The organism is Bradyrhizobium guangzhouense (assembly GCF_004114955.1).
Classification (GTDB): domain Bacteria; phylum Pseudomonadota; class Alphaproteobacteria; order Rhizobiales; family Xanthobacteraceae; genus Bradyrhizobium; species Bradyrhizobium guangzhouense.
Window position 1 is genome coordinate 5043070 of record NZ_CP030053.1, and the last position, 57361, is coordinate 5100430.

Consider the following 57361-nt stretch of genomic DNA (forward strand, 5'->3'; position numbering starts at 1 on the left):
ATGAAAGCGTCGGGAGGAATGCGCCCCTTCTGCGGATGATTCCAGCGGATGAGCGCCTCGAAGCCGACTATGTCGCCTGTACTGGTATCGTTCTGCACCTGATAGTGCAGCTCGAGCTCGTTGCCGGCGAGCGCGCGCTTGAGGTCGATCGCAAGCTCCGCGCGGACGCGGTTCGCCTCGTCCATCGAAGGCTCATAGGTACAGATCTTGCCGCGGCCGAGGCTCTTGGCGCGATACATCGCAAGATCGGCGCGCTGGGTAAGACAATCCGCCGCCTGACCGTGCTCGGGGTATAGCGCTACGCCGATGCTGCACCCCACCGCAAGGCTCTGGTGCTGCCATTCGACCGGATCGAGCACGACTTTGCGCAGCCGCTCGGCGAATTTGAGCGCCTCGCCGCGCGCAAATATCTCGCTCTTGACGGCCACGAACTCGTCGCCGCCGATCCGTGCGAGAAATTCTCCGGGCTGCAATTCCGCGGAGATGCGCTGCGCCACCTGCCGCAGCAGATGGTCGCCGGCGACATGGCCATGGACATCGTTGATATCCTTGAAGCGATCGAGATCGATCGCCAACACGACCACGCGTGCGGTATCGTCGCCGCGTCCTGCAAGCAGATCCTGCAGTAGCTGAGCCAAGCCGTTGCGGTTCGGCAGCCCCGTCAAGGGATCATGCATCGCCTGATGCTTGTAGCTTTCCGTTGCCTCGTTCGCCGCCTGCAGATCGATCGCATAGGCCGAAGCCGCCATCGCCATCATCAGGCTGATGCCTACGATGACGCTGGTGATCATGAACGTATCTGACAATGCCTGCGGCGGCACCACCACGTCGGACACCGGATACAAGGTCACGGCAGCCATGCCCGTGAAATGCAAGGATACGATCGCCAGGATCATGGCGAGCGCGCCGCCATATTTGCAGAAGCGCGTGATCGGCCGCGCAATGCGGTTGGCGGCCACCGCGCCGAAGCCAGCGGCGAACGTGACCGAAAGCGCAACGAGCGGATAATTCCAGCTGACTTCGCCGGCGACTTCGAACGCAGCCATGCCGGCGTAATGCATTGCCGCGATACCGAGGCCGAAGACCGCGCCGCCCCCCTCGATCGCCGGACCTAGCCGGGTGCGGGTGGTGATGTAGAAGCCGCCCCAGGCGAAGACGACGGCGATCATCAGCGAGGCGAAGGTCAGCCCGGGCTCGAAGGCACGCGCAACCGGCGCATTGTAGCCGAGCATCGCAGCAAAATGCGTCGTCCACACCGTGCCGCCGGCAACGAGGCCGGACAGGAAAAGCAGGTTGAAGCGCCTGGCGCCGCCGTTGCGCCGGACCCGTGCGAGCAGCCGCATCGACAGGAGCGACCCCAATACGCAGACGAGCGCCGCGACCACGACAAAGCGCAGGTCGTGCTGGCCGGACAGACAGGTCAGGGCTTGCCACATGCGAATTTTTTCTCCCGGAAGCAGATACGGAGCGGGGTCGCAATCGGATCAGGGCGGGTTCGGGAAGGGTTAGCGGCGTCTAAACAGGCCGCCCCTGATCGAGACGGCACGGCAAAGCAGCCATGCCGAGGCTTAAGCGCCGGTATAGGAAGATGAAATCGGAACGACCCACCGGTCTGCACGATGAACAAACGGTTCGTGAGTGCCGCAGCTTTGCCGTGAGCGGGAACCTTGGCCGATAGCCGGCTTGCCGCGCCTGAGCTGGACCCGTAAAACAACCGGGTTCCTGGAGTGATCCGGATGGCCGCGCCCGCCGTTATGATGGGACATGTCATCAGAGGCTCCATGACGACCGCTCTTCGCCCTGTGAGCAGGCCCTTGTGGCGTAGCACCGCTGCGGCGGCTCCCCGGTGGGATCGGCCGCGAGGATTTTCAGGCGAAAGGCCCAATGAAAGGCCCAAGGCGACCGTGGAATGGGCTGAATTGATCGGACGCGTCGCGGCCCATGGCGATCGGGACGCGTTCAAGCTTTTGTTTGAGCATTTTGCTCCGCGCGTGAAGGGATTCCTGGTCAAGACCGGGATGAACGCCGACGCCGCGGAGGAGATCGCGCAGATGACCCTGCTGACGGTTTGGCGGAAGGCGGCCCGGTTCGACCCGTCGTCCGCAGGTGCAGCTGCGTGGATCTTCACGATCGCGCGCAATCTGCGCATCGATTCCGCCAGGGCTGCGGCACGGCTGGCCAAGGCTGCGGCGAATGCAGAACGCGATGAAACGCCTGAGGTCGTGGACTCGCCCGAGACCGTGATGACCCGGCGCGACGACGTATCGCGCGTATCGGCAGCGCTCCGGCAATTATCAGACGAGCAATCCACGGTGATCCGGCTGTCGTTTATCGAGGAGCAGCCGCATAGCGAGATCGCGGAAAAGCTCGGTATCCCGCTCGGGACGGTTAAGTCTCGCATCAGGCTCGCCATGGCACGGCTCAGAGACCTCTTGGACGATTGATCTTGGACGATTGACATGACCATCAACCATCATCCCCCTGAAGATCTGCTGGCGGATTTTGCCGCAGGCCGGCTCGACGAAGCCGACCGTCTCGTCATCGGCGTCCATGCTGCGCAATGCCAACGCTGCCGGCGTTTCATCGCGGCGATCGAGCAGCTCGCGGGGGCCGCGATCGAGCAGGCTGCTCCGGTCGCCATGGCGGACGACGCGTTCGCGACGATCATGGCTGCGATCGACGAGCCGGAGACGACATCAGCGCAGGCACCGGCCTCTTCGCGGCCGGTGCCGCTGCTTGACGACGATTTGCCCGAGCTGCTGCGCAACTGCCGGTTCGCCAAGAGCCGCCGCGTGGCGCCGGGCGTCAAGCTGCAACCGATCGTCCTGCCGGGCGCGGACACCTCGCGCGCGTTCCTGCTGTGGTCGGCTCCGGGAACGCGCATGCTGGAGCATTCGCATACCGGAACCGAGCTGACCCTGGTGCTCAAAGGCAGCTTCAGCCACCAAGGCGGCGACTACCGGCCGGGCGATTTCGACTTCGGCGACGGCGAGGTCGATCACCAGCCGATCGTCGGCAGCGACATGCCGTGCCTGTGCCTCGTGGCCATGCGCGGGGATTTGCAGATGCACGGCTGGCTGGGCCGGTTGATCTCGCCCTTCGTGCGGCTTTGAGCGCCCTGATGTGATCCAGGCGCGCCGCGCCGTCGTTCTCCTGGCAGGCAACGCTGGAGGACGAGGGAATGAGCTGCAGCAGACTGACGGCACGGGACCCGATGATCGAGCGTTTGAGCGATCTTCTCGCCCGCGTCGGACGCGGCGATCAGCGGGCCTTCACCGAGCTCTTCGCCGCGACGCGCAACAAGCTGCGCAAGACCGCGCGCCCGATCGCCCCGTCCGATGCGGACCTCGACGATCTGCTCCAGGATGCGTATCTGAAGATCTGGAAGCATGCAGCTCACTTCGATCCGCTCCGTTCGTCGCCGATCACCTGGATGTGCGCGATCATGCGCAACACCGCGATCGACGCTGTCAGGCTCAAGCAGGTGCCGACGGCGGAACTCGATGAAGCGCTGGCAGTGCCCGACACCGCCGTGACCGAAGACGCATTCGATTACGACCTGGTCCAGCCGATCGCGGCCCGCGCCATCCAGCGGCTTCCTGATCAACGCCGGCAGTTGCTGTCGCAGGCCTATCTCGAAGGTGAAAGCCGCTTGATGCTGGCGCAGCGCTTCGGCGTGCCGGTCGGCACGATCAAGACCTGGCTGCGGCGGACAGTCGTCTCGCTGCGCGAGGAATGCCTGGCTTGCGCGCCGGGCGTGGTGGCAACGCAACCGCATCCGTGAGCCGGCGTATGGCCCGATCCGGCGAGCCGGAGCAAGAGGGCGGGAATCTGGTGCTGGTGTTCGGCGACCAGCTCGACCTCGACAGCGCCGCGTTCGACGACTTCGAGCCCAGCCGGGACGTCGTGCTGCAAATGGAGGTCATGGAAGAGACCTCCTATATCCCGCAGCACAAGAAACGCATCGCTTACTTCCTCGCATCGATGCGGCATTTCAGGAATGAACTCGCCGCACGCGGACGGCGCGTACACTATGTCGAGATCGACGCCCCTGAAAACACCGGCCGCTTCGAAACCGAGATTGCACGTGCTCAGCGGATGTTCAGGCCGTCGCGCACGATCGCCGTCGAACCGGGCGACTGGCGGGTTGTCGAAAAACTGCGCCGGTTGGTCCGGCCGCCGGAGCTCCGCAGCGACCGCCATTTCCTGTGTTCGCGCGACGAATTCGCGACCTTTTCCGAACGGCATCCCCGGCCGGTCCTGGAAACGTTCTATCGCACCATGCGACGGAAGACCGGCCTGCTGATGGATGGCGAGGGGCGGCCGATCGGCGGCGCCTGGAATTTCGACGTCGAGAATCGCAAATCATTCGGCAAGTCCAGCCCGTCCCTCCCATCTCGGCCATCCAATGCGCCGGACACAATTACGGCGGAGGTGCTGCGGCTCGTCGCCCTTCGTTTCGCCGACAGCCCCGGCAAGCTCGGCGATTTCGACTTCCCGGTCACGCGTACCCAGGCGCTGACCCAATTGGACGACTTCGTCGCAAATCGGTTACCGCTGTTCGGAACCTATCAGGACGCGATGCGAGCCGACGAGCCTTTCCTCTATCACTCGCTTCTGTCAGGGCCGCTGAACCTGCACCAGCTACGCCCCTTGGAGGTCGTCCAATCGGCTCTGCAAAGCACTTCGGCGCCATTGAACGCGCTGGAAGGATTCTTGCGCCAGATCATCGGCTGGCGCGAATTCGTCCGGGGCATCTATTGGCAGCGCATGCCGCAATATGCCGAAGCGAACGCGCTTGGCGCCGAGCTGCCAATGCCTAGGTTCTACTGGACCGGCGAGACCGAGATGCGCTGCCTCGCCGAGGCGATCGGCCATACCATCGACCATGCCTATGCCCACCACATCGAGCGATTGATGGTGCTGGGCCTGTTCGCCATGCTGCTCGGCGTCAGGCCTTACGACGTCCATCGTTGGCACATGTCGATGTTCTGGGACGCGATCGACTGGGTGTCGTTGCCGAACACACTCGGTATGAGCCAGCATGGCGACGGCGGCATCGTCGGTACGAAGCCCTACGCGGCGTCGGGCAACTACATCAACCGCATGAGCGATCACTGCCGGCATTGCCGCTTCGATCCCAAGCAGGCCATCGGCGAGAACGCCTGCCCCTTCACGACGCTGTACTGGAATTTTCTGGACAAGCACCGCAAACGCTTCACCAGCAACGGACGAATGAAGAACCAATACGCCAATCTCGATCGCAAGGACGCTTCGGAATTGCGCGCGATAAGGCGGCAGGCTGCAAAGATGATGGACGCCGCAACCTGACAGCCTGCTCAATTGAGCATGAAGATGCCGGCATTGAGGAGGGTGGCAAATGCGACCCAGGCCAAATATGGAACGAACAGCAATGCCGCCGTCCGGTCCATCAGCCGGCACTCGACGATGAAGCCGACAATCGCCAGCAGCATCGCGACAATGATGCCGAGTGCGAGGCCGGTGCGATGCCAGGTGAAGAATATCGGCGACCAGGCGAAGTTGAGCACCATCTGCACGATCCAGAGCAGCATGGCTGCCCCATACGGCGCCCGCTGCCACGTCCTCGCGCCGGCGAACGCGATCAGGACGTAAATCACGGACCATACAGGCGCGAAGATCCAGTTCGGCGGGTTGAATGACGGCTTCGCCAGACCGGCGTACCAGGAGCCCGGCAGGTTCGTGCTTCCGATCGCGAAGCCGATACCGAGCACGATGAGAAGGAAAATGAGAGGGATCGTGAAAGTCGTCCGCATACCTGCATGACCGCGTAAAAGGGGCCTCTGTCCGGTATCAACGCGGGATCAGCAGGTTTGGATCACGTCTTACTTCTGCGGTCCGGACAGCGAGATCTCGCGTTCGGCGCGGAAGACGTTGCTGTAGAGGTTGGCGATCCACTGGCGGCCGATCTCGGTCTTGTTGAGATAGCCGATCTCGGTCTGGATGTGCGGTGCGACGCTGTTCCAGTAGAATTGCGGATAGCGGTTCACGATGTCGGCGGGCGAGTCGTAACCGAGCTGGCGGTTCATGCCGACTTCCTCGAACTCGTAATAGAGTGCGTTGGCCTTGCGCAGATAGTTGGGGTCGCCGAGCTGCCCGATGAAATCCGCGGCGCGCAGGATCGAGGCCTCATCGTCGTATTCCTGGCCCTGGCGGGCCGGAAAGCGCGTCCCCTCGATGGCGCGGGCAACTCGCTCAGAGTCGACGCCACGGATCGGTGGCAGCCGCCGCCGCACGAAAAGCTTCGACCGGTCAACGTGATACATCATCAGACTGGCATCGGACGCACCGCGCGGCAATGACACTTTGGTGCCGGCCTCGTCGATGATGAAACCGTCTTCATCATCTTCCGGAAACAGCCCGCGGACATAGCCGATATCGTGCGCGAGGCAGGCGATCAGAATATGAATGTAATCGTCGGCATCGATGTGGGCATGGAGATTGCGGCCGAGCATGATCGCCTGGGCCGCCAGCGTCACGAGCATCGTATGCTCGATGTTGTGATAGAGCGCATCGCTGTTGCCAATGCATTCCATCGCGGTGCGCGTCGAAGCCTCCACGATCCTGGCATAGGTCTCGTCGTACCTGCGACGCATGAACGAGCCCAGCAACTTCTCCAGGGATTCAGCCGCCAGTCGCGGTAACGTCATCATGGATGCAGCCCCGTCTGTCGGTGGTGTCCCACGGCAACTCCCGACGCCTCATTCTCGTCCTCGACGCAGCCTCCAGCATAGCCCAATCTGGGGCGACTGACCAAATCCCGGAACAAAAATACGTAAATATGTTACTCTCCCGCCGCGCTGCATCACGGTTGCAGCCACAGTCCGATGCACTCCCACGGCCGACCCGTGCGAGCGCGTCGCCAAACCGTCCAATGGCCGACCGTTCATCTTGCCAGAATGGACGTATGAGTGCCGGGGGCGCCGCTGCGGCACGCGCCAGGGCTCCTGCACTGCAATGCGGACAGTCGCGTCAAATCCCTCGTGCAATACGCGCAAGCATGCCGTCGAACGCGACCTTGATCCTGCGGATATACGGGTCCTTGTAGGGAAATTCCGGATTCTGGTCGTGCACCAGCATCGAGGCATTGACCTCGAACACGACGAGACGGCCGTCTGGGTCTAAACCGCAATCGATGCCGAAATAGTCGAGACCGATGCGATCGCGAATGACTCGCAACGCCGCAGTGTGGCGTGGGCTGAAGACCTGCTCGGGGGCGCGCAGAAAGTGCTCCTCCTCGGCCTGCATCCAGGCGTGAGCGCCCATCTCCGTCGCATCGCGATGGAGCTTCCAGTCATCGCCAATGGCCAGATGATAGGGCAGGATTTCCTCGCCCACAAACAAGAACCGGTACTTGCGGAAGAAGCCGTCTGCGGAGCGATAGTCGATATAGTCGATCATGTAGCGGTCATGGTCCGCATGTGCCGCGAGGAACGAGACCAGCGCAGCGGCGTCCTCGAGCTTCTCGAAGACGTCGCCACCATGCATGCCGGCCTGGCGCGCCAGCAGCGGAAAAGCGAGTTCAAACCCGTCGGGAAGCCCCTCGCCGGCTGCGATGCGGACCGTGCGCGGCACGCGGCAGCCCTCGACGTCGGCCAGCGCCAGAGCCGTGGCGTCACGCGTCGTACTCCGGATTTTTTCGGGATCGTTGACGACGGGCTTGCCGAGGCCGCGTGCAATGGCCAAGGCGAGCGGAAGCACTTCCGTGCCCTGATCGGCATCGGAGACGAGGTTGACGACGATGTCGGCCTCGCGCGCCAGCAGCGCGATATCCGGCCGGCAGCCCGATAGCAGCGACAGGATGCTGGTCTGGTAGGCGCAGTCCCTGAACAGGTATTCGACCGGCGTATTGCCGACGAAAGGAGCAAACAGCGCTAGCGCCCGGAACGCCGGCGGCGATTGGGTCGCCTGCCGGCGCAGGATCGGATGCACTTGCGCGGCGTGGGCGTATGCCGCCTCCGCCTCCTCCTGTTCGCCGCGGGCCTGACGGATCGCCCCGACCCAGTAGAAATTCTCGGCCTGTCCGGGCGCGAGCGCCACGGCCTGCTCGAACTGCGCCACGGCCTCACCGGTCTCGCCGAGCTCGAAGCAGACCTTGCCGAGCTGGCTGCGGAGATCGGCGTCGTCGGGCGTCTCCTCGATCAATTCGAGCAGCAGAGTCCTGGCGATCGCGAACTGCCGCGTTGCCGTCAGCGCCTGAACCAAATTCGTGCGCGACGGCCGATGGCCCGGATTGCGCCTGAGCGCCTCCAGGTACAGCGAAATCGCATCCTGGATCATGCCGGTGCGCTGATGGACGATGCCGAGATTGCACCAGCAGGCGACGAGATGCGGCGCGATGCGCAGGGCCGCCTTGTAGTTCTCGGCCGCGGATCCGATATCGTCGCAGAGCATGAAGGCATTGGCGAGCGCCGCGTGCAGATCGGCAACGCCGTCGACGACGACGCCGATCGACGTGGTCGCCGCAAGCGCGAGCCCGGCCTGAAATACCGCGATCGCGGGCTTGATCTCGCCACGCCGGTAGTACTCGCGCCCGGTGCGCAGCATGTCCGCGATACTTGGCGTGCCGGCGGCAGGCAGTGCGAGGGCCGTCAATGGTGACGTCATGTGGTCTCCGGCGGTGACGCCCTGAAGGTGACACCATGCAGATTGATCGCAGGCGCGATGCCGTAATGATTGCCGCCAAAGGCGCGCATGCGGCGCCACAGCTCATCCCTGGAGATGTCGAGCGGGATGTCGCAAGCCTGCCTGTAGCTGCGGCGCGTATTGGTGCGGCCGCTCCAGGACAGCGCGCAACGCGGCATCAGCAACGTCTCGCACGCCAGGGCTTCGGCCCACACTTCGAACAATTGCAGCAGGTGAGCATAGGCGAGCTCGCCGAGGCGCATGATGGTGCAGCCTTGCGGGATCGGAAACGACACCACGTCGAGGATCGCACCGGAATCGACCCGTTCCGCCATGGCGTGGAAGGTCACACCGAACGTCTCCACGCGGTCATAAAGCGCGAAATGGGCTGGAGCCCAGCCCGGATAGTTCGGCGGCCCCGGATGAAAATTGTAGGCACCGCGGCCAAAGCGTGCGAGCAGATCGGCCGGCACGATGATGCCGGACGCGAAGGCGACCAGGCGGGCGTTGCGGAGGACCGAGGCATCGATGCTGCGGAGCTCTTCGATATCAGACACGGGCCAGATTGCCAGATCGGGCCTGAAACTCCGCAGCATTCGCGACAGCGCCACCTGCTCGGCGGCCTCCGTCAGCAATGCAAGTCCCTCGACCATGGTTCGACTTCAGCAGCGTTGAAACTGAGCCAATATGTCGCGGGGTAGCGTTAACAGCGTGTTAATGCGCCGCGGTTCGGCGGATCGAGGAAATACGATGAAACAAATTTCCCGCGCCTGGACGCATTCGGTCACACAGCGGAATCGGTGAAACTACGGTCATTCCACCAGCAGCACGTCCACGGCGACGCCGAGCTTCTGCTTCGGCGAGCCGACGATGATGCCGTCGACCGGGGACACATCGGAGAAGTCGCGGCCGACCGCAAGCACGATGTGGTCGTTGGCGACCAGGAGATCGTTGGTCGGATCGAAATCGATCCATCCGAGCTCCGCCCCGCACCATAGCGACACCCAGGCATGGGTTGCGTCCGCGCCCTGCAAGCGCGCCTGGCCCGGCGGCGGAATGGTGCGCAAGTAACCGCTGACATAGGCCGCAGGCAGGCCGAGCCCGCGCAGCCCCGCGATCATGACATGAGCAAAATCCTGGCAGACGCCATGGCGCTTGTCGAAGACCTCATCGAGCGGCGTCGAGATCGCGGTGGCCTTGGGGTCGTAGCGAAACTCGGCGCGGATGCGGTGCATGAGATCAACCGCGCCGGCGAGGATGCCGGTATCGGGCTTGAAGCTGTTCGCGGCATAGGCACTGACGGGGCGCAAGACCGGCACCAGCGGGCTCGCAAAGACATAGCCGACGGGCGAGGACGGACCGAGGCTCGTGGCCTCGAAGGCAACGTCGCGGATGCTCTCCCAGGCCGGGCTCGCGGCATCGCGCGCCGGCGGCTTGCGATCGACGGAAACGCGCGAGCGCGAGTCGATGCGCAAATTGCGATGCGCGGCTTCAATCACGATGCTCTCGGTCAGCGTGCCGAAGAAGTCGCGGCGGACGTTGCGCTCGGACGGACGCGGGCGGATCTCGACCTTGTGCGAGATCAGCTCCTGACCGTGACCGCTGTTCGGCTCGAGCCGCAGCGTGCAGCGGGCGAAGCTGACCGGGCTCTCATATTCGTAGGTAGTGACGTGCCGGATGTCGTAGATCACGCCAGCCCCGTCAATTTTTCCGGCCGGCTCGCATTCGGACCGTGCGGGAAATAGTGCAGCCCGATCGCCTCGGCGAGGCTGAGCAGATCCTGCTCCAGCGCAAACAGCGCCTTGACTTCGAGCTTCTCGGCCTCCGCGGTTGCCAGCATTGCCTGCACCGCCACCGCGAGCCGCTGCGGCTTCTCGATCAGGCCGTGCTCCTTCAGGCTCGGCAGCGCCGCGATATGCTCGTTCAAGGTCGCGACCTGGAAGGCGACCGAGCGCGGATTGTAGCTGTCGAGCACCGCGAGATCGCGCACCGGCGCCAGGATCGGCGCCAGCAGATAGCGCGAGCGATAGGTGATCTGGGAATCCACCAGCGTCAGAAGGATATCGAGGTCCTCGTCGCCGGCCTCGTCATAGGCGAACTGCCGCGCGAAGCGCGTGGTGTTGATGGCGCGCTCGGTACGGCGCCCGATATCGAGGAAGCGCCAGCCGGCGGCGCGGTTCATGTTCTCCTGCGCAAGCCCTGCGAAGCTCGCAAGCTCCTGCAGGGTCAGTTCGGCGGCGCTCAGCACGCTGTCGTCGTCCTCGACCTCGTAGGAGAGGCGCTCGGCCATCTCGGTGATGACCTGCCAGGCGTCCGGCGACAGCCGCTCGCGCAATGAGGTGGCCGTGCGCAGCGCCGAGCGCACCAGCGACAGCGCCGAGCCGAAACGCGCCTCGCTCTGCAAAGCTTCGGCGACGATGCGCCCCGGCGCCGCGCGCGAGGTTTGCGAGATCGCTCCCCAGGTCACCAGCAGGCGCTGGATCCGTTCGGCCGATTGCAGCGAGGCTGCGGTGCCCTTGTTGGGCCCGCTCGGTGAGCCCAGTGCGCGCACCAGCCGCAGCGTCGCTTCGGCGCGCTCGAGATAGCGGCCGAGCCAGAACAAATTGTCGGCGGCGCGGCTCGGCAGCACGCCGGCGATGCGGCGGATGCGGACCTTGTCGGTTGCCGGCAGCAGCGATGCTGTCGAGACCTTCTTCTCGGAGACAACCCAGACGTCGGCGGCACGCGCACCATCGCCCATCGACACCGCGCGCGCGTCCGCCTGCTCGGCGATCCGACAGAAGCCGCCGGGCATGATGGCCCAGCCATCTGGCGTTGCGGCCGCAAACACGCGCAGCACGAAGGGACGCGGCGTCAGCTGGCCCTGCTCCCACACCGGCATCGTGGAGAGGCGCACCACCTCCTGGCCGACATAATCCATGCCGCGCGTGCCGATGGCATCGATCAGGCGCTGACGTCCGGTGACATCGAGCTCGCTCGCGAGCACCGGACCGTTCGAGTCGAAGCCCGGTACGCCGCGCCGATAGGCACCTTCGATAGCGACCTCGTCGAGCCGCGACAACACCTCGTCGCGCGCCGATTTCTGACCGCACCACCAGGTCGCGATATGCGGCATCTTCAGCTCTTCGCCGAGCAGGCGGCGGCTCAGCGCCGGCAGGAAGCCGAGCAGCGCCCGCGCTTCCAGCACGCCCGAGCCCGGCATGTTGGCGACCACGACGCCATCCTTGCGCAGCACGTCGATCAGGCCGGGCACGCCGAGATGCGAGGAGGCATCGAGCTCGAGCGGATCGAGCGAATTGGAATCGACACGGCGCAAGAGCACGTCGAGCCGCTTCAGCCCCGCCACGGTGCGGATGTGGATGCGGTTGTCGCTGACGGCGAGATCGTCGCCCTCGACCAGCAGGAAGCCGAGATAGCGCGCCAGCGTCGCGTGCTCGAAATAGGTCTCGCTGAAACTGCCGGGCGTGAGCACGCCGATGCGCGGCTCGTCGCGATCGGCACGGGCGCGAAGACTGTCGCGAAACGCCTCGAAGAACGGCGCGACGCGCGGCACGTTCATCGACTTGTAGAGATCGGAGAAGGCACGCGAGAGCACCAGGCGGTTCTCGAGCGCATAGCCCGCGCCCGACGGCGCCTGCGTGCGGTCGCCGAGCACCCACCAGCGGCCATCCGGCCCGCGGCCGACATCGGCGGCATAGAGCGAGAGATAGCGCCCGCCCGGCGGCGGCACGCCGCAGACCGGGCGGAGATATTCGGGGCTGCCGGCGATCGCACCGGCCGGCAGCGCGCCCTCCGCGATCAGCCGGCCCTCGCCATAGATGTCGCGCAGCACACGCTCCAGAAGCTCGGCGCGCTGGGTGATGCCGGCGCAGAGCTGCTTCCAGTCGGTTTCGTCAATCAGCAGCGGCAGATGGCTGAGCATCCAGGGCCGGTCGGCGCTGTCGCCGGGGGCGCGGTAGGTGACGCCGGCCTCGCGCAGGTGACGGTCGGCCATGCCAAAGCGCCGCTCGACCTCGTCAGGCGCCAGTGCACCGAAAGCGTCGAAGAACCGGCTCCAGACCGGGCGCGGGGCACCGTCGGGCCCCAGGAACTCGTCAGGGATGCCGGGCAGGCGACGATAGTCGCGAACCCATTGCGCGAGGCGGCGCTGGCCCTCACGCTGGCTTTGCGCCCTACCTGTCCCTCTGTCGCCTTCGGCTGCGCCCTCGCCCATGCGCCTCTCCCTGCCCCACCATCATACTCATTGCAGGAGCGAGGTCCGCAAGTCGAGGGTCAGCGGGAATTCATTTGTGCGTTCCTCGGGCGGCGGCTGCATCGGCCCCGGCGTATGGCCGTGGTCCTGGAAGCGCGCCAGCCGCCGCGCCTCGGCCTCGTAGGTGTTGACGGGCTTGGTCTCGTAGTTGCGGCCGCCGGGATGGGCGACGTGATAGACGCAGCCGCCGAGCGAGCGGCCATTCCAGGTGTCGATCAGGTCGAAGGTCAGCGGCGCATGAACCGGGATGCTCGGGTGCAGGCCGGAGGCCGGCTGCCAGGCCTTGAAGCGGACACCGGCCACGGCCTCGGCCGAGCGCCCGGTCGAGGTCATCGGCAGGCGGCGGCCGTTGCAGGTGATGATGTGGCGGCCTTCGACGAACCCTTCCGCCTTGACCTGAAGCCGCTCGACGGACGAATCGACATAGCGCACGGTGCCGCCGGCCGAGCCTTCTTCGCCGAGGACGTGCCAGGGCTCCAGCGCCTGCCGCAGCTCCATCGTCACGCCGCCGTGATGGACGCGGCCGAAGGCGGGGAAGCGGAATTCGAGCTGGGCCAGATACCATTCCGGCTCGAACGCGTAGCCCGAGCTTTTCAACTCGGAGAGCACGTCCTGGAAATCTTCCCAGATGAAATGCGGCAGCATGAAGCGATCATGCAGCGCCGTGCCCCAGCGCACGAACTTGCCTTGTTGCGGCTCGCGCCAGAACTTTGCGATCAGCGCGCGGATCAGGAGCTGCTGCGCCAGTGACATGCGCGGATCCGGCGGCATTTCGAGCGCGCGGAATTCGACGAGACCGAGACGTCCGGTCGGGCCATCAGGCGAATAGAGCTTGTCGATGCAGATCTCGGAGCGATGGGTGTTGCCGGTGATGTCGACGAGCAGATGCCGGAACAGCCGGTCCACCAGCCACAGCGGCACCTGGTAGCCGGGCGGCGGCACGTGCGAGAGCGCGATCTCGAGCTCATAGATGCTGTCGTGACGGGCTTCGTCGATGCGCGGCGCCTGGCTGGTCGGGCCGATGAAGAGCCCCGAGAAGAAATAGGACAGCGACGGATGACGCTGCCAATAGAGCACGAGGCTCTTCAAGAGATCAGGCCGGCGCAGGAACGGCGAATCCTGCGGGCTCGAGCCGCCGATCACGACGTGATTGCCGCCGCCGGTGCCGGTGTGGCGGCCATCGAGCAGAAACCTGTTAGCACCGAGACGGACCTTGCCGGCATCCTCATAGAGACCCGAGGTGATCTCGACCGCGTCGCGCCAGCTCTGCGCCGGCTGAATGTTGACCTCGATGACGCCGGGATCGGGCGTCACCTTGATGACCTCGATGCGCGGATCGAACGGCGGCGCATAGCCCTCGACATGGACCTGGAGCTGCATCTCCTCGGCGGTGGCCTCGATCGCCGCGATCAGCTCGAGATAATCCTCGATGCGCTCGACCGGCGGCATGAAGGCGCAGATCACGCCGTCGCGCACTTCCATCGACAGCGCCGTGCGGACGGGGACGGAGGTGTTGAGCTTCTCGGGCGCGACCCGCTGCGGCGATTTCGGCCGCGCCGGCGGCGTGAACACCGGCAGCTTGCCGCGTGTCTCCATCGGGTCCTGCTCGACGATGTAGGGATATTGATTGGGCGGGACATAGCCGAGCGAGCCGAGCGGCAAGCGCAGGCCGAGCGGTGAATCGCCAGGCGACAGGAACAGATGCCCGCGCCGGAGCTGCCAGCGCTCGCTGCGCCAGCGCGGCGGCGCGTTCCAGCGCTGCACCGGCAGCACGAAGCCGCGCGGCGCACGCAGGCCCTGGTTGAACACCCGCGCCATGCGCGCGCGCGCCTCGGGATCGGACAATTGCGAATTGGAGGGATCGACGTTGACCGGAAGCTCGGCCTCTTTCTGCAGCCAGTAGACGGTGTCCTCATAGGCTGGAATGATGTAGCCGGGATCGAGCCCGAGCCGCACCGCCGTGCCCTCCATGAAATCCTCGGCGTCCTCGGTCTGGGCGCGCCTCGGATTTTCGATTTTTGCAATGAGGTCGGCGTTCTTCCAGATCGGCACGCCGTCCTTGCGCCAGTAAAGGCCGAACGCCCAGCGCGGCAGGCTCTCGCCCGGATACCATTTGCCCTGGCCGTAATGCAAAAGCCCGCCCGGCGCGAAGCGATTGCGCAGGCGGCGGATCAGATCGTCGCCGAGCGCGCGCTTGGTCGGACCGACGGCTTCCGTATTCCACTCCGCCGCTTCGAGATCGTCGACCGACACGAAGGTCGGCTCACCGCCCATGGTGAGGCGCACGTCCTGCGTGGCGAGATCGCCGTCGACCTGCTCGCCGAGATCGTTGAGCCGCGCCCAGGAATCGTCCGAGAACGGCTTTGTGATGCGCGGCGCCTCGCGAATGCGCTTCACGCTCATGTCGAAGGCGAACTCGACTTCGGCAAAGCCGGCGCCGCCCGAGATCGGCGCGGCCGAGCGATAATGCGGCGTGGCGGCGACGGGGATGTGCCCCTCACCTGCCAGCATGCCCGACGTCGCATCGAAGCCGATCCAGCCCGCGCCCGGCAGATAGACCTCGGCCCAGGCGTGCAGATCGGTGAAGTCGTTCTCGACCTCAGGCGGCCCCTCGATCGGATCGATGTCGGGGCGGATCTGGATCAGATAGCCGGAGACGAAGCGCGCGGCGAGGCCGAGATGACGGAAGGTCTGGATCAGGAGCCAGGCGGAGTCGCGGCACGAGCCGGCGCAGGAGGTGAGCGTCTCCTCCGGCGTCTGCACGCCGGGCTCCATGCGGATGATGTAGCTGATCTTCTTCTGCAGCTCGCGATTGAGATCGACCAGGAAGTTGACCGTGTTCGGCGCCTCGCGCGGGATCGAGGCCAGATATTTCGCGAATTCGGGATCGGGCTTGATGGTCTCGAGATAAGGCGCGAGCTCGGTCTTGAGGTCCCTCGGGTATTCGAACGGAAAACTGTCGGCATAGGGCTCGACGAAGAAGTCGAACGGGTTGACCGTCGTCATCTGCGCCGTGAAGTCGACCTCGAATTTCAGCTCGGTGGTCTTCTCCGGAAAAACGTAGCGCGCGAGCCAGTTGCCCTGCGGGTCCTGCTGCCAGTTTACGAAATGGTTTGATGGCGTGACCTTGAGCGAATAGCTCAGGATCGGCGTCCGCGTATGCGGCGCCGGCCGCAGCCGGATGGTCTGCGGTCCCAGATCGATCGGGCGGTCGTATTTGTAGTGGGTGACGTGGTGTAATGCGACGTAGATCGACACGGGGTGCGGTGCTCCAGCAGCTTTTTTGAGCAGAACACCTGATGTGAATGCGATCAAGCACTAACAACGGGCAGAGCGTGCCTATGCAAGGTGCGGGCCCGGGCGATGATAGAGAGAGTGGCTCCGCGGTGCCCCCCAGGCAAGTCGTCCCGGATCGGCGCGCGCTTAAGGCGCGCTTGTCCGGGACGACAGAAACTGTGTGAGGCGGCGTTACGCCGCCGAGGTCAGCCGCTGCAAGAACTGCGTCACCTCGCGTCGGAGCGTCCCGACCTCGCTGTGGACGCGATCGGAGGCGCTGTTGACGCGGGCAGCGACACGGCCGGTGTCGGCGGCGGCTTCGCTGATGCCTGTCACGTTGGAGGACATCTGTGCGGTGCCGGCCGAGGCTTCCTGGACGTTGCGGGCGATCTCGCGGGTGGCAAGGCCCTGCTGCTCGATCGAGGTCGCGATCGAGGCGGTGATGCCGTCGATCTCGGCAATGGTCTGCGCGATCGCCTCGACGGCCGCGACCGAGTTGGTGGTCGATTGCTGCATCTCGCCGACCTTGGCGCTGATCTCCTCGGTCGCCTTGGCGGTCTGGTTGGCGAGGCTCTTGACTTCGGACGCGACGACCGCAAAGCCGCGGCCGGCCTCACCGGCGCGCGCCGCCTCGATGGTGGCGTTGAGTGCGAGCAGATTGGTCTGCGAAGCAATCTCGCTGATCAATTTGACGACGTCGCCGATCCGCAGCGCCGCGTCCGCTAGCGTGCGTATCTCGCTGCCGGCGCGATTGGCTTCGGTCACGGCGCGGCCCGTGCTCGCGGTCGAGCCGGTGACCTGGCGGCCGATCTCGGCAATCGAGGATGCCAGTTGCTCGGCGGCGCTGGCGACGGTCGCGACGTTGCGCGAGGCCTGGTCGGAGGCGCTGAGCACGCCCGAGGTCTGCCGGCTGGTCTTCTCGGCCGCGGTCGCCATCTGGTCCGCGTCGGATTCGAGATCCGTCGCCGCACCCATCAGCGTACCGGCGACGCCGTCGAGATGAGTCCCGAACTGCCTTGCGAGATCGCCGATCTCGACCACGCGGCGGCCGAGGCCGTCGGTGCCGGAATTGATCACGCTGGCCGAGCGGCGAAAGGAGCCGGGCAGACCGCGTGCCAGGATTTTGCGGAAATACTTGCCGCGGCTGGCATAGTCCATCGACGCCGAAGCCTCGCGGACGAAGGCGTCGGTGATGTCGAGCATGTCGTTGACCGATTTCTGGATCGACCCGATCCGGCCGGCCTGACGATCACTGAGGATACGCGCTTCGAGATCACCGCGCGAAGCCTTGCGGCAGACATCGGTGACCTCATCGAGGACCACCGCCGTGCGACGCTGGCACCAGAGGGCGTAGCCGAGCGACGCAATGATCGCGCCGAACAATGCAGCAGTGGGGAGTCCGCTCACGTCGAGCAGCGCGAGGGCGAACGCAACGACGGCAAGAATGCATGCGAGCGCGGTCGCTCCCTGCGCCTTAGAGAGAGAGCACAAATTCATCGTAACCGACACCCTGTTGCTTTAGGAGTCCGACCATCGCATCGAAGCTCGCATGCATGCCGTCCTTGGCATTGGCGTGACGCGCCTCTTCGGCGCACAACGTCTTGTAGATCGGCTTGACGCGCTCGATCTGGACCGGATCGGGCTTGCGGCGGTTGGAGTGATAGCCGACGATATTGCCGCGCTCGTCGAAAGTCGGCGTGACGTGGGCGAACACCCAGTAATGGCTGCCGTCCTTCGCCAGGTTGACGACGTAGGCGAAGATCTCCTGCTTGGATTGCAGCGTGTCCCACAGCAGCTTGAAGACGGCGCGCGGCATGTCGGGATGGCGGATCAGGCTATGTGGCGCGCCCATCAGCTCCGCGTAGGTATATTTGGCCATGCGGATGAAGACGTCGTTGGCGTAGGTGATGCGGCCCTTGAGATCGGTCTTCGACACGATCAGCTCCTCCTCGCCGAGGAAACTCTCCACGCCGGTCGGCCGTATCGTGCGCGTCATCTGTCGCCAATCCTCAAAGGCGAACGCCTCGTTGGAGTGGAGTCCGCATTGTTGTAGGATTAGGGCAGAAAATATTAAGCAGACGTGTGCGCGAGAACCGGTGCGATCAAATGACACCTCCGTATCACTACTTAGGGAGGCGTCACCACCGTTGCCTGATACCGCAACAGCGCGATCACATCGTCGCGCCCAGCACCCAGGGCGCGAACTCGGCGCCGCCGAAATCGAAGCTCTCGCTCTTGGTCGGCTGGCCCGACGCGGTCTTGAGGATGAGATCGAAGATGCGCTGGCCGCATTCCTGGACGCTCTCGTCACCTTCGAGGATGGTGCCGCAATTGACGTCCATGTCCTCTTCCATGCGCTTGTACATGGGCGTGTTGGTGGCGAGCTTGATCGAGGGCGCGGGCTTGCAGCCGAACACGCTGCCGCGCCCCGTGGTGAAGCAGACGAGGTTGGCACCGCCGGCGACCTGTCCCGTCGCCGCGACGGGGTCGTAGCCAGGCGTGTCCATGAAGACAAAGCCCTTCTTGGTGACGGGCTCGGCATAGCGCAGCACCTCGACGAGATTGGTGGTGCCGGCCTTGGCCATCGCGCCGAGCGACTTTTCCAGAATTGTGGTGAGGCCGCCGGCCTTGTTGCCGGGGCTCGGATTGGCGTTCATCTCGGCGCCTTCGCGCGTCGTGTATTCGTCCCACCAGCGCATGAGATCGACCAGCTTCTCGCCGACCTCCCGGCTGACGGCGCGGCGCGTGAGCAAATGCTCGGCGCCGTAGGTCTCCGGCGTCTCCGACAGGATCACGGTGCCGCCATGGCGGACGATCAGATCGCTGGCCGCGCCCAAGGCCGGATTGGCCGATACACCCGAATAGCCATCCGAGCCGCCGCATTGCAGGGCCACGGTGAGCTCGCTCGCCGGCACCGCCTCGCGCTTGACCTTGTTGGCGTCGGCCAGCGCCTCGCGCACGAACGCAATGCCGGCTTCCACGGTCTTGCGGGTGCCGCCGACCTCCTGGATGTCCATCGCGCGCAGGCGTCCCGCAAGCTTCTGCTCTTCCATCAGGCCGCCGATCTGATTCACCTCGCAGCCGAGCCCGAGCACGATGACATGGGAGAAATTGACGTGCCGCGCATAGCCGCCGAGGGTGCGGCGGAGCAGCGCGAGCGGCTCGTTCTGCGTCATGCCGCAGCCGGTCTTGTGGGTCAGCGCGACGACGCCGTCGACATTGGGGAATTCGGCCAGCGGATTGTCGCCCGTGAACGGGTTCTTCTTGAAGACGTCGGCGACGAGGCTCGCGACATGCGCGCTGCAATTCACCGAGGTGAGGATGCCGATATAATTGCGCGTGGCGACGCGGCCGTCCGGACGGCGGATGCCTTCGAAGGTCGCCGGCAGATCGAAATTCGGCGTCGGCTTGACGTCGGCGCAATAGGCGTAGTCCTTGGCGAAATCGCCCATACCGATGTTCTGCACATGCACGTGCTGGCCCGGCGCGATCGGCGCCGTCGCAAAACCGATGATCTGGCCGTAGCGGATCACAGGCTCGCCCACCGCAAACGGCTTGATCGCGACCTTGTGGCCGGAGGGAATGCGCTCGACCGTGGTGACGCCGTCGGCCACGACCGTCCCCGGCGGCAGGCTGGCGCGCGCGATCAGCACACCATCATCGGGATGCAGGCGGATGACGGGGCTGATGGTCATGGGAGTCTCCTTGGGTCTTCAAGTATCGTGCTCCGGACGCAGCGCAGCTTGAAACGGTGCGCTGCTGAACCGGGGCCCATCTATCATCTCGTTCGCCAGCTTCTGGATCCCGGCTCTGCGGAGCGGCGCCATAGCGCGTCCAAGACGCGCGCAAACGCGCTTTTGGTGCCGCACCGTGTCCGGGACACGCAAAACGATCAGGCCTTGCCGCCCGATTCCTTGCGGGTGGCGTTGACCTGCATCTTGGCGTAGGTCGTCATCAGGCCGACCTCGTTGGAGAGCGTCACCAGCTTGAAGCCCATGTTGATGGCGCGCGCAGCGCCTTCGGCGCCGCTGCAATGGATGCCGGGGTTGAGGCCGCGCTTGCCGCACTCCTTGATGATCTTCTCGTAGATCGCGAGGATCTCGGGCTCGGAGCGATCGAGCTTCGGCTCGAGGCCGTAGGAGAAGCCGAGGTCGGACGGGCCGATATAGACGCCGTCGATGCCCTCGACGTCGAGGATCGCCTCCATGTTCTCGACCGCGGTCTTGGTCTCCATCATCGGCAGCAGGATGGTGTCGGCATTCGCGGTCTTCTGGTAGGAGCCCGCGGTGCCGTACATGCCGGCGCGGATCGGGCCGTTCGAGCGGACGCCCTGCGGCGGATATTTGGAGTAGGAAACGAGGTTCCTGGCTTCCTGCGCCGTGTTGACCATCGGGCAGATCACGCCATAGGCGCCGCCGTCGAGCACCTTGCCGATGATGCCGGGCTCGTTCCAGGGCACGCGGACCATCGGGACGACCGGGTGCTTGTCCATGGCCTGGAAGCACTGCACCATCGACTGATAGTCCTGCACGCCGTGCTGGATGTCGACGGTGACGCTGTCGAAGCCGCATTGCGCGATCATCTCAGCAGAGAAGCCGGAGGGAATAGCGAGCCACGCATTGACCACGGCCTTGCCCGACTTCCAGATTTCCTTGACCTTGTTCGCCACGTTGCCTTCCTTCTTTGTTGTTGGGACGCTTCGACCCTGCGGGCGATGTTCATTATCGCCGCCCGGATATCATCCGGCAAGGCTGGCGTCATCCGCCACGGCCCCGATTTGGGGTGATCGGCTCGCGCGGCACTTTGAGCCAAAAAAAGCGGCGATGTCCACGGCCGACGCCGCGCTCTCGCGCATATCTGCTGTTCACTCCTCGGCACTTGCCCCGTCGGCGGCGCCAAGTTCGGCGAGACTCTGTTCCAACTCTCCGAGCATCTCCTGCAACTCGGCCAGCTTGCGCGCGCCGAAGCGCTGCGTGATCTCGGCATAGATCGCCTCCGACGACGGCGCGACGGAGGCCATCAGCTTCACTCCCTCTTTCGAGATCGAGACCATGCTGCGGCGCTGGTCCGACTTCGCGGTCCTGCGCTCGATCAGATTGCGCGCCTCCAGATCGCGCAGAATCCGCGACAGGCTTGGCCCCAGGAGAAACGCAGTTCGCGCGAGTTCCGTGACCTCGGCAGCCTCGATGGCGGCGAGCGCGCGCAAAATGCGCCATTGCTGCTCGGTCAGACCGTGCTCGCGCAGCTTGGGGCGAAATTGCCGCATCACCGCCTCGCGCGCCCGGAGCAGTGACATCGGCAGCGAACGCGAGAAGTCGCGCATCGGCACTTGGCGCGCGGCGGGTGCGCCTGCGTTGGTGGGGTCAGCCGGTCTCTTTGCCATGTCCCTCTTTCAATGCCGCGCCTTCAGACCGCAACGTTTGCAGTGCAGCAAGCCAGAATCTGTTTGACGCATTAACTTAACATGTTAAGTATCTCGGCACCACGATTTCGTAGATCATCCATGGCGCTATCCAACGACGATATCCAAGCTTGCGCGGGCCGTCTGCACCAGGCGGAGAAGACCCGCGTGCAGATCCGGCAGCTGTCGCAGGATTTCCCCGAGATCACCATCGCCGATGCCTACGCGATTCAAAGGGCGTGGGTCGATATCAAGGTCGCCGAGGGACGCCTCGTCAAAGGCCACAAGATCGGCCTGACCTCGAAGGCGATGCAGAGCGCGCTCAACATCGACGAGCCTGATTCCGGCGTGCTGCTCGACGACATGTTCTTCGCCGATGGCGGGCTCATTCCGACCGAGCGCTTCATCGCGACGCGCGTCGAGGCCGAGCTCGCCTTCGTCATGAGCAAGCGCCTGTCGGGGCCCGACTGCACGATGTTCGACGTCCTCAACGCCACCGACTTCGTGGTGCCCGCGCTGGAGATTTTGGACACACGGATCGAGCGCGTCGATCCCAAGACCAGGGCCTCGCGGAAAATCTACGACACCATTGCCGACAACGCCGCGAATGCCGGTATCGTGCTCGGCGGACGGCCGATCCGTCCGCTGGATGCGGATTTGCGCTGGATCGGTGCGCTCTGCTTCAGGAACGGCCAGATCGAGGAAACCGGCCTTGCCGCCGGCGTGCTCAATCATCCCGCAACATCAGTCGCCTGGCTTGCCAACAAGATCGCGCCGCTCGGCCTTGCGCTCGAGCCTGGCCAGGTCGTACTGGCCGGCTCCTTCATCCGTCCGATCGAGACCCGCAAGGGCGACACAATTCAGGCCGATTATGGCGCCTACGGCTCGGTGAGCTGCTACTTCGCTTAGAAAGCAATGAGACGACACAGGGAGTGAAACCGCCATGCCGCATTTCACGATCGAATATTCGGCCAATCTCGATAGTCGTCTCGACATCGCAGCGGTGTGCGAAGTGGTACGCAAGGCCGCGGTCGAGACCGGCATCTTCCCGCTCGGCGGCATCCGCGTCCGCGCGGTCAGATGCGAGCATTATGCGATTGCCGATGACCGGCAGGACTACGGCTTTCTCGACATGGTCTTGCGCATCGGCGAGGGCCGCGATCTTCCGACCCGGCAGAAAGCCGGCGAGCACGTGTTCCAGGCGCTGTCAAAGCATCTCGATCCCGTCTTTGCTGGTAGCAAGTTCGCGTTGTCGTTCGACATGCAGATCAACGACAAGGACACCAGCTGGAAGCGCAACAACATCCACGACGCCTTGAAGGTGGAGGCCACCCATGGATAAGCCCACGCCGAAAGCCGATCTGTTCCAGGCCAACCGCGACCGCGTCGCTCCGCTGCTGAAAAAGCTGCGCGCGGACGGCATCGGCCACATGATCGAAGGCAAGATCGTGCCCTCGGTCTCGGGCCGGACTTTCGAGACGAACTCGCCAGTCGATGGCGCCGTGCTCGCCAGCGTCGCGCGTGGCAATGCCGAGGACATCGACGCAGCGGCGACCGCTGCTTCCCTCGCCTTCAAATCCTGGCGCGACATGGGACCGGCGATGCGGCGCAAGCTGCTGCATCGCGTCGCCGATGCGATCGAGGACAATGCCGACGACATCGCGGTGCTCGAATGCATCGACACCGGCCAAGCCTACCGCTTCATGGCCAAGGCCGCGATCCGCGCCGCCGAAAACTTCCGCTTCTTCGCCGACAAATGCGCCGAGGCGCGCGACGGCCTCAACACGCCGAGCGATGAGCACTGGAATATCTCGACTCGTGTGCCGATCGGCCCCGTCGGCGTGATCACGCCGTGGAACACGCCGTTCATGCTCTCGACCTGGAAGATCGCCCCTGCCCTCGCCGCAGGTTGCACCGTCGTACACAAGCCGGCCGAGTGGTCGCCGGTGACGGCAGCCATTCTGGCGCGGCTGGTCAAGGAAGCCGGCGTCCCCGACGGCGTGCTCAACACCGTGCATGGTTTTGGCGAAGAGGCCGGCAAGGCGCTGACCGAGCATCCCGCCATCAAGGCGATCGGCTTCGTCGGCGAGAGCGCGACGGGATCGGCGATCATGGTTCAGGGCGCGCCGACGCTGAAGCGGGTGCATTTCGAGCTCGGCGGCAAGAACCCCGTGATCGTGTTCGACGACGCCGATCTCGACCGCGCGCTCGACGCGGTCGTGTTCATGATCTACTCGCTCAATGGCGAGCGCTGCACCTCGTCGAGCCGCCTGCTGATCCAGGCGAGCATTGCGGAGAAATTCGTGGAGAAGCTGACCGCGCGCGTGAAGGCGCTGAAGGTCGGCCACCCCCTCGATCCCGCCACCGAGATCGGACCGCTGATTCACGAGCGGCACCTCGCAAAAGTGTGCTCCTATTTCGACGTCGCGCGGCAGGATGGTGCAACCATCGCGGTCGGCGGCAAGGCTTATGACGGTCCGGGCGGCGGACATTATGTCGAGCCGACGCTGGTCACGGGTGCGCACGGCAAGATGCGCGTGGCGCAGGAAGAGGTGTTCGGCCCGTTCCTCACCGTGTTGCCCTTCAAGGACGAAACCGACGCGATCGAGATCGCCAACGACATCCGCTATGGCCTCACAGGCTATGTCTGGACCAACGACGTCGGCCGCGCCTTGCGCGTCGCCGATGCCCTGGAGGCCGGCATGATCTGGCTGAATTCGGAGAACGTCCGCCATCTGCCGACGCCGTTCGGCGGCATGAAGGCCTCTGGCATCGGCCGCGACGGCGGCGATTACTCGTTCGACTTCTACATGGAAACCAAACACGTCTCGCTGGCGCGGGGCACGCACAAGATTCAGAAACTGGGAATGTAGGGAACGGTCATTCCGGGGCGTGCGAAGCACGAGCCCGGAATCCATTCAGCCACCAATTCTGCTGCGCGATGGATTCCGGGCCCGGCTCTGCGAGCAGCTCCGGAATGACAGAAGACCAAGGGGAAACGCCAATGCCCGTACCGCAACATATCTTCGAGCCGCCGTTCAACATCATCCGCTCCAGCCACGTCGTGCTCGACGTGACCGATCTGAAACTGAGCCGTGAGTTCTACGAGACCATCGTCGGCCTGCATGTCGAGGACGCCGACGACAACGTCGTTTACTTGCGCGCCGCCGAGGAGCATCAGCATCACTCGCTGGTGCTGCGCAAGGCGGCCGTGCCTGCCTGCAACAGGCTCGGCTTCAAGGTCGGCAATGACGGCGATCTCGACAAGGCCGCAAGGTTTCTGTCCGAGAACGGCCTCGCTCACGGCTTCGCCGATCGGCCCTTCCAGGGCCGCACGTTGCAATTCACCGATCCGTTCGGCTTCCAGATCGAGCTCTATGCGTCGATGGAGCGGCGGCCGCATCTGCTCCGCCGCTATGATCTCTACCGGGGCTGCCACCCGCAGCGGCTCGACCATTTCAACGTGTTCGCCGCCGAGGTGCAGGACACCGTCGACTTCTATGCCCGGCTCGGCTTCCGCCTCACCGAATATGCCGAAGAGGACGGTCCGAACGGGCGCATCGCCGCGGCCTGGATGCATCGCAAGGGCAACGTGCACGATTTCGCGATCACCAACGGCAAGGGCCCGCGGCTGCATCACTTCGCCTATTGGACGCCGACGGCGATGGACATCATCCATCTCTGCGACGTCATGGCTTCCCAGGGCTTTGTGAAGAACATCGAGCGCGGCCCTGGTCGCCACGGCATCTCGAATGCGTTCTTCCTCTATGTCCGCGATCCCGACGGACACCGCCTCGAGCTTTACACCAGCGATTACTTCACCGGCGATCACGACCACGAGCCGCTGCGCTGGTCGCTGCGCGATCCGCGCCGCCAGACGCTGTGGGGCGCGCCGGCCCCGCGCTCCTGGTTCGAGCAGGGCTCGCCCTTCACGGGCCAGACCGTGCGCGACCCGAAGTTCGTGGCCGATGTACTGGTGGCGGATTAGGCCATGAAGCTCCCCCGCCTCGCCACTTATTCCATCAAGAGTGAAACCCGCTACGGCGCTGTCCTCGAGGGCGGCATCGTCGATCTCTCCGCGCGCTACGCAAAGGACTATCCGACGCTGCGCGAGGTGATCGCCGCCGGAAAGCTCGTGAGCTTCGCCGAGGAGGCCGCCGGCCGCACGCCGGTTCATTCGCTCGGCGAGATCGCATGGCTGCCGCCGGTGCCTGCCCCGGAGAAAATCATCTGCATCGGCGTCAACTATCCTGATCGTAACGCCGAGTACAAGGACGGCCAGGACGCGCCGAAATATCCGAGCATGTTCATGCGGTCACCCCGCTCCTTCGTCGGGCATGACACGCCGCTGGTGCGCCCGCGCGCCTCCGCGCAGCTCGACTATGAAGGCGAGATCGTGCTGGTGATCAGCAAACCCGGCCGGCACATCAAGGAGAGCGCTGCGCTCGACCACATTGCCGCCCTGACGCTCTGCAACGAAGGCTCGGTGCGCGACTGGCTGCGCCACGCCAAGTTCAACGTGACCCAAGGCAAGAACTTTGATTCCAGCGGCAGCCTTGGACCCTGGCTCGTGCCCTACACCAAGGAAGCACAGCTCGCCGACATCAGGCTCACCACGCATGTCAACGGCGAGCTCAGGCAGGATGACCGAACCAGCCGGCTGATGTTCCCGTTCCGCTATCTCATCAGCTATATCTCGACCTTCGCAACGCTCGTTCCCGGCGACATCATCGTCACGGGCACGCCGACCGGCGCCGGAGCACGGTTCGATCCGCCGCGCTATTTGAAGCCCGGCGACGTCATCGAGGTCGCAGCCGAGGGCATCGGCACCTTGCGCAACGGCGTCGTCGACGAAGCCTGAGACAACAACACGAATGGAATGATGCAATGACCACCCTCACCGGCGGCGAAGCGATCGTAAGCGGGCTCGTCGCCCATGGCGTCGACACTGTGTTCGGCCTGCCGGGCGCGCAGGTCTACGGCCTGTTCGATGCTTTCCATCAGGCCCAACTCAAGGTGATAGGCGCGCGGCACGAACAGGCCTGCGGCTACATGGCGTTCGGCTATGCACGCGCCAGCGGCAAGCCCGGCGTGTTCAGCGTGGTGCCCGGCCCCGGCGTGCTCAACGCCAGCGCGGCGCTGCTCACGGCCTTCGGCTGCAACGAGCCGGTGCTGTGCGTCACCGGCCAGGTGCCGACGCAGTTTCTCGGCAAGGGCCGCGGCCATCTGCATGAGATGCCCGACCAGCTCGCGACCTTGCGCACCTATGTGAAATGGGCCGACCGCATCGAACATCCCGGCAACGCGGCGACCACCGTCGCACGCGCCTTTCAGGAGATGACATCGGGACGGCGCGGTCCCGCCTCGGTCGAGATGCCCTGGGACATCTTCACGCAACGCGCGGACACCGCCGCAGCGCGGGTGCTGGAGCCCCTGCCCGCGCCGCTCCCGGATCCCGATGCCGTCAAGCAGGCCGCAGCGCTGATCAAGGCCAGCAAAGCACCGATGATCTTCGTCGGCAGCGGCGCGATCGAGGCGCGCGAGGAAATCCTCGAGCTCGCCGAGATGATCGACGCGCCCGTCGTCGCCTTCCGCAGCGGCCGCGGCATCGTCTCCAACGCGCATGAGCTCGGCCTCACCATGGCCGCCGCCTACAAGCTGTGGGCCAAGACCGACCTGATGATCGGCATCGGCACGCGGCTGGAATTGCCGACGATGTCGCGCTGGCCGTACCAGCCCGATGGCCTCAAGAGCATCCGCATCGACATCGATCCCGTCGAGATGCGGCGCTATCCGTCGACCGCGGCAATCGTTGCCGATGCCAAGGCCGCGACCGCCGATCTCGTCGCCGCCGTCAGCAAGGCCGGCTACAGCAAGACCACCGGCCGCCGCGGCGCGATCCGCGAGGCGAGTGCGAGCGCACTGGCAGAGATCCAGCGCATCCAGCCGCAGATGGCGTATCTCAACATTTTGCGCGAGGTGCTGCCGGCGAACGCGATCGTGACGGATGAATTGTCCCAGTTCGGCTTCGCCTCCTGGTACGGCTTCCCGATCTACCAGCCTCGCACCTTCATCACGTCAGGCTATCAGGGCACGCTCGGCTCGGGCTTTCCGACCGCGCTCGGCGCGAAGGTTGCCAATCCCGACAAGCCGGTGGTCGCCATCACCGGCGACGGCGGCTTCATGTTCGGCCTGCAGGAGCTTGCCACCGCGGTGCAGTTCAACATCGGCGTGGTGACGCTGGTGTTCAACAACAACGCCTATGGCAATGTCCGCCGCGACCAGCGCGAGCGCTTTGACGGCCGCGTGGTCGCATCGGACCTGGTCAATCCTGATTTCGTCAAGCTCGCGGAGTCCTTTGGCGTGGCATCCGCCCGCGTCACTGCGCCGGACCAGTTCAAGGCCGCGATGGAGAAGGCGCTGGCGCATGGCAAGCCGTATTTGATCTCGGTGGAAGTGACCAGGGATTCGGAAGTCAGCCCGTGGGCGTTCATTCATCCGCCGAAGCCGTAAGCATCACCGCGTCCGGCGGAAGGTCAGATTGATCCGCTTCCTTCCCAGCAGCGCATGTTCGCCCTCGGTGAGCGGCGCGACACCATGATAGGCAAGCCTGCTCGGCCCGCCCCACACCACGACGTCGCCATGCACGAGGCGAAAGCGGCGCGGCTTGTCGCTGCGCGCCAGGCCGCCGAACAGGAAGGTCGCGGGCAGACCGAGCGAGACGGAGACGATCGGCGCTGAATAGTCCAGCTCGTCCTTGTCCTGATGCAGCGACAAGCGGGTGCCGGGCTCGTAGCGGTTGACCAGGCAGGCATCGGGCGCGAAGTCGTTGAAGCCGCCCTGCTCCGCCGCGCGGCGCGCCAGATCGCGCAGCACCCGCGGCATCGCCGGCCACGGCGCGCCGGTTCGCGGGTCGACCGGATCATAGCGATAGCCGGTGTGATCGGTGATCCAGCCTCGCTCGCCGCAATTGGTCATCGCCACCGACATCAAATGGCCGCCCGGCGTGGTCATCCGCCGGAATGGCGACTGTGCCACAATGCCGCGCACCGCTTCGATCAACTCGCTCTCGATCGACTTGACGAAGCCGCGCAGCAGCACGGCGCCGTCGGCGATCTCCTCGCGTGACGGCTGCGCCTCGGCAACGCTGTCGAACAAATCAGCCGTCAATGGCTCCGCTCATTTCGCATCATGGAAGATCACACCCACGGTGTGGCGCCGGCCGGACCTGATCCGGCTGACGCCGTGGCGGAGATTAACGCGGTAGGTGCCGCGTGTCCCCTGCACCGGGCGGTGATGCACAGCGAAGGCGACGGCGTCGCCCTGCGTCAGTGGAACCACCTCGGCGCGCGACTGCATGCGCGGCCGCTGCTCGGTCAGCACGAACTCGCCGCCGGTGAAATCGCGCCCCGGCTCGGACAGGAGGATCGCGACCTGAAGCGGGAACACGTGCTCGCCATAGAGATCCTGATGCAGGCAGTTGAAGTCACCGGCCTCGTATTGCAGCAGCAGCGGCGTCGGCCGCACCTGCCCCGCCTCGTGGCAGCGCTTCAGGAACGCGGCATGGCTTAAGGGATAGCGGATGTCCATCCCCATCGCCTCGTTCCAGCCGTTGGCGACGGCTTGCAGATGCCCGTAGAGCGCCGGGCGCAGCTCCGCGATCAGATCGGGCAGCGGATAGGAGAAATATTTATACTCGCCGCGGCCAAAGCCATGGCGGCCCATGACGATGCGGCTGCGGAAGTGGGCGTCGTCGGGGTAGAGGTTGGAGATGGCGCGGCACTGGTCCGGCGTGAGCAGGCCCTTTAGGACGGCGCTGCCGTGGGAGTCGAGTTCGGCGGTGATCTGGGGCCAGTCGAGGGCGTCGACATGGGCGGTTAGGTCGACGGAGGGCTTTTGGAGCGACTTGTGTGCTGTTGCTGTCATGGCTGGCACTTTCGCAAAGCTAACTCACCCTCTGCCACCCGATTTCCGATGACCATCTCCCCGTCATTGCGAGCGGAGCGAAGCAATCCAGGATCCCTCTGCGGAACCAGCCTGGATTGCTTCGTCGCAAGGGCTCCTCGCAATGACTTGGAGAGAGCACTAGCCTCTCACCGGGAGCATCGTCACATCGTAGCCGTGCTTGATGGTCCGCTTCAGCACGGGATCCTCGAGCTCGAAGTCGAAGCGATCAGCCGGGCGGATGCCGCCCTTGGCCGCAAAGGTGCCGCCGAACATGGCGCAGCCGTCCGGGAATTTGCCGCCGGCAAAACCGCGCGCGATGAGCTCAGTGACGGGCAGCATCGCATCCAGCGTGCCTTCCTGGTAGAGCACGCGCTCGCCGTTGATGGTGGCGTAGGAGCGCAGGACCATCTTGTCCCAGTGGTCGATGACGTCCTCGAGCTCCCACAGCGTGGAGGCGATCGGCTTGTCGCACATCTGCTTGGAGACCGTCACGTTGTAGGCCTCGACCTTGCGGTCGGTGTGGTCGGAGCCGCAGCCGACGAAGATGCGGCCCTGCCAGCCGATCAGCACGAACTCGACCTCGCCGGAGGAATCGCCGCCGGTACATTCGATGCCGTCTTCCTGAGTGAGCCGGCGGGCCGAGGCGCGGTAGTAGATCGGCGTCGAGGCCGGCGGCGCGATGCCCATCTCCTGCAGCTCGGCGATGTGCTTGTCGCGGGCGACGGGATCGCGGCCGGTCCAGCCGGCGATCACCATCTGGTCGATCGCCAAGGTCAGCGGCGTGGTGGTGCCCTGGGCGTCGACGGTGAAAGTGAGGTCAAACACGAATGACGGCCTCCATGCCGGCAGCAAGTTCAAAGATGCGGCGGTCCGAGCCGCCCGCCCCTGCAAGCATCAGGCCGACGGGAACCTCGCTCTCGCGATGCGCCGGCAGCGAGATGGCGCAGCCGTCGATCATGTTGATCAGAGTGCAATTGCGCAGCGCGCGCAAGTTTTGCGTCGTAAACGCCTTGTCGTCGGCGAGATCTGCGATCTTCGGTGGCGTGTTGGCGGTAGTCGGGAGCACGAGCGCGTCATAAGGCGCGATGCGGGCGTTGACGCGGGCGATCAGCGACCGGCGTTCGTTGAGGAGGTCGATATAGTCGGCCGCGCTCTGCGCCTCGCCGCGCATGATGCGGACGGCGACGCGGGGATCATAGACATCACCCTTGGCGGTGATGAGATAACGATGCCAGGCATAGCTCTCGGACGCTGCAAAGCCGCCCTTGGCGTTCATCGGGCCGATGTCGTGGAATTCGGACATCTCGACGCGCTCGATGAGGGCGCCGTGATCGGCGAGCGATTTCAGCGCACGCTCGAAGGTCGCGGACACCTCTGCATCGAGGTCATCGAGCGCGATCGTCGTTGGCACAGCCAGCCGCATGCCCTTCACAGGACGCGGTTTGAGCGCCGTGATCGGCTCGCCAGCGAGCACCGCATCGAGAATGGCACAGCAACTGACCGAGCGCGCCAGGGGCCCGATGCTGTCGAGCGAGAACGACAGCGGCACGGAGCCGTCCAGCGGCACGCGGCGCTGCGTCGGCTTGTAGCCGACGATGCCGTTATAGGCCGCGGGGATGCGGCAGGAGCCGCCGGTGTCGGTGCCGAGCGCGCCGTGGGCCATGCCGTCGAGCACGGAGACCGCGGCGCCCGAGGACGAGCCGCCGGGCACATGACCCTCGTCCCGGTTCCAGGCGCCTTTAGGTGTTCCATAGTGCGGATTGATGCCGATGCCGGAATAGGCGAACTCGGTCATGTTGGTGCGCCCGATCACGACAAAGCCGGCCTTGCGCAGCCGCGCGACCGCCGCCGCATCGTGCTCGGCCGGATCGGAATCGTCGAGCGCCCGGGAGCCGGCGCGCGTGGTCTGTCCCCTGATGTCGAACAGATCCTTGATCGAGATGGGAATACCGGCATAGCGCGACGGCGCCGCCTTGGCCTTGCGCAGGGCATCCATGGCGTCAGCGGTGGTGAGCGCCGCGTCCTTGTCGACATGGATGAAGGCGCGCTGCCCCTCGCCGGCGGGATCGGCGATTCTGGCGATGCACGCCTCGACCAGACTTCGGGAGGTGGTGCGGCCGCTTTCGAGATCGTCGGCCAATGTGGCGAGGGTCGGGGCGTTCGGCATGTCTGGTTCGCCTGCGTCAGGCGCGGCCAAAACGCAGCCGCGCTATTTCAATCCAAAATAGGCGCGCCGCAGCGCCTCGTTGTCGGTCATCTCGGCAACCGTGCCGGAAAAGCGAATGCGCCCGCCTTCCAGAACAAATACGCGGGTTGCCACTTCAAGGAAACCGATATTCTGCTCGGCGATCAACAGCGCGATACCGCGCCCCTGCAGGCCGTTCAGGATGCGGATCACCTCCTTGACGAAGAGCGGCGAGAGCCCGGCGGAAGGCTCGTCCATGACGAGAAGCTTCGGCTCGGCCGCGAGCGCCTTGGCGATTCCGAGCATCTTGCGTTGCCCGCCCGACAGGCTGGAGGCGGCGTCGCGGCGCTTGTCGCGCAGAACGGGAAAGAGACCATAGAGCTCGTCGAGGCGCCGGCGGGGGTTGGCATGTCCCAGCGCCTGAGCGCCCACCAGGATATTCTCCTCGATCGACAGGTCGGGAAACACCGCAAGCTCGGACATGTAGGTCATGCCGAGCTTCATGCGGTCGCTGGAGCGCATATGAGCGATATCCTGCCCGCCGAGCGCGATGCTGCCGTGACGGGCCTCGACCAGGCCGACCAGCGATTTCAGGAACGTGGTCTTGCCGGCACCGTTGGCGCCGAGCAGCAGGACCGTCTCGCCCGGCTTGACGTCGAGATCGACGCCCCACAGCACCTGCATGGTGCCATAGCCCGCATCGACGCCGTGCGCCTGGAGAAGAGGCGTTGCTTCAGGCGGCATGCTCGCCTCCCAAGAACACCTCGATCACCTGCGGTTCCTTCACGGCCGCAGCGAGCTTGCCCTCGAAGATTTCCCGCCCCGCATTGAGAACGATGACGCGGTCGGTGATGTGCTCGATGAAGCCCATCAGATGCTCGACGACGATGATCGACATGCCGCTGGCCGCAAGCTGCTTGATCCGCTCGGCAATCCAGTCGAGCTCGGCGGGATTGAGCCCGGCGGCGAGCTCGTCGAGCAGCAGCAGGCGCGGCCGCGTCGCCAGGGCGCGGACCAGATCCAGCATCTTCTGCTGCGCACTGTTGAGATCGGCTGCCGGCCGATCGGCGACAGTGGCCAAACGATATTCGTCGAGCAGCGCGTCGAGCGGCGGCGGCGTGCCGCCGATGTGGCCGTAGGCCAGGGCCACCCTGACGTTCTCCCGCACGGTCAGCGACATGAACGGCTTCGGCACCTGGAAAGTCCTGTTGACGCCGCGATGGACCAGCCTGTGGGACGCAATGCCGCCGATGGACGCAGCATCGAACGTGACCTCGCCGCCGTCGGGCGCGTAGAGGCCTGAAATCACGTTGATGGCCGTGGTCTTGCCCGAACCGTTCGGACCGACCAGCCCCAGCACCTCGCCGGGCGCGGCGTGAAAGCTGAGGCCGTCGAGCGCAACGAAGCCGCCAAAGCGCTTCACCAGCTTGTTGACGCTGAGAATCGGTTTTGTCTCAGGGGACATGCCAGCCCCTTCGCGTCGCCAGCGAGACCAGCCCGGCCGGCAGGAACAAGACCAACCCCATGATAAGAAGACCGTAGATCAGCTGGAAATATTGCGGGGTCGTGAACCCGATCAGATTGTAGACACCGTACAGGATCAGGACGCCGATGATCGGACCGGAGATCGTCGCGACGCCCCCGAACAGCGCGAAGACGATCGCGAAGATGCTGAAGTCGCCGCTGAAGACGTTGTCGGGATAGAACACGGACACGTACCAGGCATAGATGCCGCCGGCGAGCCCCGCCACCAGCGCTGACGCCAGCCAGGCGGCGATGCGCATTCTGACGACATTGACCCCCGCCATCGACGCGCTCACCGCATCCTCGCGAACGGCCTGCAACGCAAGCCCGAAGCTCGAGTTCTTCAGGAAGACGACACCGCCCACCGTCAACGTCAGCACCACCAGCGCTGCATAATAGGCGTGCGACGGGTTGAACGTACCCGTCAGCGACACGCCATACGGCCCCTTGGTGATACCCTCCAATGCGGGATTGGCGACCAGGTGCAGCACGGCCAGTGACGCGGCCAGATTGGCAATGGCAAAATAGGCGCCTGACAGCCGCAGCAACGGCGTCAGCAGAAGGCCGAGCAGCACGCCGACCAGGCCGGCCGCCAGCACGGCCACGAGCGCAGACGACTGAAAGTGCATCACCAGCACCGCAAATCCATAGGCACCGGCCCCGAAGAAGCCGACATAGCCGAACGGCAAATAGCCGGTGAAGCCGTAGATGATGTTGACGCCCTGCGCGAGGATCAGGAACGTGACGAAATTGAACAGCAGCAGATGATTCTGGTAGACGCCCGGCAGGACCGCAAACACTGCGATCAGCGGCACCAGAATGAACAGCACATGCTTGACGGCATTAGGCAACGCGCACCCGCCTTCCAAGCAGGCCGCTCGGACGTAGCAAGAGAATCAGGATCAGCAGCACATAGGGCAGAAGGTCCGCCCACGAGCTGAGATAGGTCTGCACCAGCATGTAGCAGACACCGTAGACGACACCGCCGAGGGCCGTGCCGAGCGGATTGCCGAGCGAACCCAGCACGACGATCGCAAACGACGTCACCGTCGCGTCCGCGCCGAAGGCCGGCGTGATCGAACCGAACATGAACGGCGCAAACACGCCCGCAACCGCAGCAAGCCCGAGTCCGATTCCGAAGGCCGCGGCCGAGACGCGATCAACGTCGATACCCGAGGCCAGCGCCTCGTCGCGTCGCGACATCACGGCCCGCGTCAGGGTGCCGAGCCGCGTGCGATAGAGATAGACGTAAACGAGGCCGATCGCGACCAGGCTGGTTCCGGCGGCAATCACCCACGGCGCGGGAAATCCCTGGCCGAGAATGCGGATCGGACCGGCCTGCGGCTTGCCGCCGAACAGCTCGACCTTGATGGTCGAGAAAACCGTGCCGAGCAGCCGGCTCTGGATCGAGCGCTCGCTGGTGCCGGCGAAGATCGTGGTGATGGCTTCGACCACCTGCGACAGGCCGAAGAACAGGATGATCGACAGCATCTCGGGATTTGCCGATCCCTGCAGACGCGGCACCAGCACCCAATACAGCAGCATGCCGACCAGCAGAAACACCACGAATGCCAGCGGCACCGCAAACAGCGGGTCGATGCCGGCCAAAGTGACGACGCCCAGCGCCACGAAGGCGCCGAGCATCAAGACGTCGCCATGCGCAAGATTGACGATGCGCATGACGCCGAAGACGAGATTGAGCCCCATACCGACCAGGCTGAAATACAGCCCGAACAGGACGCCCGCGACCAACGCGTAGGTCAACATCAGCAGCCGGCTCCCAGGACTCGTCCCACGATTTGCTCAGCGGGCTTCCGGCTCATGGACGCGGATAGACCGGCTTTCCGGTCGCCGTCTCATGGGGATAGATCGAGATGAACTTGAGATGGCCATGATCGCCAAGCTCGAGCTGGCCGAGCGGCGTCAGCTCGCCGATCTGGCCGCCCATCTCGTCGAGCGCGAAGGTCCCGTCCAGCGTCTTCAACTGATTGGACAGGCTGAAGACGGCTTTGCGCAGCTCGAGCTGATCGAGGCTGGTGGCGACCGACAGCGTCTTCTCGATCACCAGAGCCGTGGTGTAGCCGGCGACCGAGTTGAAGCCGAACTCGACCTTGCCGTCGGTATATTTCTTGTCCCAGGCCGCCTTGTACTCGTCCATGTTCATCCCGAAGTTCACGGGATATTTCAGCTCCTGCGGCGGGACGTAGGTGAAGACGTGCTCCAGTCCCTTCTCGCCAACGTTCTTCTCGAGCAGCTCGGTCTCCAGACCCGCATAGATCGAGAACAGCATCTTGAAATTGGCGCCGACGTCCTGGACGTTGCGGAGGAAGGCGATGTCGTTAGGCGCATAGCCGAAGTGAATCACCGCATCCGGATTGGTGTTGGCGATGTTGTTGATGATGACGGTGTAGTTGGTCGTCTCGGTGGGAACGCCCTGATCGTAGACGATCTCGATCGGCGCGCCCGACTCCTTGACGAACTTTCGGAAGGCGTTGGCCTGTGTGCCCGTGAACTCGTTGGTCGCATACAGGATCGCGACCTTCTTGATACCGAGGCCGGGTCCATCATGCGATACGAAATCGGCGACCGGCTTCGGCCAGACGGTCGACACCGGATCGGCCATCAGGGCGATGTAGGGATTGTCCTTGGAGAAGAAGCTGGCGCCCGTGCCGGTCTGGTCGAACAGGAACATCTTGTGGTCGCGGGCAATCGCAACCGCGGGCGCGGTCAGCACCGAGCCGGAATCGGCAACCAGAAGATCGACCTTATCCTGGGTGATGAGCTGATTGTACAAGGTCGCCGCGGTCGCCGTATTGCTCTGATCGTCATAGGCAACGAGCTTGATCGGGATCTTCTTGTCGAACGCCTTCACGTAGACGCCGCCCTCGGCGTTCTTCTGTTCGACCCACAGCTTCAGTCCATAGTGAACCGGCATCGAGATCGAGGCATAGCGCCCGCTCGACGCGTAGAGCGTGCCGATCTTGATCTCGGCCGGCGCGTCCGCAGCAAGGGCCGGCGCAGCGAAGGTCAGACCTGCAACCAGCGCAACGCCTACTGATCTCAACATGGAATCCTCCCGATCTCTTCTTGTCTCGGCACTTATGTACCGTGCCGACTTACTGGCACACAAGCACGCCGTCAGCAATTGTGCGCATGGTGGAATACATGGCGTGCAGAGCTCTTTGCTGGACCGTTGACGCGCGATAGTCAATTGGCGCATCAAGATTGAAACGGACGAGCATCAAGTTCTCGCCTTTGGGAGGAGCTGCCGACATGGCCGAACCGCAGCGCGCACGACCGAAACCGACGCCGGAAACCCAGCACTTCTGGGATGGCACCAAAGCGGGCGAGCTGCGTCTGCAACGCTGCGATGCTTGTGCGCATGTCTACTTCCCACCGCGCCCGTTCTGCCCGTCCTGCGCCTCGCGCAAGGTCTCCGTCTTCAAGGCGAGCGGCAAGGGCTTCCTCTACAGCTACGTGATCAACCACCGCCCTGCCGCGCCGGGCTTCACGCCGCCTTACGCGATCGCCGTGGTCGAGCTTGACGAAGGACCGCGGATGATGAGCAACATCATCGACTGCCCGCAAACGCCGGAAGCACTGGAGCTCGACATGAATCTCGAGGTCGCGTTCCAGCAACTGGACGACAAGATCACCCTGCCCGTGTTCCGTCCGGCGAAGGGGTAAGCCATGCGCAAGAACCAGGTTGCCGTCGTCGGCGCGGCCGAGACCACCGAGCTCGGAATCATCCCCAACGCCTCGCAGCTCCAGCTCCACGCGGATGCAGCGCTCAACGCCATCGCCGATGCCGGACTGAAGCTCTCCGACATCGACGGTTTCGCGACCGCGGTCGAAACGCCGCAGCAGGTCTGCCACTATCTCGGCATCAAGCCGACCTGGGTGGACGGCACCTCCGTCGGCGGCTGCTCCTTCATGCTGCACGTCCGTCATGCGGCCGCGGCGATCGAGGCCGGCCTTTGCAAGACCGTGCTGATCACGCATGCCGAGAGCGGAAAGTCGATGATCGGCAAGGCGCCGCGCTCGATCCCCGCCGACAGTCTGCAGGGCCAGTTCGAAGCCCCCTATGGCGTCTACGGCCCGCCCAGCATGTTCCCGATCCCCGTGCTGCGCTTCATGAAGACCTACGGCATCACCCATGAGCAGCTTGCGGCGGTCGCCGTCGTGCAGCGCGAATGGGCGGCCAGGAATCCGCGCGCAATGATGAAGGATCCGATCACGGTCGCCGACGTGCTCAACTCGCGCATGATCGCCTATCCGTTCCGGCTGCTGCAGTGCTGCCTCGTCACCGACGGCGGCGGCGCGCTGATCCTCACCTCGGCCGACCGCGCCAGGGACTTTCCGCGCAAGTCCGTTTATATCATGGGCACCGGCGAGAGCGTGGAAACGCCGATGGTGAGCCAGATGGAGACTTTCAACTCCTCGCGTGCGTTCAAGACCGCCGGCCCCCTCGCCTTCAAGGAAGCCGGCATCGCGCACAAGGACGTCGATCACCTGATGATCTACGACGCCTTTGCGCATCTGCCGCTGTTTGGCCTCGGGGATCTCGGCTTCATGCCGCATGAGGAGACCGGCAAGTTCATCGCGGACGGCAACACGCGGCCCGGTGGTAAACTGCCGCTCAATACCAATGGCGGCGGCCTGTCCTACATGCATTCGGGCATGTACGGCATGTACGCGCTCCAGGAGAGCGTGCGCCAGATGCGCGGCATCGCGCCGGCGCAAGTGCCGAATGCGAAAATTTCGGTGTGCCACGGCGTCGGCGGCATGTTCGCGGCGTCGGGCACGATCGTGTTTACGAACGAGAGGTAACCCACATGAGCAAATCACTGCAGGACAAGGTCATCATCGTCACCGGCGCTGGGCGCGGCATCGGGCGCGAGATCGCGCTGCTCTGTGCGGCCGAGGGCGCCAAGGTTGTCGTCAACGATCCAGGCGGGGCTGCTGACGGCGCCGGTTCGAGCGCGACTCCCGCCGAAGAGGTGGTCGAGGAGATCAAGAAGCGTGGCGGCACAGCCGTTGCCAATTTCGAGTCGGTCGCGGAAGCGATCCCGGCCAGCAAGATCGTGAAGACTGCGACCGATGCCTTCGGCAAGCTGGATGGCGTCGTCAACAATGCCGGCATTTTGCGCGACATGATCTTCCACAAGATGAGCGTGGAAGCGTTCGAGGCCGTCATCAAGGTGCATCTGATGGGCTCGTTCTATGTCAGCCACGCGGCCGCGCGCATCTTCCGCGAGCAGGAGAGCGGCTCCTTCGTGCACTTCACCTCGACCTCCGGCCTGATCGGCAATTTTGGCCAGGCCAACTATGCCGCCGCCAAGCTCGGCATCATCGGCCTCTCCAAGTCGATCGCGCTCGACATGGGCCGCTTCAACGTCCGTTCGAACTGCGTGTCCCCGTTCGCCTGGACCCGCATGATCGGCACCATCCCGACCGAGACCGAAGCCGAGAAGGCGCGCGTCGAGAAGATCAAGCAGATGGGCCCCGAGAAGATCGCGCCGATCTGCGCCTACCTGCTCTCCGATGCCGCGAAGGACGTCACCGGGCAGATCTTCGGCGCGCGCATGAACGAGCTGTTCCTGTTCAGCCAGAACCGTCCGTTGCGTTCGGTCCATCGCAGCGAAGGCTGGACGCCGCAGTCGATCGCGGAACACGGCATGCCGGCGCTGAAGGGCTCGTTCTACAAGCTGGATCGCTCGGCCGATATCTTCCCGTGGGATCCGGTGTAGCTTGCGCGAATGGTGAGTGGCGAATGGCGAATAGGAGCTCTATTCGCTACTCGCCGTTCGCCCCCTACCCCGTATTCCGCAACCCCGCCGAGATGCCGTTGATCGTCAGCTGAATCCCGCGCAGCACCTGCTCGTCGGGGTTCCGGGCACGGTGCTCCCGCAAGAGCTCGACCTGCACGTGATTGAGAGGATCCAGATAGGGAAAGCGGTGGCGCACCGAGCGTTCGAGCAGCGGATTGCCCTGCAGCAGGCGGTCCTGCCCCATGATGTCCAATAGCGTCTCGATGCAGGAATGCCATTCGCGGCGGATGCGGCCGAAGATTTTTTCGCGCAAGGCCTCGTCGGGCACGAGCTCGGCATAGCGCGAGGCGATCGCGATCGAGCTTTTCGCCAGCACCATGTCCATGTTCGACAGCAGCATGCGGAAGAAGGGCCATTCCTTGTAGAGCTCTTTCAGGAACGGCATGCCCTTGTCGGGATGCTCGGCAATCCACTGCTCGACCGCGCTGCCGAAGCCGTACCAGCCCGGCAGCATCAGGCGGCATTGCGCCCACGAGAACACCCAGGGGATCGCGCGCAGATCCTCGATGGCGCGGGTCTTCTTGCGCGACGCCGGGCGGCTGCCGATGTTCAGCGTCGCGATCTCGTTGATCACGGTCGATGACCAGAAATAGTCGACGAAGCCCTCGGTCTCGTAGACGAGGCCGCGATAAGCCTTGAAGGCGAGATTTGAAAGCTCGTCCATCGCGATGAGGTATTCGCGGCGCGGCGCGCTCTCGCGCGGCCGCAACAAGCTCGCATCCAGCGTCGCCGCAGCCAGGATCTCCAGATTGTTGCGGCCGACTTCGGCGTTGGAATATTTCGACGAGATGATCTCGCCCTGCTCGGTGATGCGAATCTGGCCGTTCACGGCGCCGCCCGGCTGGGCGACGATGGCGTCATAGCTCGGTCCGCCGCCGCGGCCGACCGAGCCGCCACGGCCGTGGAAAAGGCGCAGCCGCACGTGATGACGCTCGAACACGTCGACGAGCCCGATCTCGGCCTTGTACAGCTCCCAGCCGGAGGTGACGAAGCCGCCATCCTTGTTGCTGTCGGAATAGCCGAGCATGACTTCCTGCACGCTACCGCGGCTATCGACGAGGCGGCGGTAGTCGTGCAGCGACAGCATGCGGTCCATGATGCCTGAAGAGGCCTGCAAATCCTCGATGGTCTCGAACAGTGGCACGATGTTGATGGCGCTGCGCCCGGAGGGATGGACGAGGCCGACCTCCTTGAGCAGCACCGCGACTTCGAGCATGTCCGACATGCCCTTGCACATCGAGATGATGCATTGGGGGATCGCGTCCGAACCGAACTTGGCATGCGCTTCTGCGGCCGCATGGAAGACGTTGAGCTCGCCCATGGTTTCGTCGCTGTACTTGACGAAGGGCGACACCAGCGCGCGCGTCGAGCGCAATTCGTTGGTGAGCAGCGAGATGCGCGCCTCCTCGCCGAGCGCGAGATAGGACATGCCGGGGTTGGCGGCGTCCATCAGCTCGGCGATGGTGCGTTCGTGCACCGCCGAGTTCTGCCGGATATCGAGCCGCGCCAGATGGAAGCCGAAGCAATCCACCGCGCGCCGCAGCAGCCGCAGCCGGCCCCGCGCGATGACGCGGGCGTTGTTGGAGATCAGCGAGCGATGCAGCACGTCGAGATCGGCCTGCAGCTCCTTGACGCTTCCGTAAGGCGCGCCCTTGCCGACCGGCCGGCGAGTGATTTCGACCTCGAGCTTCTCGGCCGTCGCGGTCAGGCGCGCATAGATGCCGGAGACCGCAAGGCGATAGGGCTCGCCGCTCCGGTGCGGCGAGGTGTCGGGCGAGCGCTCCGCGAGGTTCCGCAGCTCCTCGGAGACATCGGCCAGATGGGCCGCGATCGACAGTTCGGAGCCGAGCACGTGCAGCTCTTCGAGATAAAACTGCATCACGCGGCTCGACTGCAGCCGCAGCGTGCCGCGCATCACGTCGGCAGTGACGAAGGGATTGCCGTCGCGATCGCCCCCGATCCAGCTCCCCATCCTCAGGAACGAAGCGAGCTCGCTCGCGGCCTCAACACCGCCCTCCTCCAGCCGGTCCTCGAGAGCGTTGACCAGCCGCGGCACCTCGCGAAGGAAGGTATAGTCGTAGAATGACAGGCCGTTGGCGACCTCGTCGAGCACGGTGAGCTTGGTGCGGCGGAGCAGATTGGTCTGCCACAGCGTCAGCACCTCGCGGCGAAGCTGCTCGTCGCTGGCCGCGGCCTCGTCCGCGGTCAGCGCGACCCGCTCGCGGCGGTCGAGCAAGGCAGCGACCTCCATCTCGCGGTCCATGGTGCTCTTGCGGCGGACTTCGGTCGGATGCGCGGTCAGCACCGGGCTGACGAGCGCGGTCTTGAAGAAGCTGCGCAGCGTGTCAGCGGCAATGCCGGCGACCTTGGCGTTGGCCAATGTTTGCGCCAGCACGCCAGAGCCGTTGGCGGCGCTGCGGGTACGCATCTGGCGGATGTTGTTCTGATCCTCGGCGATGTTGGCGAGGTGAGAAAAATAGCTGAAGGCGCGGACGATCCGGACCGTTTCCGAGGTCGACATGCTGTCGAGGATCTGCTCGAGCTCGCGGCGGGCAACCCGGTCCTCGTCACGATGGAACCGGATCGAGGTCTGTCTGATACGCTCGACCAGGTCGAACACATCGGCTCCCTCCTGGTCGCGCACCGTATCGCCCAGGATGCGTCCGAGCAGGCGGATGTCGTCGCGCAGCCGCGCATCGGCCTCCAGCGCCTGGACGTCCTCAGGCCGGTTCGGGCGAAGATCGGTGGCGTCAGTTGGTACTGTCTGGAGGGACATGGCTCGCTCCTGTTCTAGAGCTCCCAATGGCTCCCCGGCGGACCGAGTGTGCGATATTTTTCTGCCGCAGTGCAAGATGAAGTTGGGGGCGGCGCACACAGCCGTGCGCCGCGAGCGGAAACGCGTCGGCAGGTCAGGCCGGCACGATCACCTTGCCGATCGGCCAAAGCGCGATACCCGCGAGCTTCAGGTGGGCCCAGGCGAAGGGAAGGCCGATGATGGTGATGGCGAAGAGCACGGCCGTCAGGAGATGCCCGAGCGCCAGCCACCAGCCGGCCAGCACGAACCAGATGATGTTGCCGATCACCCCGAGGGCGCCGGTGCCGATATCGCTCATGCCGGTGACCTCGTCACGGCTGACCGCGCGCGAGCCGAACGGCAGCAGCGTGTAAATGGCGATGTTGAACGCCGCCCGCGCCCAGGGCAGCCCGATGATGGTGATGGCCATGATGACCGAGGCCACCAGCCAGCCGAAGGCCATCCAGGCGCCGCCGATGAGAATCCAGATCAGGTTGAGCAGGATCGAAACTGGGGACATGAGTTTAAGAACCCTGGGATCATCCGGAGGTCAATGATCCCGCCTATATAGGTGCGAAATTCGTCGTTGCGAAGACGGCTCCCATTTCATCGAATTGACGCACGCAGTGCCCAGGATGGCACGGCGTTTGAAACATTTGGAACGCAATGGCGTTGCTGTCGCGGCCATCGGGGCCTGGGGGATTCAAATGTCCGATTTCGTCATCGAGGAAGGCCTGCCTTATCCGCTGGGTGCCCATTGGAGCGGCAACGGCACCAATTTTGCGGTGTTTTCGGCCAATGCCACCAAGGTGGAAGTCTGCCTGTACGATGGCGATCGCGAGACGCATCGCTTCGAGCTGCCGGAATATACCGACCAGGTCTTCCACGGCTACATCTCCGGCGTCGGCCCCGGCACTTTTTACGGCTACCGCGTCTATGGGCCCTATCAGCCCGACGCCGGTCACCGCTTCAATCCCAACAAGCTGCTGCTCGATCCCTATGCCCGCGCCCATGCCGGGAGCCTGACCTGGAATCCGGCGGTGTTCGGCTACATCATGGAGACGGGCGACGACACGACCTTCGACCAACGCGACAGCGCGCCGTTCATGCCGAAATGCGTCGTGGTCGATCCTGATTTCGACTGGCAGGCAGAAGCCGCCCGGCAGAACGTCCATTGGGACGAGACCATCGTCTACGAGACCCACGTCAAGGGGTTTACGAAGAAGCATCCTGCGGTGCCGGAAAACCTGCGCGGCACCTATGCCGGCTTCGCGGCGCCCGAGATGATCGCCCACCTGACATCGCTCGGCGTGACCTCGATCGAGCTGCTGCCGGTGCATTCCTTCATCAACGACGACAATCTTCTCAGGAAGAACCTCGTCAATTACTGGGGCTACAACACAATCGGCTTCTTCGCACCCGACCCGCGCTACGCATCGGACGTGCCGAACAGCCTGCGCGAGTTCAAGGAGATGGTCTCCAAGCTGCACGGCGCCGGGCTCGAAGTCATCCTCGACGTCGTCTACAACCACACCGCCGAAGGCAACGAGCTCGGGCCGACGCTGTCCTTCAAGGGCATCGACAATGCGAGCTATTATCGCCTCCTGCCCGACCGGAAGCGCTATTACATCAACGACACCGGCACCGGAAATACCGTCAACCTGTCCCATCCGCGCGTGATCCAGATGGTGATGGACAGCTTGCGCTACTGGGCTGGCCACATGCATATCGACGGCTTCCGCTTCGATCTCGGCACCATTCTCGCGCGCGAGGTCTACGGCTTCGACGAGCAGAGCGGATTTCTGAAGGCGATGGACCAGGATCCGCTGCTGTCGACCGTCAAGCTGATCGCCGAGCCCTGGGACTGCGGACCCGGCGGCTATCAGGTCGGCGGCTTCCCGCCCGGATGGGCCGAGTGGAACGACAAATATCGCGACACGGTGCGCGATTATTGGCGCGGCGAGGCGCCGCCATCCGCGCTCGCCGCGCGGCTCCTCGGCTCGGGCGACATCTTCGGGCGCTGGGGCGGCCGTCGCTCATGGGCCAGCGTCAACTTCATCACGGCTCATGACGGCTTCACGCTGAACGACTGGGCGAGCTACAACGACAAGCACAACGAAGCCAATGGCGAGGGCAACCGCGACGGCAATTCCAGCAACCGCTCCTGGAACTGCGGCGTCGAAGGCCCGACCGACAACAAGGATGTCACGACCCTGCGCGAGCGGCAGAAGCGCAACATGCTGGCGACCCTGCTGCTCTCGCAGGGAACGCCGATGCTGCTCGGCGGCGACGAGTTCGGCCGGACCCAACAGGGCAACAACAACGCCTATTGCCAGGACAGCGATATCTCCTGGTTCGACTGGACCATGGGCGAGGACGCGCAAAAGCTGCTCGCCTTCACCAAGCGTGTGATTCAGCTGAGACGCGACTATCCGATCCTGCGCCGCAGCCGCTTCCTCACCGGCGTGCATGACGCCCAGCTCGACATCCGCGATGTCGTCTGGATCAATGCCAATGGCGGCGAGATGTCGAACGGCGAGTGGGAAAGCGGCTGGCTGAAATGCTTCGGGGCCATGCTCGACGGCCGCGCACGCAAAACGGCCATCCCGCGCCGTGGCGAGGACGACAGCGTGCTGATCATCCTCAACAGCTATGAGGGCGAGGTCGACTTCAAGCTGCCGCGCACCACGGCCGGACCTTGCTGGTCGCTGCTGCTCGACACCAATGTCGCCGACGGCGCATCCGGCGCCCGATTCGAGTTCGACAGCGTCTACAAGGTGCCGGGCCGGTCGTTCCTGCTGTTCGTCGGCGGGGAGCTGGTCTAGGCGCCCAATTCGGCACTGTTTTCACGTAGCCCGGAAGCCCTCAGATCTTCCGTCCCGCCTGCTCCCAATAGGGATCGCGCAGGCGGCGCTTGAAAATCTTGCCTGAGTCTTCGCGCGGCAGGCCGGTGCGGATCTCGATATGCTTCGGCACCTTGTAGTCGGCGAGCGAACTCTTCAGTCGCGCGCGAATGCCGGCGACACCGAGCGTGACGTCAGGTTGGAGCTCGACAACCGCCATCAGCGCCTCGCCGAATTCGGCATCGGGGATGCCGAACACGGCGCAATCATGCACGCCGGGCACTGCGTGCAGCACGGATTCGATCTCGGCCGGATAGATGTTGACGCCGCCTGATATCACCATGTCGCGCTTGCGATCGCAGATGAAGACGTAGCCGTCTTCGTCGATATAGCCGACGTCGCCCGAGGTAATGAAACCGTCGCGGTCGATCTCGGCACGCTTCTCCGGCTTGTTGTGATAGGTGAAGTCGGCCATTTCAGGCATGCGGGAATAGATCTCGCCGATCTCGCCGACATCAAGCACCCGGCCGTCATCGCCGATGAACCGCAACTCGGCGCCGGGCGAAATCCTGCCGACCGTCCCCGGCTTCTTGAGCGCGTCCTCGGAGGTCGCGAAGGTCACGGCACTCGATTCGGTCGAGCCGTAAAATTCATAGATCACCGGCCCCCACCATTCGATCATGGCGCGCTTGACGTCCGCGGGGCATGGCGCGGCGGCGTGGATGATGTGGCGAAGCGAGGAGACGTCGTATTTCTTGCGGACCTCCTCCGGCAGCTTCATTAGGCGGATGAACATGGTCGGCACCATGAAGATCGTGTCGATCTTGTATCGCTCGATCGCTTGCAGAAACTCTTCCGGCTCGAAGCGCGGCATCAGCACCAGCGCGCCGCCGAGCTTGCCGGAGCGGATGCCGAACGAGTTCGGCGCGGAGTGATAGAGCGGACCCGGCAGGATGGCGCGGGCGCCGGGCTTCAAGCCGTAGATCATCGCGCGCATGCGCTCACCGGCGGCCTGCTGCTCCGGCGTCGGCGCGTTCCGGCGCACGCCCTTGGGATGACCTGTCGTGCCTGACGTGTAGATCATGTTCATCGGCTGCGGCACGACCGGGCCGTCATAAGGCTGGAACTGCGAGAGCCAGGATTCGAAATCGATCGCGAAGTCCGGCGTCTTGAGATGATCGGGATCGATCTTGTAGTTTGCCAGGATCTCCGGTGGCGTGGGTACGCTGAGCACGGTAACGCCTTTCGGAATCACATCGCGCAAGGCGTGCAGCATGTCGGCGTGGCCGATCAGCACGGAGGTTCCGGTGTCGCCAAGGATGTAGTTGATCTCCTCCGGCTTGAAGTGCCAGTTGATCGGCACGCCATAGGCGCCCAACCGCATCGCGGCGTAGGCAGCCTCGAGGAAGGCGATGTCGTTGCGCATCAGCATGCAGACGCAATCGCCCTGGCGGACGCCTGACTTGGCCAGACCGGACGCGATCCGGTCGGCGCGATCGGCGACCTCGCTATGGGAGCGGCGGCGGTCGCCGGAGACGATGCCGAGGAACAGGGACGTTTCGCTCATTTTTGTTTTCCGATCTTTCGTCGGGTTGAAGACTGTAGCCACAACCACGTTCGTCATTCCGGGATGCGCCAAAGGCGCAGGCCCGGAATCCATAACCACGAGCCGGGGTCATGCATTCCGGGCTCGATGCTTCGCATCGCCCCGGAATGACGGGGAGCTGCTAATCCACATACCTCGCCGCGCGCTTTTCCAGGTTCGAGCGCACCGCTTCGGTCTGGTTCGGGCTGCCGATCAGCTTCTGCTGCTCGACGGATTCAGCGAGCAGCGCGGGACCCGGATCGACCGAGAGGTTGTTCAGCAGCCGCTTCGCGGCGCGGATCGCATCGGGGCTTTTTGCCGCAATCTCGCGTGCGACTTCGAGCGCGGCAGCGCGCGGATCGTCGCAGATGCGGGTGGCGAGGCCGTAAGTCATCGCCTCCTGCGCAGAGAAGATCCGCCCCGTGTAGGTGAGATCGCGCAAGATGTCGTCGCGCACGAGTGAAGCAAGGATCGGCGTTCCCGCCATGTCAGGGACCAGGCCCCATTTGATTTCCATCACCGACATCCGCGCATCGGGGCTCAGGAAACGCATGTCGGCGCCGAGCGAGAGCTGGAAGCCGCCGCCGAAGGCAACGCCATGTACGGCGGCGATCACTGGAACCGGAAGCTGGCGCCAGCCCCACACCGCCTGTTGCGGGAAGTTCGCCTGGCCGTGCGTGCGCTTGGTGAGATCGCGATTTTCGCCGCCCGGAATTCCGTTGCCGCCCTTCTCCTTCATGGCGGCAAAACGCCCCATGTCGAGACCGGCGCAGAAGGCACGGCCATCGCCCGACAACACGACAACGCGCACGCCCTTTTCCTTCGAAAGCCGCTCGGTTGCCGCAACAAGGGCCTCGAACATGGCCTGATCGAGCGCATTCATCTTGTCCGCGCGCACCAGGCGCACGTCGGCGACGCCTTCCGAGATCGAGATCGAGACGCGCTCTTCCATGGATGAATTCTCCCTGTTCTTGTTCGGTGCCGCTTTACAGAAAGCTGGCAGCCGGTTTTAGTCAATCGACCAATTAACTGACAATCCGTACGGGAGAAACAGCCATGTTCAAGGAAAATCTTCTGGCTGGACGGCGCATTCTCGTGACCGGCGGCGGCACCGGCCTCGGCAAGTCGATGGCGGCACGTTTCCTCCAGCTCGGCGCCGAGGTTCACATCTGCGGGCGGCGCAAGATCGTTTGCGACGAGACCGCGATCGAGCTGATGGGTGAGTATGGCGGTCGCGTCACCAGCCACGGCGTCGACATCCGCAATGCGCTCGCGGTCGAGGAGATGATCGACAACATCTTTCGCGAGGCGCCGCTGACCGATCTCATCAACAACGCCGCCGGCAATTTCATCTCGCGCACGGAAGAGCTCTCGCCGCGCGGCTTCGATGCCGTCGCCAACATCGTGATGCACGGTACGTTCTACGTGACCCATGCGGTCGGCAAGCGCTGGATCGCCCTGAAGGAGCCCGGCAACGTCGTCTCGATCACGGTGACCTGGGTGCGCAACGGCTCGCCCTACGTGGTGCCGTCGGCGATGAGCAAGTCGGCGATCCACGCCATGACGATGTCGCTCGCGACCGAATGGGGCCGCCACGGCATCCGCCTCAACACCATCGCGCCGGGCGAGATCCCGACCGAGGGCATGAGCAAGCGCATCAAGCCCGGCGACGAGGCCGGCGCGCGCACCAAGGCGATGAACCCGATGGGCCGCGTCGGCACCATGGAGGAACTGCAGAACCTCGCCGTGTTCCTGATCTCCGGCGGCTGCGACTGGATCACCGGCGAAACGATTGCGATGGACGGCGCGCAGGCGCTCGCCATGGGCGGCAATTTCTACCAGCTCCGCGACTGGAGCGACGACGACTGGAAGACCGCGCGCGAGAGCATCATGGCGCAGAACGAGAAGGACCGGGCGAAGCGGGGGTAGCGTAAGAAAGCTGACGCATTCGCCTTGCCCTCAGCCGTCGTCCTGGCGAAAGCCAGGACCCACTACCATCGAGTCTAGTTTGGCGAAGATTGGCAATGACCTTTCTTCGCCAAATTGCGTTTTGTGGCTATGGGTCCTGGCTTTCGCCAGGACGACGGTGTCGAAGCAGCTTCGCCTCAATCGCCCCACCTTGTCTTCACCCGCGGATGACGCCACACTCCCCGCACAAAAACAAAACGCCCATGGGGGAAACATGTCCACACGGCCATTGGCTGATCTCGCCGACATGGTGCGCGAGCGCGCGGCGAGCCGCGGCAACGCTATCGCCTACGAGTTCGAGGGCCGCGTCACCAGCTTTGCCGAGTTCGACGTCAACACCAACAAGGTTGCCAATGCCCTCGTCGCGATGGGCGTGAAGAAGGGCGACCGCATTGCCTATCTCGGCAAGAACAGCGACTCTTACTTCGAGCTGCTGATGGGCGCCATGAAGGCCGGCGTCGTGATGGCGCCGGTGAATTGGCGGCTCGCGGGCCCCGAGGTCGCCTTCATCGTCTCCGATTGCAAGGCGCCGGTGCTGTTCGTGGGACCCGAGTTCATCACCCAGGTTCGGCAGATCAGGGATCAGATCCCCGGCGTGCGCACCGTCATCACCACCGAGGGCGGCGCACCGGAATGGCAGGATTTTGCGGCCTGGCGCGAGGCGCAGAGCGGCAACGACCCGAAGGTTCCGATCGACACCAAGGACATCGCGATCCAGCTCTATACCTCAGGCACCACAGGCAAGCCGAAGGGCGCGATGCTGAGCCACGCGAACTTCCTCAACCTCGTTCAGACAGGCAATGCCGAGGACAAGCCGGAATGGAACCGGTGGTCGACCGACGATGTCTCGCTGGTCGCGATGCCGATCTTCCATATCGGCGGCTCGGGCTGGGGCGTGATGGGGCTCTATCACGGCGCCCGCGGCGTGATCGCGCGCGAGTTCGATCCGACCAAGGTGCTGGATTTCTTCGAGCAGTCGGGCATCACGAAACTCTTCATGGTGCCTGCAGCGATGCAGTTCGTGGTGCGACAACCGCGCGCAAGGACGGTGGATTTCTCGCGACTGAAATACATGCTGTACGGCGCCTCGCCGATTCCGGCGGCGCTGCTGAAGGAGTGCATCGAGGTCTTCAAATGCGGCTTCGTGCAGATGTACGGCATGACCGAGACGACGGGCACCATCGTCGCGCTGCCGCCGGAGGATCACGTCGAAGGTCTCGAGCGGATGCGCTCCGCCGGCAAGGCGCTGCCGGGCGTCGAGATCGCGATTTTGGACGCGGACGGCAAGCCGCTGCCGCCGCGCCAGGTCGGCGAGATCGCGACGCGCTCGGGCTCCAACATGGCAGGCTACTGGAATCTGCCGGAGGCAACCGCCTCGACGCTGCGCGGCGACGGCTGGCTGCGCACGGGCGATGCCGGCTACATGGACGAGGACGGCTACCTCTACATCCACGACCGCATCAAGGACATGATCATCTCCGGCGGCGAGAACATCTACCCCGCTGAAGTGGAGAGCGCGCTGTGCGATCATCCTGACGTCGCCGAAGCCGCCGTGATCGGCGTGCCCGACGACAAATGGGGCGAGGCGGTGAAGGCCATGGTGGTGATGAAGCCCGGCAAAGAGGCCACCGCCACCGACATCATCAACTTCACCCGCGAGCGCATCGCCGGCTTCAAGACGCCGAAAAGCGTGGAGTTTCTGCCGGCGCTGCCGCGGAATCCGTCAGGCAAGATCTTGCGGCGACAATTGCGCGAGCCGTATTGGGCGGGGAAGGATCGACGGGTGAATTGATCAAGATGCGATAAGGCAATCGAGCCCGGCTCCGCGGAGTGTTCTGGATTGCTTCGCTTCGCTCGCAATGACGGCGTAGAGGCAGAGGCGCAACTGCCTCCCCGTCATTGCGAGGAGCCCTTGCGACGAAGCAATCCAGGCGGCCTCCGCGGTAAGACCGCAGGTCGCTTCGCTCATAGCGACGTCTCAGTGCTTCCCCGGCCCCATATACCCGAACAGGAACCCCGCCACTTTCCGCATCTGGATCTCCTCGCTCCCCTCAGTGATGCGGTAGCGCCGGTGGTGGCGGTAGATATGCTCGAACGGCTTGTGGCGCGAATAGCCCATGCCGCCATGGACCTGCATGGCGCGGTCGGCCGCCTCACAACAGAGGCGGTTTGCCCAATAGTTGCACATCGAGACGCGGTCGGAGAGCGTGCGCTCGATCTGCTCCTCGGTGAGCTGGTCCATCTCCCAGGCGGTCTTGCGGATCAACAGACGCAGCATCTCGGCCTGCGTCGCGAGCTCGACCAGCGGGAACTGGATCGCCTGGTTCTCGGCAAGCGCCTTGCCGAACGGTTTTCGCTCGCGCGCGTATTTGACGCTCTCGTTGATGCAGTAGACCGCAGCTCCCAGCGAACTCGCCGCCTGACGGATGCGGTTCTGATGCACGAAGCATTGCGCCAGCGACAGCCCGCGGCCGACTTCGCCGAACTGCGCGTCCTCAGGCACGAACACATCGGTAAAGCTGACGCGCGGGTGGTCGGTCGGCATGTTGAAGGTCCACATATATTCCTCGACCTTCACGCCGTGGCTCTTGGCCGGCACCAGGAAGCAGGTGATGCCGCGGGCATCGCCGTCATTGCCCGACGTGCGCGCGAACAGCGCGCAATGGGTGGCGACGTGCATGCCTGTCGTCCACATCTTCTCGCCGTTGATGATCCAGCCCTTGACGTTGTCCCTGACAGCAGGCACCGCGCGCGTCTCCATGTGGGTCGCGTCGGAGCCGTGATGCGGCTCGGTGAGGCCAAAGGTGATGCGGTACTTGCCCTTGATCGAGCCGTCGATCATCGCCTTCTGGTCGTCGCGGCCGTAGCGGTCGAGCATGGTGACGACGGGGAAATTGCCGACGATCGAGTGCTCGTTCTGGAGGTCGTTGTGCAGGCCGAGGCCCTTGGCGGCGAAATGCTCGCGGATCACGGCCATCCAGAGATTGGATCCGTCCTTGCCGCCATATTGCTTCGGCACCGGAAAGCGGAGGTGACCGGCGGCATCCGCAAGGTCTTTCGCCTTGCGCAGCAGCGCTTCCCACTCATGCCGCGGCAGGCCGCCGTTCTCGAAATCGGTGCGCGCCCATTCGCGGCGATGATCGAAGAAGCGGATGTTGTCATCGGCCTGTTCCAGCGGCTTGATCTCGCGCGCGATGAAACGGTCGAGTTCTCCGAGATAGGCGACGAGATCGGCAGGCAATGAGAAATCCACAGGTTCTCTCCCGGATTGATTTTGTCGTTTTGTGTTAAGGCGCTAGGCGCATTCGTGCTTCGCTCGATTAAGGTGAGAAGAGCGCGTGCAAGTCAAGCAAGCCGACGCGTGTGAGGCGCGCAAGGCGCACCCGCGCAATTCGATGGTGCTCTTGCGTTGACGCGCAGTAGTATGACGTCAACATTCCCTTACGAAAAACTGCGGGAGCGCGCGATGGAGCTGAAATTCTCAAAGGTGGAACGCAAGGGGCCGATCACGATCATCACGCTGTCGCGGCCCGAGGTCTACAACGCGCTGCACATCGATGCGCATTTCGAGCTCAACAAGGTGTTTGACGATTTCGCCGCGGACCCCGAGCAATGGGTCGCGGTCGTCACGGGTGCCGGCGACAAGGCGTTCTGTGCCGGCAACGATCTGAAGTGGCAGGCGGCGGGGGGAAAACGCGGCTGGGACAAGGGCGGCTTTGCCGGCCTCACCTCGCGCTTCGACTGCGACAAGCCGATCATCGCCGCGGTCAACGGCGTCGCCATGGGCGGCGGCTTTGAAATCGCGCTGGCCTGCGATCTCATCATTGCCTCGGAGAACGCGACCTTCGCCCTGCCCGAGCCACGCGTCGGCCTTGCCGCGCTCGCCGGCGGCCTGCACCGGCTGCCGCGCCAGATCGGGCTGAAGCGCGCCATGGGCATGATCCTCACCGCGCGCCATGTCAGCGCCAAGGAGGGACATGAGCTCGGCTTCGTCAACGAAGTGGTTCCGCAAGGCGAGGCGCTCGCGGGCGCGCTGCGCTGGGCCGAGACGATCACCAAGAACTCGCCGATGTCGATCCGCGCCTCCAAGCAGACCATCCGCAGGGGCCTCGCCGTGTCACTCGAGCAGGCGATCGAGGAGCAGCGCGAATATCCCGCGGTGAAGGCGATGGTGGCCTCGCAGGATTACATCGAGGGGCCAAAGGCGTTCTCGGAGAAGCGGCCGCCGAAATGGCAAGGGAAATAGTGCGATCGCATCGCCGTAAGTCTGAGTGCGCCCAACATCATCAGTTTCATGCCCCGGCTTGACCCAGGGCTATCGCATGTGACCGATAAGGCTGAGAAGGAATTCGTCTTCCCAGCCTGCTCGTTTGACCTTCTGTCGCATGGAGATGCGGGCGGGGTGGGCTCGAATGAGATTGATTGCAGCTCGCCGCAAGATCGCGAAGTTCTCGGGGCCGTTGTTTTTTCTGGTTCGGCAAGCGTCTTCGCCAAAGACGACATCGAGCACCCAGTGCAACTGATTCTCGATGCTCCAATGGCCTCGGACGACCTGCAACAATCGTCTTGCGGGCAGGTATTTGGACAACAAGTAATATCGCACGGACGGCTTGCCGGCGGGTTTGCCATGCAGTCGGCGGCGCGAAGTGATGCGAGCCACGGCCGCCACTCCGGGAAAGCGGTTTGTCGTACCCAGACTGATGTTGCGCATGACGGTGGCGCGCCGGGATTCGCATCGATCGTGCGTGCTCGGCTCGCGTCGTTGAGCCACGCTGCGCTTGCCCGAGCGGGCAAAGCAGCGCTCGACCTCCGCGAACAGTTTGCTTTGATTTTCCTTGAGAGCCAGCACGTAGTGGGCGCCACGCTCGAGCACCTTCTTGGCGAAGGGACGATTGCAATGCAGGGCGTCGGCAGTGACGATGCAGCCTTCGAGCGAAAGCATTTGCAGCACATCCAGGGCACCTTGGGCCTCGTTGCGGCCTGGCGCCTTGCATGCAGCCAGGGCCATGCGGGCTTCGGTTGCAAAGACATTGACCATGTGCAGTGGCGTGGCGCTGCGACCGCGTTCGTAAGCTCCTCGAACAGCTTTGCCATCGACTGCCACCACGCCGGTGAGCTTGATCCCGTTGGCCTCTGCGAATGCTGCCATAAAGCTTCGGAAGGCCTGTTCGAAAGCCCCCGGATCGAGCGCGTTGAAGACCCGGCTGAACGTATCGTGACTGGGGATTCCGTGCTCCAACCGAAGGAATTGCCGCAACAGCTTTTCCTTGGACGACGCGAAAACCTCCATATCCGTCGCGCCCTGTCCTCCGCACAACACCGTTGCCAGCGCGATGACGATGAGGTCCAGCAGGTCGTGCAGTGCGTTGGGTGCACGCGGATCTGGCAACGTACTGAAGATACTGCGAATCTTGCGCATAGGACCCCCACGCCGAATCGGGAGTCCTCTTCAGAATCCATATCGCTGGCCCGCGCAATACCACCCTCAAACCCACATGCGATTCCCCTGCGGCTTGACCGGGGCATCCAGTACGCCGCGGCTTTTCCGTAGCTCACGGCCCTCTCTGGAATACTGGATCGCTCGATCAAGTCGGGCGATGACAGCGGAGAATTTGGCGCGGCCTAGCCGCCTCGCTCCAGCTCTCGCTTGTAGGACGCGTAGTTCGGCTGATCGACGGCGAGCTTGTCCATCGTGGTCGCCCACAGATGCTCGGCGAGCCCCGGCGTTGCGAGATCAACCTCGCCTTTCGCGATGCGCTCAGCGAGCGCGCGGTTCAGCTCCGTGACCGAGCCGTTGACACCGAGCAGCCCGCGCAGCCGCTCCACTTCCCTCGCATCGCTCCCCTCCTCCTGCGTCAACTGTCGCGTCACGAGGTCGAGGATGTTGACCGCGACGCGCAGCTTGAACGCCTGATGGCCGGATATCAGCGGCGTGATGTCGTTGCGGAGGAAATCGGCGACCGCCTTGGTCAGCTCGATCGGGGTCGGTTCGTCCTGCATGCCTATCCTCCCCGCGGCGCCAGCAGCCGTAACAGATCGATCTCGGTCTCCGACGCGCGGCGGCCGATCATGGCGCGCTCCATCGAATGATCCGGTCCCTCGCGGAACCGCTGCATCATGCCACCGCACATGATGCCCCAACGCAGCGTCCCCATCACTTCCCAGAACTTGACGCGCGCTGCATCGACCCTGCGGCCGGCAGCCTCGTAGCCCGCGAACAGCTCCTCGCGCGAGCCGAAGCCACCGACAGGCTTATCGATCTCGCCAAAGCGCCAGGAGTTGACGCAGATCCAGCCGAGGTCCTCCATGGGATCGCCGAGATGAGCGAGCTCCCAGTCGAGCACCGCGCGAACGCCGTCGGCGCCGATGATGAGATTGCCGTTGCGGAAATCGCCGTGCACCAGTGTCGTCTCGGCCGACGGGCCGGGATCATGATCGCGCAGCCAGCGCAGCGCCAGCTCGAACACGGGCTTTGGCCAATTCAGGCTGCGATAGTCACGGTCGAACTCGGCAATCTCCTGCGTGGCCGACCTGCTGCGCAGTTTCGGCAATTTGTCCTGCGGCAGCCGATGCAAACCAGCAAGCACGCCGCCGACCTGCCGCGCCAGGATGGGACGTACGGCAGCGAATTCATCATCACGAAGAATCTTGCGGGCGATGGTCTCCCCCTCGACCCGCTGCATGATGAAGCCGGTGCCGAGCTCTTCATCCGGCGTCAGCACGTGCATCACCCGCGGCGACGGCACGCCCGCCTCGTAAGCGAGCTGCATCAGCTGCGCTTCGGCGGCAAGCCCTGCAGCCCGCGTCGGCGCTGCGCCGTACCCCTTCGGCGAGCGGCGCAGGATTGCGCCGATCGGCCCGTCGGGATGGGTGATATCGAAGCGCCAGGTCTCCTGACTGGCGCCGCCCGACAGCTTTGCCGCGCTGGTGACGCCGGTCGCGCCTGGACACCAGCGCTGAACGCTGCAGGATAGCTCCGCCTCGATCATTTGCCTTTGAACTGCGCGGGCCGCTTCTCCAGGAATGCGCCGACGCCCTCGCGAAAATCCTGCGTATCGCCGGCGCGGAGCTGGCACTGGAACTCGAGATTGAGCTGATCCTCGAAGGAATTTTCCGGGCTATCCCAATAGAGCTTGCGGATCAGCGCCAGCGCCACCGTCGGGCCGCTGGCGAGATCGCGCGCAAGCTTCATCGCTTCTTCCATCAGCACGCCGTCATCATAGACGCGGTTGACGAGGCCCCATTCCAACGCCTTCTCGGCCGGGAGACGCTCGCCCATCAGCGACAGTTCGACCGAACGCGCCTTGCCGATCAGGCGCGGCAAGAGCCAGGTCGAGCCGCAATCCGGCACGAGACCGATGCGGCGGAAGGCTTGCAGGAAGTAGGAGGAACGTGCGCACAAGATCATATCGCCGAGCAGCGCGAAGCTCATGCCGGCACCGGCGGCCGGACCGTTGACCGCGGTCACGATCGGACAGTGCAGATTGCGGATGCGGCGCAGGAACGGATGAAAGCCGGTCTCCAGTGTCAGGCCGGCCTTGGTCTTCTTCGACTGGTTGTTGCGGCCTTGCAGATTGGCACCGGTGCAGAACGCACGGCCCGCGCCGGTCAGCACCACGCAGCGCACCTCGTCCTTCTTCTCCTCGATCGCGTCGAGCGCATCGGAGAGACCGCCCAGCATGTCAACGGAGACCGCGTTCATCACCTCCTGATGGTCGAGCTTGAGGATCGCGACCGAACCATCGAATTCGAGCGTGACGTGTTTGAACTGCATCGTTTCCTCGTCAGTTGCAGCCCGCGCCAGTTTCGCAGACCGGAATTTGGTTTTGCCGGGGCGCATATTTGATTTTTGGCGCGGTCTTGTCCATGGTGATTGCAGCATAGCAAGCAATCTTGCGCGCAGCGGCTGATGCGCCGCATACTAAAAACAGGAAACGCGCCATGAACCTTTTCGACCTCACCGGCCGTGTCGCCGTGATCACCGGCGGCAATGGCGGCATCGGGCTTGGCATCGCGCAGGCGCTCGCCGGCCAGGGTTGCAACATCTCGATCTGGGGCCGCAACGCCGACAAGAACAAGGCCGCTGCCGCGAGCATGACCGGCCTTTCAGGCAAGGTCGATACCCGAATCTGCGACGTCACCGATCCCGCGTCGGTCAATGCCGCGATGAAGGCGACGCTCGACACCTTCGGACGGGTCGATGGCTGTTTCGCCAATGCCGGCATCGGCGGCGGCGGACGGCGCTCCTTCATCGAGCGAACCGAAGATGAATGGCGCACGATGTTCGCGACCAATCTCGACGGCGTGTTCCACGCGTTCCAGGCTGCGGCAAAACACATGACCGACCGCGCCAATGCCGGCGACCCCTTTGGCCGGCTGGTCGCGACCTCGAGCCTCGCCTCGATCTTCGGCACCGCGCGCAACGAACATTATGCCGCGACGAAAGCTGCCATCAACGCGCTGGTGCGCGCGCTCGGCGTCGAGCTCGCCCGCCACGGCGTCACCGCGAACGCGATCCTGCCCGGCTGGATCAAGAGCGACATGACCGCGGGCATCATGGCCAACGAAAAATTCGTGGCCAATGTGATGCCGCGCATCCCGATGCGGCGCTTCGGCGAGGCCAGCGATTTCGGCGGCATCGCGGTGTATCTGATGAGCAAGGCGTCGTCGTATCACACCGCCGACACGTTCGTGATCGACGGCGGCTATACGGCGTTTTGATTCTTCGTAGCCCGGATGGGAGCGTAGCGTAATCCGGGACTTTCAAAAGCAAGTAAGACCCGGATTTCGCTACGCTCCATCCGGGCTACAACTCTGAGGGGGAAGGCAAATGTTTTCACATATCATGATCGGCACCAACGACCTCGACAGGGCCAAGACGTTCTACGACAGCCTGCTGAGCACGCTCGAGGTGCGGCCGGCCAAGGTCGACGGCCATCGCATCTTCTACTTCACCAAGACCGGCGTGTTCTCGGTGACCAAGCCGATCAACGGCGAGCCGGCGACCTGCGCCAACGGCGGCACCATCGGCTTTGCCGCCAACTCGCCCGAGCAGGTCGACAAGTGGCATGCCGCCGGTGTCGCCGCCGGC

Annotated in this window: 51 protein-coding genes (2 of these 51 running past the window's edge); 19 read left to right on the forward strand and 32 right to left on the reverse strand. The window is 64.3% G+C overall.

What is annotated here, in order from left to right; all coding sequences use genetic code 11:
- On the reverse strand, positions 1 to 1436 hold the 5' portion of the coding sequence (locus XH91_RS24200) for a putative bifunctional diguanylate cyclase/phosphodiesterase (RefSeq protein WP_128952903.1). 643 nt of this gene lie to the left of the window's left edge; the window shows 1436 of its 2079 coding nt (coding positions 1–1436); it begins with the start codon at positions 1434 to 1436; its stop codon lies off the left edge, out of view.
- Positions 1437 to 1904: 468 nt separating this feature from the next.
- Here XH91_RS24200 and XH91_RS24205 point away from each other — a divergent pair, with 468 nt between their 5' ends.
- The 4 genes from XH91_RS24205 to XH91_RS24220 all read left to right on the forward strand — a co-directional run bounded on the left by XH91_RS24205 (position 1905) and on the right by XH91_RS24220 (position 5331).
- Positions 1905 to 2444 carry a sigma-70 family RNA polymerase sigma factor gene (locus XH91_RS24205; protein WP_128954978.1) on the forward strand — a complete coding sequence of 180 codons (540 nt, stop codon included), beginning with the start codon at positions 1905 to 1907 and terminating at the stop codon, positions 2442 to 2444.
- A gap of 15 nt (positions 2445 to 2459) precedes the next feature.
- Positions 2460 to 3113 carry a ChrR family anti-sigma-E factor gene (locus XH91_RS24210; protein WP_128952904.1) on the forward strand — a complete coding sequence of 218 codons (654 nt, stop codon included), beginning with the start codon at positions 2460 to 2462 and terminating at the stop codon, positions 3111 to 3113.
- 68 nt (positions 3114 to 3181) lie between these two features.
- The gene (locus XH91_RS24215; protein ID WP_128952905.1) at positions 3182 to 3784 is read left to right on the forward strand and encodes a sigma-70 family RNA polymerase sigma factor; all 603 of its coding nucleotides are present in this window, start codon (positions 3182 to 3184) and stop codon (positions 3782 to 3784) included.
- An 8-nt stretch (positions 3785 to 3792) separates the two neighbouring features.
- Positions 3793 to 5331, forward strand: coding sequence for a cryptochrome/photolyase family protein (locus tag XH91_RS24220; protein ID WP_128952906.1), 1539 nt, complete (start codon positions 3793 to 3795; stop codon positions 5329 to 5331).
- Between the two features lie 8 nt (positions 5332 to 5339).
- Here XH91_RS24220 and XH91_RS24225 read toward each other — a convergent pair whose 3' ends face one another.
- From XH91_RS24225 to hpaR, 12 genes are all read right to left on the reverse strand, one after another.
- Positions 5340 to 5795, reverse strand: a complete 456-nt coding sequence (locus XH91_RS24225) for a TspO/MBR family protein (protein ID WP_128952907.1) — start codon at positions 5793 to 5795, stop codon at positions 5340 to 5342.
- A gap of 69 nt (positions 5796 to 5864) precedes the next feature.
- Positions 5865 to 6692, reverse strand: coding sequence for an HD domain-containing protein (locus XH91_RS24230; RefSeq protein WP_128952908.1), 828 nt, complete (start codon positions 6690 to 6692; stop codon positions 5865 to 5867).
- A 319-nt stretch (positions 6693 to 7011) separates the two neighbouring features.
- A complete protein-coding gene (locus tag XH91_RS24235) occupies positions 7012 to 8646 on the reverse strand; it encodes a tetratricopeptide repeat protein (protein WP_128952909.1) in 1635 nt (544 codons plus the stop codon).
- Entirely contained in the window at positions 8643 to 9317 is a 675-nt protein-coding gene (locus XH91_RS24240; protein ID WP_128952910.1) for a formyltransferase family protein, read from the reverse strand. The genes XH91_RS24235 and XH91_RS24240 overlap by 4 nt, the downstream gene beginning before the upstream one ends.
- A gap of 159 nt (positions 9318 to 9476) precedes the next feature.
- Positions 9477 to 10355, reverse strand: a complete 879-nt coding sequence (locus XH91_RS24245; protein ID WP_128952911.1) for a transglutaminase family protein — start codon at positions 10353 to 10355, stop codon at positions 9477 to 9479.
- A complete protein-coding gene (locus XH91_RS24250; protein WP_128952912.1) occupies positions 10352 to 12877 on the reverse strand; it encodes a circularly permuted type 2 ATP-grasp protein in 2526 nt (841 codons plus the stop codon). The genes XH91_RS24245 and XH91_RS24250 overlap by 4 nt, the downstream gene beginning before the upstream one ends.
- 27 nt (positions 12878 to 12904) lie before the next feature.
- Positions 12905 to 16174, reverse strand: coding sequence for a transglutaminase family protein (locus XH91_RS24255; protein ID WP_128952913.1), 3270 nt, complete (start codon positions 16172 to 16174; stop codon positions 12905 to 12907).
- A 210-nt stretch (positions 16175 to 16384) separates the two neighbouring features.
- Positions 16385 to 17689 (reverse strand): methyl-accepting chemotaxis protein, encoded by a 1305-nt coding sequence (locus XH91_RS24260; protein WP_164934003.1) that lies wholly within the window; start codon positions 17687 to 17689, stop codon positions 16385 to 16387.
- Complete coding sequence (locus XH91_RS24265) at positions 17667 to 18188, reverse strand: PAS domain-containing protein (RefSeq protein WP_128952915.1); 522 nt, start codon at positions 18186 to 18188, stop codon at positions 17667 to 17669. The genes XH91_RS24260 and XH91_RS24265 overlap by 23 nt, the downstream gene beginning before the upstream one ends.
- 175 nt (positions 18189 to 18363) lie before the next feature.
- A complete protein-coding gene (locus XH91_RS24270) occupies positions 18364 to 19887 on the reverse strand; it encodes a UxaA family hydrolase (RefSeq protein WP_128952916.1) in 1524 nt (507 codons plus the stop codon).
- Between the two features lie 197 nt (positions 19888 to 20084).
- The gene (locus XH91_RS24275; RefSeq protein ID WP_128952917.1) at positions 20085 to 20861 is read right to left on the reverse strand and encodes an HpcH/HpaI aldolase family protein; all 777 of its coding nucleotides are present in this window, start codon (positions 20859 to 20861) and stop codon (positions 20085 to 20087) included.
- Positions 20862 to 21056: 195 nt separating this feature from the next.
- Positions 21057 to 21575, reverse strand: a complete 519-nt coding sequence (hpaR, locus tag XH91_RS24280) for a homoprotocatechuate degradation operon regulator HpaR (protein WP_128952918.1) — start codon at positions 21573 to 21575, stop codon at positions 21057 to 21059.
- Positions 21576 to 21695: 120 nt separating this feature from the next.
- On the opposite strand from hpaR, the gene hpaH reads away from it, so the two are divergent.
- From hpaH to XH91_RS24310, 6 genes are all read left to right on the forward strand, one after another.
- The gene (gene hpaH, locus XH91_RS24285; protein WP_128952919.1) at positions 21696 to 22502 is read left to right on the forward strand and encodes a 2-oxo-hept-4-ene-1,7-dioate hydratase; all 807 of its coding nucleotides are present in this window, start codon (positions 21696 to 21698) and stop codon (positions 22500 to 22502) included.
- A 34-nt stretch (positions 22503 to 22536) separates the two neighbouring features.
- Positions 22537 to 22935 (forward strand): 5-carboxymethyl-2-hydroxymuconate Delta-isomerase, encoded by a 399-nt coding sequence (locus XH91_RS24290; RefSeq protein WP_128952920.1) that lies wholly within the window; start codon positions 22537 to 22539, stop codon positions 22933 to 22935.
- Positions 22928 to 24466, forward strand: coding sequence for a 5-carboxymethyl-2-hydroxymuconate semialdehyde dehydrogenase (gene hpaE, locus XH91_RS24295; RefSeq protein WP_128952921.1), 1539 nt, complete (start codon positions 22928 to 22930; stop codon positions 24464 to 24466). The genes XH91_RS24290 and hpaE overlap by 8 nt, the downstream gene beginning before the upstream one ends.
- A gap of 131 nt (positions 24467 to 24597) precedes the next feature.
- A complete protein-coding gene (gene hpaD, locus XH91_RS24300; RefSeq protein WP_128952922.1) occupies positions 24598 to 25581 on the forward strand; it encodes a 3,4-dihydroxyphenylacetate 2,3-dioxygenase in 984 nt (327 codons plus the stop codon).
- 3 nt (positions 25582 to 25584) lie between these two features.
- Complete coding sequence (locus XH91_RS24305) at positions 25585 to 26454, forward strand: fumarylacetoacetate hydrolase family protein (protein ID WP_128952923.1); 870 nt, start codon at positions 25585 to 25587, stop codon at positions 26452 to 26454.
- Between the two features lie 26 nt (positions 26455 to 26480).
- A complete protein-coding gene (locus tag XH91_RS24310; RefSeq protein ID WP_128952924.1) occupies positions 26481 to 28106 on the forward strand; it encodes a thiamine pyrophosphate-dependent enzyme in 1626 nt (541 codons plus the stop codon).
- Positions 28107 to 28109: 3 nt separating this feature from the next.
- On the opposite strand, the gene alkB is transcribed toward XH91_RS24310, so the two are convergent.
- From alkB to XH91_RS24355, 9 genes are all read right to left on the reverse strand, one after another.
- Positions 28110 to 28763 carry a DNA oxidative demethylase AlkB gene (gene alkB, locus XH91_RS24315; RefSeq protein WP_128952925.1) on the reverse strand — a complete coding sequence of 218 codons (654 nt, stop codon included), beginning with the start codon at positions 28761 to 28763 and terminating at the stop codon, positions 28110 to 28112.
- A gap of 9 nt (positions 28764 to 28772) precedes the next feature.
- Positions 28773 to 29519: a 2OG-Fe(II) oxygenase gene (locus tag XH91_RS24320; protein WP_128952926.1), complete on the reverse strand. Its 747-nt coding sequence runs from the start codon at positions 29517 to 29519 to the stop codon at positions 28773 to 28775.
- Positions 29520 to 29678: 159 nt separating this feature from the next.
- A complete protein-coding gene (locus tag XH91_RS24325; RefSeq protein WP_128952927.1) occupies positions 29679 to 30365 on the reverse strand; it encodes a DUF2848 domain-containing protein in 687 nt (228 codons plus the stop codon).
- Positions 30358 to 31707 carry an amidase gene (locus XH91_RS24330; RefSeq protein WP_128952928.1) on the reverse strand — a complete coding sequence of 450 codons (1350 nt, stop codon included), beginning with the start codon at positions 31705 to 31707 and terminating at the stop codon, positions 30358 to 30360. Before XH91_RS24330 ends, XH91_RS24325 begins: the two co-directional genes overlap by 8 nt.
- A 42-nt stretch (positions 31708 to 31749) precedes the next feature.
- Positions 31750 to 32469 carry an ABC transporter ATP-binding protein gene (locus XH91_RS24335; RefSeq protein WP_128952929.1) on the reverse strand — a complete coding sequence of 240 codons (720 nt, stop codon included), beginning with the start codon at positions 32467 to 32469 and terminating at the stop codon, positions 31750 to 31752.
- Positions 32459 to 33190 (reverse strand): ABC transporter ATP-binding protein, encoded by a 732-nt coding sequence (locus tag XH91_RS24340; protein WP_128952930.1) that lies wholly within the window; start codon positions 33188 to 33190, stop codon positions 32459 to 32461. Before XH91_RS24340 ends, XH91_RS24335 begins: the two co-directional genes overlap by 11 nt.
- Positions 33180 to 34100 (reverse strand): branched-chain amino acid ABC transporter permease, encoded by a 921-nt coding sequence (locus tag XH91_RS24345; RefSeq protein WP_128952931.1) that lies wholly within the window; start codon positions 34098 to 34100, stop codon positions 33180 to 33182. Before XH91_RS24345 ends, XH91_RS24340 begins: the two co-directional genes overlap by 11 nt.
- Positions 34093 to 35016, reverse strand: a complete 924-nt coding sequence (locus tag XH91_RS24350) for a branched-chain amino acid ABC transporter permease (protein ID WP_128952932.1) — start codon at positions 35014 to 35016, stop codon at positions 34093 to 34095. Before XH91_RS24350 ends, XH91_RS24345 begins: the two co-directional genes overlap by 8 nt.
- 52 nt (positions 35017 to 35068) lie before the next feature.
- Positions 35069 to 36316, reverse strand: a complete 1248-nt coding sequence (locus tag XH91_RS24355) for an amino acid ABC transporter substrate-binding protein (protein WP_128952933.1) — start codon at positions 36314 to 36316, stop codon at positions 35069 to 35071.
- 206 nt (positions 36317 to 36522) lie between these two features.
- On the opposite strand from XH91_RS24355, the gene XH91_RS24360 reads away from it, so the two are divergent.
- From XH91_RS24360 to XH91_RS24370, 3 genes are read left to right on the forward strand one after another with little or no spacing between them, the layout of a single operon-like run.
- Positions 36523 to 36936, forward strand: a complete 414-nt coding sequence (locus XH91_RS24360; protein ID WP_128952934.1) for a Zn-ribbon domain-containing OB-fold protein — start codon at positions 36523 to 36525, stop codon at positions 36934 to 36936.
- Between the two features lie 3 nt (positions 36937 to 36939).
- A complete protein-coding gene (locus XH91_RS24365) occupies positions 36940 to 38079 on the forward strand; it encodes a thiolase C-terminal domain-containing protein (RefSeq protein WP_128952935.1) in 1140 nt (379 codons plus the stop codon).
- 5 nt (positions 38080 to 38084) lie between these two features.
- The gene (locus XH91_RS24370; protein WP_128952936.1) at positions 38085 to 38999 is read left to right on the forward strand and encodes an SDR family oxidoreductase; all 915 of its coding nucleotides are present in this window, start codon (positions 38085 to 38087) and stop codon (positions 38997 to 38999) included.
- Between the two features lie 64 nt (positions 39000 to 39063).
- On the opposite strand, the gene ppc is transcribed toward XH91_RS24370, so the two are convergent.
- Positions 39064 to 41856: a phosphoenolpyruvate carboxylase gene (gene ppc / locus XH91_RS24375; protein ID WP_128952937.1), complete on the reverse strand. Its 2793-nt coding sequence runs from the start codon at positions 41854 to 41856 to the stop codon at positions 39064 to 39066.
- A 133-nt stretch (positions 41857 to 41989) separates the two neighbouring features.
- Positions 41990 to 42394 (reverse strand): YccF domain-containing protein, encoded by a 405-nt coding sequence (locus XH91_RS24380; protein ID WP_128952938.1) that lies wholly within the window; start codon positions 42392 to 42394, stop codon positions 41990 to 41992.
- 187 nt (positions 42395 to 42581) lie between these two features.
- Here XH91_RS24380 and glgX point away from each other — a divergent pair, with 187 nt between their 5' ends.
- Positions 42582 to 44699: a glycogen debranching protein GlgX gene (gene glgX / locus XH91_RS24385; protein ID WP_128952939.1), complete on the forward strand. Its 2118-nt coding sequence runs from the start codon at positions 42582 to 42584 to the stop codon at positions 44697 to 44699.
- A gap of 40 nt (positions 44700 to 44739) precedes the next feature.
- On the opposite strand, the gene XH91_RS24390 is transcribed toward glgX, so the two are convergent.
- Entirely contained in the window at positions 44740 to 46284 is a 1545-nt protein-coding gene (locus XH91_RS24390; RefSeq protein ID WP_128952940.1) for an acyl-CoA synthetase, read from the reverse strand.
- A 160-nt stretch (positions 46285 to 46444) separates the two neighbouring features.
- The gene (locus XH91_RS24395; RefSeq protein WP_128952941.1) at positions 46445 to 47254 is read right to left on the reverse strand and encodes a crotonase/enoyl-CoA hydratase family protein; all 810 of its coding nucleotides are present in this window, start codon (positions 47252 to 47254) and stop codon (positions 46445 to 46447) included.
- A 104-nt stretch (positions 47255 to 47358) separates the two neighbouring features.
- Between XH91_RS24395 and XH91_RS24400 the strand changes: the two genes are divergently transcribed.
- The gene (locus tag XH91_RS24400) at positions 47359 to 48231 is read left to right on the forward strand and encodes an SDR family oxidoreductase (protein ID WP_128952942.1); all 873 of its coding nucleotides are present in this window, start codon (positions 47359 to 47361) and stop codon (positions 48229 to 48231) included.
- A 253-nt stretch (positions 48232 to 48484) separates the two neighbouring features.
- Positions 48485 to 50062: a fatty acid--CoA ligase gene (locus XH91_RS24405; protein WP_128952943.1), complete on the forward strand. Its 1578-nt coding sequence runs from the start codon at positions 48485 to 48487 to the stop codon at positions 50060 to 50062.
- Between the two features lie 186 nt (positions 50063 to 50248).
- Here the strand turns inward: XH91_RS24405 and XH91_RS24410 are convergent, their stop codons facing one another.
- Entirely contained in the window at positions 50249 to 51523 is a 1275-nt protein-coding gene (locus XH91_RS24410) for an acyl-CoA dehydrogenase family protein (RefSeq protein WP_128952944.1), read from the reverse strand.
- Positions 51524 to 51736: 213 nt separating this feature from the next.
- On the opposite strand from XH91_RS24410, the gene XH91_RS24415 reads away from it, so the two are divergent.
- Positions 51737 to 52516 carry an enoyl-CoA hydratase-related protein gene (locus tag XH91_RS24415; protein ID WP_128954979.1) on the forward strand — a complete coding sequence of 260 codons (780 nt, stop codon included), beginning with the start codon at positions 51737 to 51739 and terminating at the stop codon, positions 52514 to 52516.
- A 69-nt stretch (positions 52517 to 52585) separates the two neighbouring features.
- Here XH91_RS24415 and XH91_RS24420 read toward each other — a convergent pair whose 3' ends face one another.
- From XH91_RS24420 to XH91_RS39000, 5 genes are all read right to left on the reverse strand, one after another.
- Positions 52586 to 53689 (reverse strand): ISAs1 family transposase, encoded by a 1104-nt coding sequence (locus XH91_RS24420; RefSeq protein ID WP_100175217.1) that lies wholly within the window; start codon positions 53687 to 53689, stop codon positions 52586 to 52588.
- A gap of 203 nt (positions 53690 to 53892) precedes the next feature.
- Positions 53893 to 54270 (reverse strand): DUF6285 domain-containing protein, encoded by a 378-nt coding sequence (locus XH91_RS24425; protein ID WP_128952945.1) that lies wholly within the window; start codon positions 54268 to 54270, stop codon positions 53893 to 53895.
- A gap of 2 nt (positions 54271 to 54272) precedes the next feature.
- Positions 54273 to 55259: a phosphotransferase family protein gene (locus XH91_RS24430; protein ID WP_128952946.1), complete on the reverse strand. Its 987-nt coding sequence runs from the start codon at positions 55257 to 55259 to the stop codon at positions 54273 to 54275.
- Positions 55256 to 56044, reverse strand: a complete 789-nt coding sequence (locus XH91_RS24435) for an enoyl-CoA hydratase/isomerase (protein WP_128952947.1) — start codon at positions 56042 to 56044, stop codon at positions 55256 to 55258. Before XH91_RS24435 ends, XH91_RS24430 begins: the two co-directional genes overlap by 4 nt.
- 10 nt (positions 56045 to 56054) lie before the next feature.
- Positions 56055 to 56213: a hypothetical protein gene (locus tag XH91_RS39000; protein WP_164933775.1), complete on the reverse strand. Its 159-nt coding sequence runs from the start codon at positions 56211 to 56213 to the stop codon at positions 56055 to 56057.
- On the opposite strand from XH91_RS39000, the gene XH91_RS24440 reads away from it, so the two are divergent.
- On the forward strand, positions 56212 to 56991 hold the full coding sequence (locus tag XH91_RS24440; RefSeq protein ID WP_128952948.1) for an SDR family NAD(P)-dependent oxidoreductase: 780 nt from the start codon (positions 56212 to 56214) through the stop codon (positions 56989 to 56991). The two genes, XH91_RS39000 and XH91_RS24440, sit on opposite strands and share 2 nt — an antisense overlap.
- A 109-nt stretch (positions 56992 to 57100) precedes the next feature.
- Positions 57101 to 57361, forward strand: the 5' portion of a protein-coding gene (locus XH91_RS24445) for a VOC family protein (protein WP_128952949.1). The gene runs 120 nt beyond the window's last position; only the first 261 of its 381 coding nucleotides appear in the window; it begins with the start codon at positions 57101 to 57103; its stop codon lies beyond the right edge, outside the window.

What these genes read in the sequence shown, in the direction of transcription:
- hpaR (WP_128952918.1), bottom strand. Translation starts at nt 21,575, where the DNA reads ATGGCAAAGAGACCGGCTGACCCCACCAACGCAGGCGCACCCGCCGCG.
- XH91_RS24265 (WP_128952915.1), bottom strand. Translation starts at nt 18,188, where the DNA reads ATGACGCGCACGATACGGCCGACCGGCGTGGAGAGTTTCCTCGGCGAG.
- XH91_RS24240 (WP_128952910.1), bottom strand. Translation starts at nt 9,317, where the DNA reads ATGGTCGAGGGACTTGCATTGCTGACGGAGGCCGCCGAGCAGGTGGCG.
- XH91_RS24310 (WP_128952924.1), top strand. Translation starts at nt 26,481, where the DNA reads ATGACCACCCTCACCGGCGGCGAAGCGATCGTAAGCGGGCTCGTCGCC.
- hpaD (WP_128952922.1), top strand. Translation starts at nt 24,598, where the DNA reads ATGCCCGTACCGCAACATATCTTCGAGCCGCCGTTCAACATCATCCGC.
- glgX (WP_128952939.1), top strand. Translation starts at nt 42,582, where the DNA reads ATGTCCGATTTCGTCATCGAGGAAGGCCTGCCTTATCCGCTGGGTGCC.
- XH91_RS24330 (WP_128952928.1), bottom strand. Translation starts at nt 31,707, where the DNA reads ATGCCGAACGCCCCGACCCTCGCCACATTGGCCGACGATCTCGAAAGC.
- hpaH (WP_128952919.1), top strand. Translation starts at nt 21,696, where the DNA reads ATGGCGCTATCCAACGACGATATCCAAGCTTGCGCGGGCCGTCTGCAC.
- XH91_RS24370 (WP_128952936.1), top strand. Translation starts at nt 38,085, where the DNA reads ATGAGCAAATCACTGCAGGACAAGGTCATCATCGTCACCGGCGCTGGG.
- XH91_RS24360 (WP_128952934.1), top strand. Translation starts at nt 36,523, where the DNA reads ATGGCCGAACCGCAGCGCGCACGACCGAAACCGACGCCGGAAACCCAG.
- XH91_RS24355 (WP_128952933.1), bottom strand. Translation starts at nt 36,316, where the DNA reads ATGTTGAGATCAGTAGGCGTTGCGCTGGTTGCAGGTCTGACCTTCGCT.
- XH91_RS24435 (WP_128952947.1), bottom strand. Translation starts at nt 56,044, where the DNA reads ATGCAGTTCAAACACGTCACGCTCGAATTCGATGGTTCGGTCGCGATC.
- XH91_RS24335 (WP_128952929.1), bottom strand. Translation starts at nt 32,469, where the DNA reads ATGCCGCCTGAAGCAACGCCTCTTCTCCAGGCGCACGGCGTCGATGCG.
- XH91_RS24260 (WP_164934003.1), bottom strand. Translation starts at nt 17,689, where the DNA reads ATGAATTTGTGCTCTCTCTCTAAGGCGCAGGGAGCGACCGCGCTCGCA.
- XH91_RS24220 (WP_128952906.1), top strand. Translation starts at nt 3,793, where the DNA reads ATGGCCCGATCCGGCGAGCCGGAGCAAGAGGGCGGGAATCTGGTGCTG.
- XH91_RS24440 (WP_128952948.1), top strand. Translation starts at nt 56,212, where the DNA reads ATGAACCTTTTCGACCTCACCGGCCGTGTCGCCGTGATCACCGGCGGC.
- ppc (WP_128952937.1), bottom strand. Translation starts at nt 41,856, where the DNA reads ATGTCCCTCCAGACAGTACCAACTGACGCCACCGATCTTCGCCCGAAC.
- XH91_RS24225 (WP_128952907.1), bottom strand. Translation starts at nt 5,795, where the DNA reads ATGCGGACGACTTTCACGATCCCTCTCATTTTCCTTCTCATCGTGCTC.
- XH91_RS24400 (WP_128952942.1), top strand. Translation starts at nt 47,359, where the DNA reads ATGTTCAAGGAAAATCTTCTGGCTGGACGGCGCATTCTCGTGACCGGC.
- XH91_RS24340 (WP_128952930.1), bottom strand. Translation starts at nt 33,190, where the DNA reads ATGTCCCCTGAGACAAAACCGATTCTCAGCGTCAACAAGCTGGTGAAG.
- XH91_RS24415 (WP_128954979.1), top strand. Translation starts at nt 51,737, where the DNA reads ATGGAGCTGAAATTCTCAAAGGTGGAACGCAAGGGGCCGATCACGATC.
- XH91_RS24365 (WP_128952935.1), top strand. Translation starts at nt 36,940, where the DNA reads ATGCGCAAGAACCAGGTTGCCGTCGTCGGCGCGGCCGAGACCACCGAG.
- XH91_RS24215 (WP_128952905.1), top strand. Translation starts at nt 3,182, where the DNA reads ATGAGCTGCAGCAGACTGACGGCACGGGACCCGATGATCGAGCGTTTG.
- XH91_RS24210 (WP_128952904.1), top strand. Translation starts at nt 2,460, where the DNA reads ATGACCATCAACCATCATCCCCCTGAAGATCTGCTGGCGGATTTTGCC.
- XH91_RS24235 (WP_128952909.1), bottom strand. Translation starts at nt 8,646, where the DNA reads ATGACGTCACCATTGACGGCCCTCGCACTGCCTGCCGCCGGCACGCCA.
- XH91_RS24405 (WP_128952943.1), top strand. Translation starts at nt 48,485, where the DNA reads ATGTCCACACGGCCATTGGCTGATCTCGCCGACATGGTGCGCGAGCGC.
- XH91_RS24230 (WP_128952908.1), bottom strand. Translation starts at nt 6,692, where the DNA reads ATGATGACGTTACCGCGACTGGCGGCTGAATCCCTGGAGAAGTTGCTG.
- XH91_RS24270 (WP_128952916.1), bottom strand. Translation starts at nt 19,887, where the DNA reads ATGACCATCAGCCCCGTCATCCGCCTGCATCCCGATGATGGTGTGCTG.
- XH91_RS24350 (WP_128952932.1), bottom strand. Translation starts at nt 35,016, where the DNA reads ATGTTGACCTACGCGTTGGTCGCGGGCGTCCTGTTCGGGCTGTATTTC.
- XH91_RS24250 (WP_128952912.1), bottom strand. Translation starts at nt 12,877, where the DNA reads ATGGGCGAGGGCGCAGCCGAAGGCGACAGAGGGACAGGTAGGGCGCAA.
- XH91_RS24430 (WP_128952946.1), bottom strand. Translation starts at nt 55,259, where the DNA reads ATGATCGAGGCGGAGCTATCCTGCAGCGTTCAGCGCTGGTGTCCAGGC.
- XH91_RS24395 (WP_128952941.1), bottom strand. Translation starts at nt 47,254, where the DNA reads ATGGAAGAGCGCGTCTCGATCTCGATCTCGGAAGGCGTCGCCGACGTG.
- XH91_RS24320 (WP_128952926.1), bottom strand. Translation starts at nt 29,519, where the DNA reads ATGACAGCAACAGCACACAAGTCGCTCCAAAAGCCCTCCGTCGACCTA.
- XH91_RS24425 (WP_128952945.1), bottom strand. Translation starts at nt 54,270, where the DNA reads ATGCAGGACGAACCGACCCCGATCGAGCTGACCAAGGCGGTCGCCGAT.
- XH91_RS24305 (WP_128952923.1), top strand. Translation starts at nt 25,585, where the DNA reads ATGAAGCTCCCCCGCCTCGCCACTTATTCCATCAAGAGTGAAACCCGC.
- hpaE (WP_128952921.1), top strand. Translation starts at nt 22,928, where the DNA reads ATGGATAAGCCCACGCCGAAAGCCGATCTGTTCCAGGCCAACCGCGAC.
- XH91_RS24390 (WP_128952940.1), bottom strand. Translation starts at nt 46,284, where the DNA reads ATGAGCGAAACGTCCCTGTTCCTCGGCATCGTCTCCGGCGACCGCCGC.
- XH91_RS24420 (WP_100175217.1), bottom strand. Translation starts at nt 53,689, where the DNA reads ATGCGCAAGATTCGCAGTATCTTCAGTACGTTGCCAGATCCGCGTGCA.
- XH91_RS24380 (WP_128952938.1), bottom strand. Translation starts at nt 42,394, where the DNA reads ATGTCCCCAGTTTCGATCCTGCTCAACCTGATCTGGATTCTCATCGGC.
- XH91_RS39000 (WP_164933775.1), bottom strand. Translation starts at nt 56,213, where the DNA reads ATGGCGCGTTTCCTGTTTTTAGTATGCGGCGCATCAGCCGCTGCGCGC.
- XH91_RS24290 (WP_128952920.1), top strand. Translation starts at nt 22,537, where the DNA reads ATGCCGCATTTCACGATCGAATATTCGGCCAATCTCGATAGTCGTCTC.